This window comes from Sporobacter termitidis DSM 10068 (assembly GCF_900130065.1).
Classification (GTDB): domain Bacteria; phylum Bacillota; class Clostridia; order Oscillospirales; family Oscillospiraceae; genus Sporobacter; species Sporobacter termitidis.
Genome location: NZ_FQXV01000003.1, coordinates 171459 through 229129 on the forward strand (window position 1 = coordinate 171459; position 57671 = coordinate 229129).

Annotated in this window: 56 protein-coding genes (2 of these 56 cut by a window edge); 42 read left to right on the forward strand and 14 right to left on the reverse strand. The window is 58.9% G+C overall.

The annotated features are described in order from the left end of the window. A protein-coding gene (gene pheS / locus BUB60_RS06085; protein WP_073076771.1) for a phenylalanine--tRNA ligase subunit alpha crosses the window boundary here: on the reverse strand, nt 1-470 show its 5' portion. Its footprint begins 556 nt before the window's first position; only the first 470 of its 1026 coding nucleotides appear in the window; it begins with the start codon at nt 468-470; its stop codon lies off the left edge, out of view. A gap of 693 nt (nt 471-1163) precedes the next feature. Here pheS and BUB60_RS06090 point away from each other — a divergent pair. The 9 genes from BUB60_RS06090 to BUB60_RS06130 all read left to right on the forward strand — a co-directional run bounded on the left by BUB60_RS06090 (nt 1164) and on the right by BUB60_RS06130 (nt 9355). Next, a complete protein-coding gene (locus BUB60_RS06090) occupies nt 1164-2705 on the forward strand; it encodes a bifunctional ADP-dependent NAD(P)H-hydrate dehydratase/NAD(P)H-hydrate epimerase (protein WP_073077040.1) in 1542 nt (513 codons plus the stop codon). Nucleotides 2706-2729: 24 nt separating this feature from the next. Beyond that, nucleotides 2730-3302, forward strand: coding sequence for a hypothetical protein (locus tag BUB60_RS06095; RefSeq protein ID WP_159435355.1), 573 nt, complete (start codon nt 2730-2732; stop codon nt 3300-3302). A 36-nt stretch (nt 3303-3338) separates the two neighbouring features. Continuing rightward, nucleotides 3339-4481 (forward strand): alanine racemase, encoded by a 1143-nt coding sequence (gene alr / locus BUB60_RS06100; protein ID WP_242941162.1) that lies wholly within the window; start codon nt 3339-3341, stop codon nt 4479-4481. Between the two features lie 221 nt (nt 4482-4702). Next, a complete protein-coding gene (locus tag BUB60_RS06105) occupies nt 4703-5053 on the forward strand; it encodes a type II toxin-antitoxin system PemK/MazF family toxin (protein ID WP_073076773.1) in 351 nt (116 codons plus the stop codon). 129 nt (nt 5054-5182) lie between these two features. Next, entirely contained in the window at nt 5183-5719 is a 537-nt protein-coding gene (locus tag BUB60_RS06110; protein ID WP_084726294.1) for a hypothetical protein, read from the forward strand. Nucleotides 5720-5797: 78 nt separating this feature from the next. Further along, nucleotides 5798-6916: a hypothetical protein gene (locus tag BUB60_RS20105; protein ID WP_073076774.1), complete on the forward strand. Its 1119-nt coding sequence runs from the start codon at nt 5798-5800 to the stop codon at nt 6914-6916. 127 nt (nt 6917-7043) lie between these two features. Then, entirely contained in the window at nt 7044-7229 is a 186-nt protein-coding gene (locus BUB60_RS06120) for a spore coat protein (protein WP_073076775.1), read from the forward strand. A gap of 12 nt (nt 7230-7241) precedes the next feature. Continuing rightward, a complete protein-coding gene (locus BUB60_RS06125) occupies nt 7242-7517 on the forward strand; it encodes a spore coat protein (protein WP_073076776.1) in 276 nt (91 codons plus the stop codon). A 182-nt stretch (nt 7518-7699) separates the two neighbouring features. Beyond that, entirely contained in the window at nt 7700-9355 is a 1656-nt protein-coding gene (locus BUB60_RS06130) for a glucosyltransferase domain-containing protein (protein WP_073076777.1), read from the forward strand. 152 nt (nt 9356-9507) lie between these two features. Here BUB60_RS06130 and BUB60_RS20110 read toward each other — a convergent pair whose 3' ends face one another. Continuing rightward, on the reverse strand, nt 9508-9678 hold the full coding sequence (locus tag BUB60_RS20110; RefSeq protein WP_207650762.1) for a hypothetical protein: 171 nt from the start codon (nt 9676-9678) through the stop codon (nt 9508-9510). A gap of 252 nt (nt 9679-9930) precedes the next feature. Here BUB60_RS20110 and BUB60_RS06135 point away from each other — a divergent pair, with 252 nt between their 5' ends. From BUB60_RS06135 to BUB60_RS06175, 9 genes are all read left to right on the forward strand, one after another. Next, nucleotides 9931-11205 carry a dihydroorotase gene (locus BUB60_RS06135; protein ID WP_073076778.1) on the forward strand — a complete coding sequence of 425 codons (1275 nt, stop codon included), beginning with the start codon at nt 9931-9933 and terminating at the stop codon, nt 11203-11205. Nucleotides 11206-11207: 2 nt separating this feature from the next. Beyond that, nucleotides 11208-12131 (forward strand): orotidine-5'-phosphate decarboxylase, encoded by a 924-nt coding sequence (pyrF, locus tag BUB60_RS06140; protein WP_073076779.1) that lies wholly within the window; start codon nt 11208-11210, stop codon nt 12129-12131. A gap of 35 nt (nt 12132-12166) precedes the next feature. Then, nucleotides 12167-12838, forward strand: coding sequence for a response regulator transcription factor (locus BUB60_RS06145; protein WP_073076780.1), 672 nt, complete (start codon nt 12167-12169; stop codon nt 12836-12838). Between the two features lie 29 nt (nt 12839-12867). Beyond that, nucleotides 12868-13848, forward strand: coding sequence for a sensor histidine kinase (locus BUB60_RS06150; protein WP_073076781.1), 981 nt, complete (start codon nt 12868-12870; stop codon nt 13846-13848). Nucleotides 13849-13916: 68 nt separating this feature from the next. Further along, on the forward strand, nt 13917-14135 hold the full coding sequence (locus BUB60_RS06155) for a hypothetical protein (protein ID WP_073076782.1): 219 nt from the start codon (nt 13917-13919) through the stop codon (nt 14133-14135). A 195-nt stretch (nt 14136-14330) separates the two neighbouring features. Then, on the forward strand, nt 14331-15092 hold the full coding sequence (locus BUB60_RS06160; protein WP_073076783.1) for an ABC transporter ATP-binding protein: 762 nt from the start codon (nt 14331-14333) through the stop codon (nt 15090-15092). Beyond that, nucleotides 15085-17067, forward strand: a complete 1983-nt coding sequence (locus tag BUB60_RS06165; RefSeq protein ID WP_073076784.1) for an FtsX-like permease family protein — start codon at nt 15085-15087, stop codon at nt 17065-17067. Before BUB60_RS06160 ends, BUB60_RS06165 begins: the two co-directional genes overlap by 8 nt. 121 nt (nt 17068-17188) lie before the next feature. Further along, nucleotides 17189-17752, forward strand: coding sequence for a TetR/AcrR family transcriptional regulator (locus BUB60_RS06170; RefSeq protein ID WP_073076785.1), 564 nt, complete (start codon nt 17189-17191; stop codon nt 17750-17752). 146 nt (nt 17753-17898) lie between these two features. Continuing rightward, on the forward strand, nt 17899-18867 hold the full coding sequence (locus BUB60_RS06175; RefSeq protein ID WP_143162283.1) for a carotenoid biosynthesis protein: 969 nt from the start codon (nt 17899-17901) through the stop codon (nt 18865-18867). Here the strand turns inward: BUB60_RS06175 and BUB60_RS06180 are convergent. From BUB60_RS06180 to BUB60_RS20620, 4 genes are all read right to left on the reverse strand, one after another. Further along, nucleotides 18857-19627, reverse strand: coding sequence for a CPBP family intramembrane glutamic endopeptidase (locus tag BUB60_RS06180; RefSeq protein ID WP_073076786.1), 771 nt, complete (start codon nt 19625-19627; stop codon nt 18857-18859). The genes BUB60_RS06175 and BUB60_RS06180 overlap by 11 nt on opposite strands. Before the next feature lie 77 nt (nt 19628-19704). Next, nucleotides 19705-20091: a prenylated flavin chaperone LpdD gene (lpdD, locus tag BUB60_RS06185; protein WP_073076787.1), complete on the reverse strand. Its 387-nt coding sequence runs from the start codon at nt 20089-20091 to the stop codon at nt 19705-19707. Continuing rightward, nucleotides 20088-20669, reverse strand: coding sequence for a UbiX family flavin prenyltransferase (locus BUB60_RS20615; protein ID WP_073076788.1), 582 nt, complete (start codon nt 20667-20669; stop codon nt 20088-20090). The genes lpdD and BUB60_RS20615 overlap by 4 nt, the downstream gene beginning before the upstream one ends. A gap of 2 nt (nt 20670-20671) precedes the next feature. Further along, the gene (locus BUB60_RS20620) at nt 20672-22162 is read right to left on the reverse strand and encodes a UbiD family decarboxylase (protein ID WP_073076789.1); all 1491 of its coding nucleotides are present in this window, start codon (nt 22160-22162) and stop codon (nt 20672-20674) included. 251 nt (nt 22163-22413) lie between these two features. Between BUB60_RS20620 and BUB60_RS06200 the strand changes: the two genes are divergently transcribed. From BUB60_RS06200 to BUB60_RS20395, 3 genes are all read left to right on the forward strand, one after another. Next, nucleotides 22414-23118, forward strand: a complete 705-nt coding sequence (locus tag BUB60_RS06200; protein ID WP_084726296.1) for a LytR/AlgR family response regulator transcription factor — start codon at nt 22414-22416, stop codon at nt 23116-23118. A 128-nt stretch (nt 23119-23246) separates the two neighbouring features. Continuing rightward, nucleotides 23247-24017, forward strand: coding sequence for a prolipoprotein diacylglyceryl transferase (locus tag BUB60_RS06205; protein ID WP_073076791.1), 771 nt, complete (start codon nt 23247-23249; stop codon nt 24015-24017). A gap of 95 nt (nt 24018-24112) precedes the next feature. Then, nucleotides 24113-25099, forward strand: a complete 987-nt coding sequence (locus BUB60_RS20395) for a hypothetical protein (protein WP_200796605.1) — start codon at nt 24113-24115, stop codon at nt 25097-25099. Nucleotides 25100-25190: 91 nt separating this feature from the next. Here BUB60_RS20395 and BUB60_RS06215 read toward each other — a convergent pair whose 3' ends face one another. Further along, complete coding sequence (locus BUB60_RS06215; protein WP_073076793.1) at nt 25191-25490, reverse strand: TIGR04076 family protein; 300 nt, start codon at nt 25488-25490, stop codon at nt 25191-25193. A 113-nt stretch (nt 25491-25603) separates the two neighbouring features. On the opposite strand from BUB60_RS06215, the gene BUB60_RS06220 reads away from it, so the two are divergent. Beyond that, nucleotides 25604-26185 (forward strand): isochorismatase family protein, encoded by a 582-nt coding sequence (locus BUB60_RS06220; protein ID WP_073076794.1) that lies wholly within the window; start codon nt 25604-25606, stop codon nt 26183-26185. A gap of 270 nt (nt 26186-26455) precedes the next feature. Here the strand turns inward: BUB60_RS06220 and BUB60_RS06225 are convergent, their stop codons facing one another. After that, a complete protein-coding gene (locus BUB60_RS06225) occupies nt 26456-28405 on the reverse strand; it encodes an oxidoreductase (RefSeq protein ID WP_073076795.1) in 1950 nt (649 codons plus the stop codon). A gap of 323 nt (nt 28406-28728) precedes the next feature. Between BUB60_RS06225 and BUB60_RS06230 the strand changes: the two genes are divergently transcribed. From BUB60_RS06230 to BUB60_RS06245, 4 genes are all read left to right on the forward strand, one after another. Next, the gene (locus tag BUB60_RS06230) at nt 28729-29100 is read left to right on the forward strand and encodes a BlaI/MecI/CopY family transcriptional regulator (RefSeq protein ID WP_073076796.1); all 372 of its coding nucleotides are present in this window, start codon (nt 28729-28731) and stop codon (nt 29098-29100) included. Next, on the forward strand, nt 29097-30227 hold the full coding sequence (locus BUB60_RS06235; RefSeq protein ID WP_073076797.1) for a M56 family metallopeptidase: 1131 nt from the start codon (nt 29097-29099) through the stop codon (nt 30225-30227). The genes BUB60_RS06230 and BUB60_RS06235 overlap by 4 nt, the downstream gene beginning before the upstream one ends. A 169-nt stretch (nt 30228-30396) precedes the next feature. Then, a complete protein-coding gene (locus BUB60_RS06240; RefSeq protein WP_073076798.1) occupies nt 30397-31641 on the forward strand; it encodes a sugar ABC transporter substrate-binding protein in 1245 nt (414 codons plus the stop codon). 195 nt (nt 31642-31836) lie between these two features. Beyond that, nucleotides 31837-34038: a PAS domain S-box protein gene (locus BUB60_RS06245; RefSeq protein ID WP_073076799.1), complete on the forward strand. Its 2202-nt coding sequence runs from the start codon at nt 31837-31839 to the stop codon at nt 34036-34038. A gap of 53 nt (nt 34039-34091) precedes the next feature. Here the strand turns inward: BUB60_RS06245 and BUB60_RS06250 are convergent, their stop codons facing one another. Then, nucleotides 34092-34862: an enoyl-ACP reductase FabI gene (locus tag BUB60_RS06250; RefSeq protein ID WP_073076800.1), complete on the reverse strand. Its 771-nt coding sequence runs from the start codon at nt 34860-34862 to the stop codon at nt 34092-34094. Nucleotides 34863-35032: 170 nt separating this feature from the next. Here BUB60_RS06250 and BUB60_RS06255 point away from each other — a divergent pair, with 170 nt between their 5' ends. The 4 genes from BUB60_RS06255 (at nt 35033) to BUB60_RS06270 (ending at nt 38440) form a co-directional block, all read left to right on the forward strand. Continuing rightward, complete coding sequence (locus BUB60_RS06255) at nt 35033-35701, forward strand: response regulator transcription factor (RefSeq protein ID WP_073076801.1); 669 nt, start codon at nt 35033-35035, stop codon at nt 35699-35701. 88 nt (nt 35702-35789) lie between these two features. Then, the gene (locus BUB60_RS06260; RefSeq protein WP_073076802.1) at nt 35790-36704 is read left to right on the forward strand and encodes an ABC transporter ATP-binding protein; all 915 of its coding nucleotides are present in this window, start codon (nt 35790-35792) and stop codon (nt 36702-36704) included. Beyond that, the gene (locus BUB60_RS06265; protein ID WP_073076803.1) at nt 36697-37545 is read left to right on the forward strand and encodes an ABC transporter permease; all 849 of its coding nucleotides are present in this window, start codon (nt 36697-36699) and stop codon (nt 37543-37545) included. Before BUB60_RS06260 ends, BUB60_RS06265 begins: the two co-directional genes overlap by 8 nt. 10 nt (nt 37546-37555) lie before the next feature. Next, entirely contained in the window at nt 37556-38440 is an 885-nt protein-coding gene (locus BUB60_RS06270) for a sensor histidine kinase (RefSeq protein WP_073076804.1), read from the forward strand. Between the two features lie 99 nt (nt 38441-38539). Here BUB60_RS06270 and BUB60_RS06275 read toward each other — a convergent pair whose 3' ends face one another. Continuing rightward, nucleotides 38540-39400: a hypothetical protein gene (locus BUB60_RS06275; protein WP_073076805.1), complete on the reverse strand. Its 861-nt coding sequence runs from the start codon at nt 39398-39400 to the stop codon at nt 38540-38542. 204 nt (nt 39401-39604) lie between these two features. Between BUB60_RS06275 and BUB60_RS06280 the strand changes: the two genes are divergently transcribed. After that, on the forward strand, nt 39605-40411 hold the full coding sequence (locus tag BUB60_RS06280) for a cell wall hydrolase (protein ID WP_073076806.1): 807 nt from the start codon (nt 39605-39607) through the stop codon (nt 40409-40411). 856 nt (nt 40412-41267) lie between these two features. Here BUB60_RS06280 and BUB60_RS06290 read toward each other — a convergent pair. Genes BUB60_RS06290 through BUB60_RS06300 form a run of 3 tightly spaced genes read right to left on the reverse strand, consistent with a single transcriptional unit; the run spans nt 41268 to nt 44808 of the window. After that, nucleotides 41268-42635 carry an aldehyde dehydrogenase gene (locus BUB60_RS06290; protein ID WP_073076808.1) on the reverse strand — a complete coding sequence of 456 codons (1368 nt, stop codon included), beginning with the start codon at nt 42633-42635 and terminating at the stop codon, nt 41268-41270. Nucleotides 42636-42656: 21 nt separating this feature from the next. Further along, complete coding sequence (locus BUB60_RS06295; RefSeq protein WP_073076809.1) at nt 42657-43241, reverse strand: nitroreductase family protein; 585 nt, start codon at nt 43239-43241, stop codon at nt 42657-42659. A gap of 37 nt (nt 43242-43278) precedes the next feature. Further along, nucleotides 43279-44808: a PucR family transcriptional regulator gene (locus BUB60_RS06300; protein ID WP_073076810.1), complete on the reverse strand. Its 1530-nt coding sequence runs from the start codon at nt 44806-44808 to the stop codon at nt 43279-43281. A gap of 189 nt (nt 44809-44997) precedes the next feature. Here BUB60_RS06300 and BUB60_RS06305 point away from each other — a divergent pair, with 189 nt between their 5' ends. The 8 genes from BUB60_RS06305 (at nt 44998) to BUB60_RS06340 (ending at nt 54382) form a co-directional block, all read left to right on the forward strand. Next, complete coding sequence (locus tag BUB60_RS06305) at nt 44998-46227, forward strand: MFS transporter (RefSeq protein WP_073076811.1); 1230 nt, start codon at nt 44998-45000, stop codon at nt 46225-46227. Continuing rightward, on the forward strand, nt 46228-47442 hold the full coding sequence (locus tag BUB60_RS06310) for an MFS transporter (RefSeq protein ID WP_073076812.1): 1215 nt from the start codon (nt 46228-46230) through the stop codon (nt 47440-47442). Nucleotides 47443-47479: 37 nt separating this feature from the next. Further along, entirely contained in the window at nt 47480-48583 is a 1104-nt protein-coding gene (locus BUB60_RS06315; protein ID WP_073076813.1) for a uroporphyrinogen decarboxylase/cobalamine-independent methonine synthase family protein, read from the forward strand. Beyond that, nucleotides 48580-49548 carry a uroporphyrinogen decarboxylase family protein gene (locus BUB60_RS06320; RefSeq protein ID WP_073076814.1) on the forward strand — a complete coding sequence of 323 codons (969 nt, stop codon included), beginning with the start codon at nt 48580-48582 and terminating at the stop codon, nt 49546-49548. The genes BUB60_RS06315 and BUB60_RS06320 overlap by 4 nt, the downstream gene beginning before the upstream one ends. Before the next feature lie 142 nt (nt 49549-49690). Beyond that, nucleotides 49691-50635: a LysR family transcriptional regulator gene (locus BUB60_RS06325; protein ID WP_073076815.1), complete on the forward strand. Its 945-nt coding sequence runs from the start codon at nt 49691-49693 to the stop codon at nt 50633-50635. Nucleotides 50636-50816: 181 nt separating this feature from the next. Next, nucleotides 50817-51845 carry a uroporphyrinogen decarboxylase family protein gene (locus BUB60_RS06330; protein WP_073076816.1) on the forward strand — a complete coding sequence of 343 codons (1029 nt, stop codon included), beginning with the start codon at nt 50817-50819 and terminating at the stop codon, nt 51843-51845. Between the two features lie 53 nt (nt 51846-51898). Beyond that, on the forward strand, nt 51899-52786 hold the full coding sequence (locus BUB60_RS06335) for a hypothetical protein (protein ID WP_073076817.1): 888 nt from the start codon (nt 51899-51901) through the stop codon (nt 52784-52786). A gap of 9 nt (nt 52787-52795) precedes the next feature. Beyond that, nucleotides 52796-54382: an FAD-dependent oxidoreductase gene (locus BUB60_RS06340; RefSeq protein WP_073076818.1), complete on the forward strand. Its 1587-nt coding sequence runs from the start codon at nt 52796-52798 to the stop codon at nt 54380-54382. 54 nt (nt 54383-54436) lie between these two features. Here the strand turns inward: BUB60_RS06340 and BUB60_RS06345 are convergent, their stop codons facing one another. After that, nucleotides 54437-54733, reverse strand: a complete 297-nt coding sequence (locus BUB60_RS06345; RefSeq protein ID WP_073076819.1) for a late competence development ComFB family protein — start codon at nt 54731-54733, stop codon at nt 54437-54439. 335 nt (nt 54734-55068) lie between these two features. Between BUB60_RS06345 and BUB60_RS06350 the strand changes: the two genes are divergently transcribed. The 3 genes from BUB60_RS06350 to BUB60_RS06360 all read left to right on the forward strand — a co-directional run. Beyond that, nucleotides 55069-56163 (forward strand): PfkB family carbohydrate kinase, encoded by a 1095-nt coding sequence (locus tag BUB60_RS06350; protein ID WP_073076820.1) that lies wholly within the window; start codon nt 55069-55071, stop codon nt 56161-56163. Beyond that, the gene (locus BUB60_RS06355; protein WP_073076821.1) at nt 56157-57074 is read left to right on the forward strand and encodes a pseudouridine-5'-phosphate glycosidase; all 918 of its coding nucleotides are present in this window, start codon (nt 56157-56159) and stop codon (nt 57072-57074) included. Before BUB60_RS06350 ends, BUB60_RS06355 begins: the two co-directional genes overlap by 7 nt. A gap of 211 nt (nt 57075-57285) precedes the next feature. After that, on the forward strand, nt 57286-57671 hold the 5' portion of the coding sequence (locus tag BUB60_RS06360; protein ID WP_073076822.1) for an Lrp/AsnC family transcriptional regulator. Its footprint extends 85 nt past the window's final position; only the first 386 of its 471 coding nucleotides appear in the window; its start codon is at nt 57286-57288; the stop codon falls past the right edge of the window.

Genomic DNA, 57671 nt, shown 5'->3' on the forward strand with positions numbered 1-57671 from the left:
TCGTGCCACTCGCGCACCGTGTGGCCGACGGGGATGTTCAGCTTGTCGAAATCGTAAACGGACAGCTCCACCTCCGGCCCCTCGGCGATGGAAAAGCCCATGCCGATAAAAATGTCCTTCGCCTCGTCCAGAACGATAGACATCGGATGTCGGTGCCCGATGGAGACCTTCGTCCCCGGGACCGTCACGTCCAGCGCCTCGCTGACAAGCCGCCCGGCCAGCTCCTTTTCCTCGATCAGCGCGGCCCGCTCCTCGATGGCTTCCTCCAGCGCGGCGCGGATCTGGTTGGCCAGCTGCCCGATAACAGGCCGCTCCTCGGCGGACAGCGCGCCCATCTGCTTGAGGATGGCCGTGATCTCGCCCTTCTTCCCTAAAAACCGGACGCGCACGGCCTCCAGCGCGGCGGTATCACTCGCCGCCGCCAACGCGGCCATGGCCTCGGTTTTCGACTTTTCCAGCTGTTCTTTCATAGTCTTTCACTCCTGAATCTATATCAATGGTGATGTGTTGATCCGCTGTGCTGCAGAGGCGGCCTTCGGTCGTCCTGTCTGTCATACCGCGGGGATGGGGAAAACGTGGATTCCCGCCTCGCGGGAATGACAACGCCGGAGGTCTGGGGCGCAGCCCCGAAACAGGGGCCGGGGCACAGCCCCGAAACAGGGGCCGGGGCCCAGCCCCGAAACGGGGGCCCGGGCGCAGCCCCGAAACGGGGGCCGGGGCGCAGCCCCGAATGGGGTTTGGGGCGAAGCCCCATCGGCAGGGTCATAGGGGCGCAGCCCCTATACCTTTATTGGGCGGGGGGTGGGTATTAAAAAAAGCCCTCCGCCCCATATAGGGACGAAAGGCGCAGACCTCCCGCGGTACCACCCTGATTCGGCATAACTCAAGCCGCTCTCAGCAGTCTTTAACGCGACAACGCGCCGGTAATTGGCCGGAGCTCACGGGCGAACCAAGTGTTTTGAAACGCAGGGCGCTTTCAGCCGGCGGCAGCCCCTCTCTGTATCGCTCAGACGCACTATTTTCCCGATCAAAGCCGTACTTATTATTGCTATCTATTACATATACCATACTATTTTATTTAAGGCAACAAAAAATTGACTAAAATAAGGAATTGAAATATAATGAAACAAGCTTGAACCTTGTCTCGATGGGAGGGCATGTGCGTGAAGCTCCTCAATGCGGCTCAGATGCGCGCGCTGGACAGGTACGCCATCGATATCCTCGGCGTGCCGTCGACGCTCCTGATGACAAACGCCGCGCGGCAGGTGGCCGAGGCGGCTCTGGAACTGATTTCCGAACCCGGACCGGCCGCCGGCAAATGCGCGGCCGTTTTCTGCGGCCCGGGCAATAACGGCGGCGACGGAGTCGCCGCCGCCTCATATCTTTTAAAAAAAGGCGTCAAGGTCCGTGTGTTTTTAACGGGCAACCGCGACAAAATGACGGCCGACACGGCGGAAATGGAACGGCGCCTCAATGAGGACGGCGCTGTCCTCGAGGATTACGCCGGCGCGGCGGACGTTGAATATTATGTCAATCACTGCGGCGTGATTGTCGACGCGCTGTTCGGCATCGGCCTGAACACCGCGCTGCGCGGCGACGCGCTGGACGCCGTCCGGCTGATAAACGGTGCCTCCGCGCCCGTTGTCGCCGCCGACATCCCCAGCGGCGTGGAGGCCGACACCGGGAATATCCTCGGAGAAGCCGTCGGGGCCGACGTCACCGTCACGTTTTCGCTGCCGAAGCCGGGCCAGTTCGTGGAGCCCGGCTGCACCTGCTGCGGCAGCGTCCGCATTGCCGATATCGGCATCCCCGCGGAGCTTTTGGACAAAGCCGAGGCGGACTGCCGCGCAGTGACGGCCGGAGAGATCACCCTGCCGCGCCGGCGGCCGGACACCCACAAGGGCGATTACGGGCGCGACCTCATCATTGCCGGCAGCGTCGGCTTTACGGGCGCGCCGGTGCTGGCGGCGCGCGCCGCTTCCGCGGCGGGGGCGGGTCTCGTTTCTCTCGGCGTGCCGGAGACGATTTATAACATCGCCGCGGTCAAATGCGACGAGGAGATGCCCTTCCCTCTCCCCTGCACGGCCGAGGGGTCTTTGGGCGGGCTGGCCGTCTACCCGATCCTCGACCGGCTGAAAAAGGCGGATGTCTGCCTTGTGGGGCCGGGACTCGGGCGGTCCCAGGCGGCCCGGGAGATCGTCTTCGCCATCCTCAAGGAGGCCGCCGTCCCCGTGGTCCTCGACGCCGATGGCATAAACGCCGTCAGCGGGAATATAGATATATTGGACGAGGCACTGGCCCCCGTCATCCTGACGCCTCACGCCGGGGAGTTCAAACGCCTGGGCGGCAATGCGGAGGGCGGCGCGCGGCTCAGTGAGGCGCGCCGGTTTGCCGTTTCGCACGGCTGCATCCTCGTTTTGAAGGGCCACCGCACGATCACCGCGCTGCCGGACGGCGCCGTTTGCGTCAACACCACCGGCGGGCCGGCCATGGCCAAAGGCGGGACCGGTGACGTGCTGGCCGGCATGATCGCCGCCCTGGTCGGGCAGAAGTTCCCGCTGAAGGACGCCGTGCTGGCCGCCGTTTATCTGCACGGACTGGCGGGCGACCTGTGCCAAGCGCGTTACGGCGAGTATTCCGTGACGGCCGGCCGCATTATCGACATGCTGCCCGAGGCAATCAAGACCGTTATATCTTCTGCGTAATGGGGTGATATACCGTTGAGGCAAGTGAAAACACTTGCACGAATGATACCGCTGATGCTGCTCTTTCTCCTCTCCGCCTGCAGCGCCGCAAAAAGCGGCGGGCAGGAGCTGGCGCTGGATATCCGGGCAAATCTGCTGAAAGCGACCAAAATCGACATGACGGCGGACGTAACGGCCAACTACGATGACCGCACCTATCAGTTTACCCTGACGTACTCCGGGAATGCCGACAGGGGCACCGTTGTCATCTCGGCCCCGAAAGAGGTGGCAGGGCTGAAGGCGGAGGTCTCCGTCTCCGGCGGGACGATCTCCTACGACGGCGCCAATCTGGACACCGGCCCGCTGACGGGCGACGGACTGTCCCCCGCGGAAGCCGTTCCCGTGCTCATCTCCCAGTGGGAGACCGGCTACATCTCCGGCTGCAATTATGAAAAGCTGGGAGACGACCAGGCGCTGGCCGTCTCCACGGATGTCACCGAGACCGTTTCTCAGCGGACCTGGTTCGACGTCAAAACGCAGCTCCCCATCCGCGCGGAGCTCAGCGACGGCGGCAGGCTGGTGATTGCCTGCGTCTTTAAAAACGCCGCCGTCGAATAACCTACCTAAAGATCAAGCCAACAAAGGAAACATATCATGGACATGGACTACACACAAATGAGAACATGGGCTGAAATCAGCCTTAAAAATATCGAGCACAACTATAAGGCGATGAGAGCGCGGCTCAAGGAGGGCACGCGCTTTCTCGGCGTTGTCAAGGCGGACGCTTACGGCCACGGGGCCGTCCGCGTTGCGGAGCGCCTGCAGGAGCTGCAGTGCGATTACCTGGGCGTGGCGTGCATCGACGAGGCCCTGAGCCTCCGGGAAAACGGGATCACCCTGCCGATCCTCATTATGGGCTACACGCCGCCCCAGCTTGTATCCAGGCTCCTGGAATACGGCCTGACGCAAACGGTCTACAGCCTCCCCATGGCGGAGGAATTTTCACAGGAGGCCTTGAGGCTCGGAAAAAAGCTGAAGGTACATCTGAAGGCCGACAGCGGCATGGGGCGGCTCGGCTTTATCTGCCACGGCGGGCGCGACCCCGGGCAGGAAATGGTCCTCGCCCTGAAGCTGCCCGGGCTTTACCCCGAGGGCATCTTCACGCATTTTGCCATATCGGACGTCTGCGGCGACGATTTTACAGAAAAGCAGTACGGCGATTTCAAAGCGCTGGTAGAACGCCTTGAACATAAAGCCGGGATCAAATTCGCAATAAAGCATTGCGCCAACAGCGGCGCGATGATAAACTATGACTGGAGCTATGGCGACATGGTTCGCCCGGGGATTATGCTTTACGGCCTTTATCCCGACAAGGAAACGGGCGGGATCGAGCTCCGGCCCGTCATGGAGCTCAAGGCGCGCATCGCGCAGATCAAGGAGCTTGAAGCGGGCGACACCGTGAGCTACGGCCGGATCTACACCGCGCCGGGAAGGCGGAAAATCGCCGTCGTCACCATCGGGTACGCCGACGGCCTGCACCGCGTCCTCTCCGGCAAAATGGACGTTTTGATCCGCGGCAGGCGCGCGCGTCAGGTCGGCCGGATATGCATGGATATGTGCATGGTTGACGTCACCGAAATCCCCGACGCCGCGGTCGGCGACGCGGTAACGATTTTCGGCCGCGACGGCAGCGCGTATATTTCACTCGAGGAGCAGGCCGCCCTCGCCGGGACGATCTCCTGGGAGCTGCTCTGCGCCGTTTCCCCGCGCGTCCCCCGCGTATATCTGACCGACTGAATAAAAATCCTGTCCATGAACATAGTGACAAACCGTTGACCGCGTCATATACTGTTAACGGGAGAAATCCCGCCATACGTTATTTTTTTGCATTTGCCATGGCAGCGGTTGTATATTTTGTTTTGCTTTGTGAAAGAATTATAGTAGCCCGGTTACATACAGCAAACCTGCGACAGGTTGTGTAACCGCGGAAACTATACTTCGTCGGAGAGTGAAGCTGTGTGATAAGTGGAGTAAAAAGAGGAGAAATCTATTACGCCGACCTGAGCCCCGTGGTGGGCAGCGAACAGGGAGGCCTGAGGCCTGTGCTCATCGTGCAGAATGACACGGGAAATAAGCACAGCCCGACTGTAATCGCGGCAGCGATTACATCTCAGATAAACAAAGCGCGCCTTCCGACCCACATCGAGCTGGAGGCAAAAAGCTACGGGCTTACGAAAGACTCTGTGGTGCTTTTGGAACAGATCCGCACAATCGACAAGCGGAGACTCAAAGAGCGCATGGGTTCGCTGGATGAACGGCTGATGAACCAGGTTGACAATGCCATCGCCGTGAGCTTTGGACTAAGTTAAGGATTTATTAACGGGCGCCCCACGCCGCGGCGGCGTGGGGCGGCCCTAGTCTCATAAATGATGCGCTTACCGTTCTTTTTATGCTGCGGACATGTTCCCGCCGCCGGTTTTTACAGAGGAGTACATAAGATGAAACTGAAAAAGAAGCTTTTGATCGTCCTCGGCGCCGTTGTCGCCGCGGCCTTCATCTCCGGAGCGAGCATTCTCGCCGCCACGACGCTCGGGACGCAGTCCGACCCCCTCGTGACACTCAGTTATCTGACAAGCAAGCTCAAGCCGCAGATCATCAGCGACGTTAACGCCAGCATCAGCGCGGCCGAGGCCTCGCTCTCTCCGTCTTTAGACGCTAAAATCAATAGCTTCAAATCCGATATCGACGGGAAATTGTCCGGCTCGACGGCGCAGGCGTCCGCCTTTACCCTTGTCACGCTGGACAAAAATCAGACGCTGACCTGCGGCGTGGGCACCGAGCTCCTCCTGCGGATCGGGACGGCGACGGCCACCGGCAGCGCGCCGGCGCTTGTGGACTCCACGTCCGGCTCCACCCTGTCCGCCGGAGGGGCGCTGGAGGCCAACCATATGTACATGGTATCCATCCAGGGCAACGGCCTGAAAGCGACCGCCGCCGTGAAGGTTTTGGTCCGCGGCAGCTACGTCGTCGGATAACGCGATAATAAAACATACAACTCCGCTCCCCTGCATATCTATGATGCAGGGGATTTTTCTATCTTTGGGGGTCTGACCATGTTGAATACATTCGGTGACTTTCCTGTTTACGCGCGCGGCCAAAACGTCGGCAGCGTCAACATTTCGCAGGACGGACTGATGACCGTTTTTGACTGCGCCTGCAGCCATGTCAGCCACGAGGTCCTGCGCCTTGCCGCGGTCTGCGGCGGCAAATACGTCCCGCTCGGCGTCGTCGCGCCGGACGCCGGCATACTGCGCCTGAAAAGGCGCTTTTCAAAAAGCGCGCTGGCGTCGCTCGGATACGGCGGTGCCGAGGCCTTCCTCCTCGTCAGTCCGGGAGAAATCCATGCTCCGGAGCCGGACGGATGGACGCCATCGGTATCGTACGGCACCGCCCCCGCGCCGGAGCTGGCGACTTACCATGCCGAGCCTATATCCGAGCCACCAGTCCGGCACGACGAAATCGGCTCGGAGCGGCAACCCGCGCACTTTGATTATACCCCCGCGCCGGAAATCATGTATACCATGCCGGAGCCGACGTCGGAGGTCACGTATGCCGCACCCGAGAACACCTATGCCGCCCCGGAACCCGCCCCGGAGGTCACATACGCCGCACCCGGGAACACCTATGCCGTACCGGAGCCAGCCCCGGAGGTCACGTATGCCGCCCCGGAGCCGGAGCTAATCAACGCCGCTCCCATGCCCGACACCGCGTATATCGCCCCGGCGCCGGAACCCGCACCCGCACCGGAGCCCGCACCCACGCCAAACTCCACCCCGGAACCGCAACCCGCGCCGGAAGCCGAAAAGCCCTTCAGCTTCAATTTTGACGACCTGAAGGCGCAGATCGGCCCTGTCCTCGAAATGCTGGGCAAATCGGGGGAGGCCTCCGGGCAGAATGCGCCGGCCGCTCCCGAGGAGCCCGTGAATACCGACGGCTGGACGCGGATGCCAAATCCTGCCATCTTATTCACGGACGCCAGCGTTGCCGCCGCCTGCGAGGGCATCACCGGGGCGCTGATGACGGTACGGGACGGGTTTGAGTATCTGGCGGTGCCCGTATCGCCGGAGGCGCCGTTCCCGCTGATGTCGGTCTTCTGCTTCGGCAGTCCGGAGGAGATAGAGGGGCGGGAATATATCGTTTTTAAGATAAGTAATGGTAATTTAACACTATAATGAGAATATGCGCCGCCAGCGCGTGCCATACTAATACCGGAGGAAGCCCGACAAGGCTGTCGGACTGCCCCCGGTATTAATCTATCGGTCGGCGATTTGACGCGCCGTCCCCACAGGAGGTAATATTTTGGCAAATCTCACATCGAAAGAGTTGTCGGCCCTGGAGGATCAGATCGGTCAGGAGCAGCTGCTGGTCAAAAAGTACCAGGCCATGTCCAACATGTGTCAAAACCAGCAGATCAAGCAGTGTCTCACCGATTACGCGGGCAAGCACCAGCAGCACTGCAATACCCTGCTCACATTTTTACAGTAACAGGAGGAGCTTATGAACACAACAAGCCAGGCCACATCAACCTATGCCGACCAGCAGATCCTTCAGGATTCGCTCATCTGCGAAAAGCACATGACAGACAGCTACAACCTGTACGCCGGTGAATGCGTCAACGAGCAGCTCCGCACCACGATGCTCGACATTCTGAACGACGTGCATACCATTCAGTCGAAAATCTTTTCAACCATGCAGTCCAACGGCTGGTACCAGGTCGAGCCGGCCGAACAACAGAAAATCCAGCAGGCCCGCCAGAAGTTCCAGGCGTCCTGAGTATATAAGCGCCATAAAAAGCTGCGTTTTACGTCAAAACGCAGCTTTTATTTTTCGGTTCCGCGTCGGCGTGGCACGATCGTTTTCAAGATTGTTGTAATTTTTACATTTTTTATCTATAATACCATATGCATTATCTACTTATAAATCCCAAGCGGCTATTTTGATTTGAAAGGTTCTCCATGGAAAACAACAACGCCACAGCCCTGTATTTTCAGAAGCCCGGCCGGGACAAGCTGATTTTTCTGCTCATTTTTTCATTTGTCCTCATCCGGTTTTGCTACTATGGCTTTCACTATAATTATCAGCTGGACGACTATATACAGTACCATAACTATACCGTCGGGACGCAAAACCCTCTGAAGCTGATGACCTCTCTGGGGCTCTGGGGAAACAGGCCGCTGGCCTGGCTTGCGGACCTGCTCGTCTGGTCGCGTTTTTTCCCGGTCATGATTTTGGGCGCGGCGCCGGTCTCGGCCCTGTTTGCCGCGTCGGCCTGCCTGTTCAGGTGGGTATTTGCCCGGCACTTCGGCACGTCCTATCTCTTCTGCGCCGTTTACGCGCTGCTCCCTCTCGGCTTCGAGGGGACGTACTGGATGTCGGCGGCCACGAGGATCGTCGCCGGCCTCTTTTTTACCGCCCTGACGCTGTACGAATTCGAGAAATGGTGCGAAAGCGGAAAAGTCCTCCGGCTCGTTCTCTTCATCGTCTGCCAGCTTCTCTCCTGCGGCTTTTACGAGCAGGTGCTGATACTCTCGGTCGTCGCGGTCCTGCTGCTGGCGGCATTGAATTTGAAACCGAACCGGCGCCGCGCGCTCTGCGGGCTTGCGGCGATCGTGAACGCCGGGATTTATTTTGTATTCGTGGCGTATTTCTCCCATAACACCATTTTTTCCGGCAGAGGCGACCTCATCAGGCCGACCAGCGGCTATTATTGGCACACGGTCTTTCCCGATGTATTAAGGCAGGTAAAGCACGCTTTTCTGGGCGGGGGCTATTATACGTTGGTCAAAGGCCTTGGGCGCGGCGTCCAGCTGTTGCTGGCAGACCTCAACTTTTTATATATCGCCGTTCTGCTGGTGCTGGCCGTTCTGCTCTTCCTCTTTATGAAAGCCTCGAAAAGCCAGGCCAAAAACCCGGTGACCGGCCTGATTGCCGGGCTTTTGCTGACCCTCGCGCCGGTGTCGATTTTTTTCCTGCTGGCCAACAGCTGGCTTTCCCTGCGGGGGACGGTGGCGTCCTTCTGCGGGCTTGCGCTGATCGCGGATATACTGTTCACGCTGCTGTTCGGCAGACGCAAGGCGTTTCACCTCATTTCCGCCGGCGCCGCGGCCGTATTTGCCGTCGTCTGCTGCGTGGCGTCCGTCAGCGAGCTCCACGATTACCGGGAGACGACGCGGCAGGACCTGCAATTTGTACAGCTGCTGGACGACGCCTTAACGTCGGACGGGCTTATGCGGAAAGAGCTGCGCGTCGGCATCCTCAATCTGGAGGCGACCTACCTGGAGGATCAAAATTACTATTATCACGAGCACATCCACGGCGTAACAGAGAGCGGCTGGTCGCTGCACGGCGCGCTGGAGAGCACCGCGGGCTATTTCATTCCCGATCTGGAAACGCTCCCCCAAAAGCCTATGTACGCGCCCTGGGACAGCGGCGCGAAACAGCTTAACAGCTTCAGCGCCCTGTATTTATACAGCGGCGGCGGGCTCATCCGCGTTGCCGCCATCCCGGCCGGCGCGGGGCGGTATGACATCTTCACGGCGGACGGCAGGCTGGCCGGGCACGCCTGGGAAGAGGACCGTTACGGATACCTGTCGCTCGAGCCGGGCTTTTAAAAGAAAATATGTCCTTCCGAGGCGCGAAACGGCGAAGAATCCTCAGGTAAACCCGGCTCGGCGCATTGACCGTGGATTTGCCTGAAGATTCTTCGTTTCGCTCAGACTGACAGATTATTTGGATAATGGGGCTATTTGAGAAAGCCCCTGACTCAGCTCCACATGCCGGTGATGTTGTCGATCACCTCGCCGGCGGCCTTGAGCGCCTTGCCGGCCGCGCTCTTTGAATTTTTGCCCTTGGACCTCGGCATCATTGCCACGCCGATTGCCGCGCCTGTCATCACTCCAATAGCCATTCCCTTTACAAACCCTGTTTTTGTCATAATGGTGAGCCTCATTCCGCCGCTGCGCCCCGGCTGATTTTTTTTATAAACGCCCTGCCGGCACAGAATATCGGCAGGTGAACTGAATCCGCGCGGGAAACCGATACGGCGCTCCGGCGGAAAATTAACGGGATATTGTTCAAAACTCCCGGTTCATGTCGCCTCTAGTATGTGCTTGCTAAAAATTTTTTATTCCTATATAATGCAACCAATGGCCGGTTAAACAATTGCTGTAAACGAGGTAAATGCCAAATGCTGCTGATCAAAAACGCGCGCATCGTCGACCCCGGGACGAAAACCGACGCCGCCGGCACGCTGTTTGTCAAAGACGGCAAAATCGCCCCGCCCGACGCGGCGCCAGCGGACCTGCGGGGCGTGGCGGTGCTGGACGCCGGCGGTTTTATCGTTTCTCCGGGGCTCGTGGATATGCATGTGCATTTCCGGGACCCGGGCTTTTTGTATAAGGAGGACCTTTTCACCGGCGCCGAAGCGGCCGCCGCCGGCGGCGTGACCACGGTGGCCTGTATGCCGAACACCTCCCCGGTCCTCGACAGCCCGGAGGTCGTTTCCGACATTGTCCGGCGGGCGAAAGCCGTGGCTGTGAACATCCTGACCTACGGCGCCGTCACCGTCGGGCAGAAGGGCGCGGCCCTCACCGACGCCGCCGCGCTCGCCGCCGCCGGCGCCTGCGCCCTGTCGGACGACGGGCAGCCGGTGATGAGCGCCGCTATTCTGCGTCAGGCCATGAAAGCGGCGGCGCCGCTCGGCCTTTTCATCAGCAGCCACTGCGAGGACGCCGATCTCGTCAAAAATTACAGCGTGAACGAGGGCGCCGTCTCGGAAAAGCTCGGGCTTCCCGGGCGGCCCGCCGTGGCGGAGGAGCTCATGGCGGCGCGGGACGCGCTCCTGGCCCGCGATACCGGCGCGCGTATCCACATCGCCCACGTCAGCACGGCCGGCACGGTCGACATCGTCCGGAGGGCAAAAGCCGGCGGCGTGCGCATCACCGCCGAGACGTGCCCCCAATACTTCACCCTGACGGAAGACGATATATTGAATCGTGGTTCAATATCTAAAATCAATCCGCCGCTGCGCACGAGGCGGGATGTGGACGCTATTATCGCGGGCCTTGCCGATGGGACGCTCGACGCCATCGCCACCGACCACGCGCCCCACGCATCCCATGAGAAAGCGCTCCCGCTCACCGAGGCCCCCAGCGGCATGGTGGGCCTTGAGACCTCCCTGGCCGCCGCGCTGACGGCGCTGTACCATACCGGCAGGCTGAGCCTTATGCGGATCATCGCGCTGATGTCGTCAACTCCCGCGAAAATCCTCGGCACCGGCAAGGGCACCCTGGCCGCCGGAGCCGACGCCGACATCGTCGTCTTCGACCCGGACGCGCGCTGGACCGTCGACCCGGAAAGGTTCCGCTCGAAGGGCCGCAACACGCCGTTTGCGGGCATGGCGCTCCGGGGCAGGGTCAAATATACGATCGTCGGTGGCAAAATCGTCTATAAAGGAGAATGACCATGTCTTTCGATATCCTGCAGGAAAAGATCATCGCGCTGAAAAATCCCACCGTGGCCGGCCTGGACCCGCTGCCGGACTATGTGCCGAAGCATATTATGGACAGGCACCTCGCCCTGAAGGGCGAGACGCTGGAGGCGGCGGCGGACGCGTATTTTGAGTTCAACCGCGGCCTCATCGACGCGCTCTGCGATATTGTCCCGGCCGTCAAGCCCCAGTCGGCCTATTATGAGCTCCTGGGCCCCGCGGGCGTGGCAGCGCTGGCGAAAACGGCGGCCTACGCCAAAGCCAAGGGCCTCTACGTCATCGCCGACGTCAAGCGGAACGACATCGGCTCCACCGCCGAGGCCTACAGCGCGGCGTACCTGGGGACCGTGAAAATCGGCGGCAGCGAGCTGGCCCCCTTCGATTTTGACGCCGCGACGATAAACGGCTACCTGGGCACGGACGGGATCGCGCCGTTTCTCGAGACCTGCCGGCGACGGAACAAAGCGGTGTTTGTCCTCGTCAAAACCTCGAACCCCTCCAGCGCCGAGCTGCAGGATCTCCAGGTCGGCGAGCGGAAGCTGTACGAGGCTGCCGGGGACCTTATCGAGGCGCTGGCCAGGGACACCGCCGGAAAGTACGGCTATACCTGCGCCGGGGCCGTGGTGGGCGCCACGTATCCGGAGGAGCTGAAAAGCCTGCGCCGGCGGCTTAAAAACACGTTTTTCCTCGTGCCGGGCTACGGCGCCCAGGGCGGCGGCGCCGGGGACGTGGCGGGCGCCTTTGACGAAAACGGCCGGGGCGCCGTCATCAATTCCTCTCGGGCGATCATCTGTGCGTGGAAAAAGACGGGGCGCGACGGCCTGGATTTTGCGGAGGCGGCGCGGGCCGAGGCGATCAAAATGCGCGGCGCGCTGCGGGAGTGCGTCGATTTCCGGTAACGGCCGCGCGGAAACTTCATAGGTGTTGTTTTATCATGTATAAAGTGCTCATCGTCGAGGACGACCGGATCATCGCCGAGGCGATCAGAAAGCATTTGGAGAGCTGGGGGCTGCGGGCCCTGTGCGTCACGGACTTCCGGGACGTGCCGGCGCAGTTTGCCGATTTTTCCCCGCACCTGGTGCTGATGGATATCGGCCTGCCGTTTTATAACGGCTATCACTGGTGCCGGGAAATCCGGCGGGTGTCAAAGGTCCCGATCATTTTCATCTCCTCCGCCTCCGAAAACATGAACATCGTCATGGCCATGGACATGGGCGGGGACGATTTTATCGCCAAGCCCTTCGACCTCTCGGTGCTCATGGCCAAGGTCCAGGCCATGCTGCGCCGGACCTACGATTTTGCCGGGCAAACCGGCCTGATGGAGCATCAGGGCGCGATTTTGAACATGGGCGACGCGACGCTGACGTATCAGGGCGAAAAAATCGAGCTGACGAAAAACGAGTACAAAATCCTGCAGCTGCTGATGGAAAACAGGGGCAGGACGGTCAGCCGCGAGGCGATCATGGCCCGGCTCTGGGAAAACGACAGCTTTGTCGACGAAAACGCCCTCACCGTCAACATGGCACGGCTCCGCCGAAAGCTGGAGTCTTATGGGCTCGGCGATTTTATCGCCACAAAAAAAGGCCTCGGCTATATGCTGGGCTGACCGGAACGCCGTTGGTGAGGTGAACGCGCTTGCTGCCTGGATATCTCCGCCGCCATATCAAGATCATCGTCCTGCTGTGCTTTTTCGTTATGATCTTCGCCCTTGTCTTCTCGCTGTACGACCTGCCGGCGGAGGCGGTGTGGTACGCGGCCGCGCTCTGCCTCTTTGTGGGCGCCGTGCTGTTCGCCGTGGGTTACCGGCGGTACGTCCTCCAGCACAGGGAGCTCCGGGAGATGCTGGAGAAAATCACCGTGAGCATCGATTATCTGCCCCGCCCCGCCGGCGCGCTGGAAAAGGATTATCAGGCGCTCATCAAAACACTTTTCGCCGAGAAGAACCGGATCGAATCGGCCGCGGACGGCACCATGAGCGAGCTGGTGGAGTATTTCACCATGTGGGTCCATCAGATCAAAACGCCCATCGCGGCCATGAACCTGCTCCTGCAGACGGAGGAGACCCCCCGCGACGCCGCCCTGTCGATGGAGCTTTTCAAGATCGAGCAGTATGTGAGCATGGTGCTGCAGTATCTGCGCGTGGACAGCGACACGACGGATTTCGTCCTGAAGCGGTACGCGCTGGACGATATCATCCGCCAGGCGCTCAGGAAATACGCCAGGCTCTTTATCCTGAAAAAAATCGAGCTGGATTTTACGGAGAGCGGCCGCACGGTGCTCACGGACGAAAAATGGCTCTCCTTCGTGGTGGAGCAGATTTTGTCAAATTCCCTGAAATACACGGCCGCGGGCAAGATCTCGGTCTATGCCGACGGCGCGGCCCTCGTCATAGAGGACACCGGCATCGGCATCCATGCCGAGGACCTGCCCAGGGTGTTTGAAAGGGGCTTTACCGGCTTTAACGGGCGGACCGAAAAGAAATCCACCGGCATCGGCCTGTTTCTGTGCAAGCGCATCATCGACAAACTCGGGCACACCATCTCCATCGCGTCGGAGGCCGGCCGGGGCACAAGGGTCATGATCGGCCTGGATTCCGCCAGGCCCTTTATTGAATAGCGCTGCCATAGCGCTTTCGTGAACAGGCTCGGCGCCGGCGGCATATGATAAACAGGGGGTGTTTAACTATGTCATTCGGATGTTGCGGCGGCGGATTTCCCGGCCGGTTTGATCGTTTCGACCGGTTTGACCGGTTCGACCGATGCGGTTGCGGCAGATTCGGCGCCGGCGGCAATATCGGCCTTTTGGGCCTGGTTGGCCTGGCCGGCCTGGCCGGCTTGGGCGGTCTGGGCGGCTTAGGCGGCCTGGGTGGTTTTGGATTCCCCGGTTTCCGCCGTTTCTTCTAGGAAACGGACTGGCTCGCCTGACGGCGAGCCATACTTATCTCATAGGCGTCCGGCCTCATTTCGGGCAGGCTTTTATTCAAACCTTTCAAAACTGTAATATTGGGGGCCGAAATGTAAGCCAAAGCGATGGCTGCGCGTCTCGGCCCTTTGCTATACTTTGAGTATACCCGGGATTATCTCACGGAGGTTCTTTTTATGCTGCTTGAAGTCAAAAATCTTAAAAAAATCTATACGACCCGCTTCGGCGGGAATCAGGTGCAGGCGCTGTCCAACGTCTCCTTCTCTGTGGAGGAGGGCGAGTACGTGGCCATCATGGGCGAGTCCGGGTCCGGCAAGACAACGCTGCTGAATATCCTGGCGTCTCTGGACAGGCCCACCAGCGGCGACGTGCTGCTGAGCGGCGTGAGTCTTTTGTCCATCAGCGAAAAGGAGATTTCGGCCTTCCGGCGCGACAACCTCGGCTTCGTCTTCCAGGACTTCAACCTGCTGGACACCTTTTCGGTGCGGGACAACATCTTTCTGCCCCTGGTGCTGGCCGGCTGCCGCTACGAGGAAATGGAGGCGCGGCTCAATCCCATCGCAAAGCGCCTGGGCATCCCGGAGCTTCTGGCCAAATTCCCCTACGAAATTTCCGGCGGCCAGAAACAGCGCACCGCCGTCGCCCGCGCCATCATCACAAAGCCCCAGCTGATCCTGGCGGACGAGCCCACCGGCGCCCTCGACTCCCGCGCCACGGAGAGTCTTCTGGGCCTCTTCGGAGAGCTGAACGCCGACGGGCAGACCATCCTCATGGTAACCCACTCGGTCAAGGCCGCCAGCCACGCCGGGCGCGTCCTGTTCCTCAGAGACGGCGAGGTCTTCCACCAGCTCTATAAGGGCGCCATGACGGTCGAGGAGATGTTCGCCCGGATTTCGGATACGCTGACCGTGCTGGCGGCGGGTGGCGAAAATGGGTAATTTCTTTTACGGCAGGCTCGCCGGCACCAACATCCGAAAAAACTCCAGGATCTATCTGCCGTACATCCTCTCCTGCATCTTCACCGTCGCCATGTTTTACATCATGCTGTTTCTCTCCCTCAACAAGGGGATGAGCGTCATGCCCGGCGCTCAGGCGCTCACAACCATCATGGCCCTTGGCTCCATCGTCATCGGGATTTTTTCCGCCGTCATCCTGCTGTACACAAACAGCTTTTTGATGAAGCGGCGGAAAAAGGAGCTGGGGCTCTATAACATTCTGGGCATGGGCAAAAACCACATTGCCCGCGTCATGACCCTGGAGACGCTCTACGTCGGCCTCGGGGCGATCGTCGCCGGGCTCTTCATCGGCATCCTGCTCTCCAAGCTCATGCTGATGCTGCTTTTAAGGATGCTGCGCTTCAATATCCCCTTCGGGTTTGAGATATCGCCCGTCGCCGTCGGCGTCACGGTCGTTTTGTTCGCCGCCATCTTCTTCGTCACGCTCCTTGTCAATCTCGGCCGCGTGCGCCTGTCCAAGCCCATCGAGCTTTTGTACGGCGGCAACGTGGGCGAAAGGGAGCCCAAGACGAAGTGGCCGCTGGCGCTCATCGGTTTTCTGGCGCTGGGCGCCGGATACGTCATCGCCATCGTCACCGACAACCCGATTCAGGCGTTGGGCTGGTTTTTTATCGCCGTTCTGCTCGTCATCCTGGGGACCTACTGCCTGTTCACCGCCGGCAGCATCGCCCTTCTCAAGGCGCTGCGCGGCAACAAGGCGTATTACTATAAAACGAGCCATTTCACCTCGGTATCCGGCATGATTTACCGCATGAAGCAAAACGCCGTGGGCCTTGCCAACATCTGCATCCTCTCCACGATGGTCCTCGTCATGGTGTCCACCACCGTTTCGCTCTACCTGGGGATGGAGGACGCGCTCCGCAGCAGGTTCCCGCGGAATATCGAGATCACCGCTTCCCACATCGGCAAGGCCGAGAGCCTGGCGCTGGAGCAAAAGGCGGACGACATCGTCCGGCAGAGCGGCGTTCCTGTCGAAAACGTCGTCAAATACAGGTATAAGGCGTCTTCCATGGCGTACAGCGGCACGGTTTTTTCCACCGGGAACGGCGGCGGCAGCGCGTCGATCGCCACCGTATTTTTTATTCCGCTGGACGAGTACAACAAGCTGCAGGGCACCAGCGTAACGCTCCAGCCGCGTGAGCTGCTGGTCTATGCCCCCAACACCGAATACGGCGGGCAATACGTCTCCTTCGGAAAGGAGACCTTTTCCGTCAAGGATGTCGTCCAGTCTCTTAATGTGGAGGATTCCTATACCCTAAGTCTCAGCGACACTTTTTATTTCATCGTGCCCGACGAGCAGGCCGTTAAAGATATCTACGGGACCATGACCGCCGGCAGCGGCGACTGGGAAGAACTGTCTTATTATTACGGCTTTGACACCCAGGCGGTCGATGCCGTGCAGACGCTGCTGACCTCCCGGCTCGAAACGGCGCTGGGGACGGACGGCGGCGGCAAAGGCCCGTATGTCTACGTTGCCAGCGCGGAGGCCAGCAGGGACTCCTTCCTGTCCCTCTATGGCGGGCTGTTCTTCCTCGGGCTTTTCCTGGGGGCGCTGTTTATCATGGCCACCGTCATCATCATGTACTACAAGCAGGTTTCCGAGGGCTACGACGACAAGAAGCGCTTTGAAATCATGCAGAAGGTCGGCCTGAGCCGGACGGAGGTGAAAAAGGCCATCCGCAGCCAGGTGCTCACCGTGTTCTTCCTCCCGCTGGTAGCCGCCGGCATCCACATTCTCGCCGCCTTCAAGATGATCACAAAGCTCCTGTTCCTGCTCAACCTGACCAACGTGCCGCTCTTCGCCCTCTGCACCCTGGGGACCCTCGTGGCGTTCGCCGCCATCTACGCCGTCGTCTACGCTCTGACGGCCCGGGCCTATTATAAAATAGTAAGTTGAATATTTATTCAATACATTATCAAGATAAAAAGAGAAGCCGAACAGGCTTCTTTTTTTATCCGGTATTGTAAAATCCACCATGAAATGTTATGCTTGAATAAAAATGAACGGGTGTTTACGTATGCAATTTCTTAAGGATGAGGTCAAAAACAATATTACGGCGGCCGCCGTGGCGGAATTTTACGACAAAGGCTTCAAAAACGCCTCCCTGCGCAGGATTGCCGCAAATTCCGGCATAACGGCCGGCAACATCTACCGGTATTTTAAAGACAAGACCAGTCTGTTTGACGAGATTATCGCCCCTGTCAGCCAGCAAGTACTGGATATGCTCTATGAAGAACGGTATACGGATATTGCGCGCGGCCATTTTCAGGATATCGACGCGATCATGGAAAAGACGATGCTGCTCTGCCGGGCCCATGTCACCGAAATATACATCCTCATATTCAAAAGCGAGGGCTCCCGGTTTGAAAATCTCCGTCAAAGCTTTACCGAGCTTATCGCCAGGCGTATCCGCGACGCCTCCCCCGGCGGGAAAACGCCCGGCGACCTTACGGCGGATGTCCTGGCCGCGGCGTTTGTCGAAGGCCTTTTCTCCATCCTGGCGCAAAGCCGGGACGACTATACGGCCATCGAAGATCAGATACGAAAGCTCATCGTTTTCTTCTTCGCGGAACGGCACTGATTTCCGCATTCCGCAGCACCGCGTTTTTATTATATCCGAATAATAAACTCCCGTTTATTTATATTCCGCCAGCATGACGAAAAGCAAACGAGCGCCGGGCAAAAATAAACGTTTGTTTATTATAAGACTTGAAAGGAGTATTTCAAATGGCAGATATCATGGCAAATTTCAAGCTCAACTTTACCCTCATACCGGCCTGGGTCCTGAGCGATATCCTCGTTTATATCGGGGCGGCGCTTCTCATCTTCTACATCATAAAAAAAGAGGAACGGCCCGTGACCGTTCTGATGGAATTTATCTGTTTCGTATTTTTCTACGCGGCGGTTTACGAAAATTTCGCCACGCTTGTCCATTTCTATGGATACGGCCGCTCCCTGATCATGGTCTTCAACGTGCCGCTGTCCGTGCCCGTCATCGAATTCATGATCCTTTATTCCGGACTGAAGCTCCTGGATACCATGCGCGTTCCGGCGTGGACAAAACCGATTCTGGCCGGTTTTTTTGCCATCATCGCCGATTTTTCGATGGACCCCGTTTCGGTAAAAATGATTTTTGAGACACTGGAGGGCACCATCGGCCGCTGGACCTGGTATCCCCATCCCGGCGAGCCGGTCATCTACGGGGAACCGGTGCTCAATTTCTCGGGCTGGATGTACATCACCGGATATGCCGCGGCATTTTTTATGCTTGGCCGCCAATGGCACAAAAAATCGAATTATTCCCCCGCTGTCGGCTGCGCCTATCCGTTCGCCGCCGTTATCGCTTCGCTCCTTGTGCTCATTTCGCCAATCACACGATTCCTCATGATGCTGGACCCCATTATGGCGCCATACAGCAACGGCCAGTGGATCATGCTGATTGTCGCCCTGGCCGTACCGGTGCTCCTGCTCGCCTTCGTCTGGCGTGGCCGCATGACGGGCGCGCTGTCCGTCAAAGCGGATTTTCCGGTGTTTCTGACCATGCTGGGATATCCGGTCATTAACATCATTTCCTGCGTCATCGGCGGCTATTGGCAGGTACTCTGGCTTGTGGCGCTGGCCGGTGCCGCGATGTGGACGCTTGTCGGCGGGATATACGCGTTAGGCCGGGGGCACGTCATGCCGGCTATTCATTAACTTTTCTTGTCTTTAATAAAATTCCCGCGGCTGCAAAAAGAAAAACCGCCCACGATATCCCCTCGACGATCTGATTCCCGTTCAGGATAACGCCCGTGACCTGCGTAAAAATCAGGGCGTTAAATAAGCCGTGCATCACCGACGCGCTGATGAGCGACGATGACCTTTCGCGGACCCGGCATAACAGCACGCCGAAAGAAACGAGGACACAGGTGTGAACGAGCAGGCCCCCAACAGGATGCCCCTTGTAGATAAGTCCGGCGGCTATCTGCGGAAAATGGAACACCGACCAGCATACGCCGATAAAAAGGTAGCTTTTGAGCGTGCCGCGCAGCCTGCTTTGGAGAAAGCCGCGCCAGCCGATTTCCTCGAGCGAGGCGCTCAGTCCTCCCAGCACAATACCGAGCGCGATCTGCCGCAGAAACGCCAGGCCGTCCGGCAGCGCGACGGATTCCGGGCGCTTCAATATAGCCGCGTTTATAAGTATCTGAAGCGCACTGCTCAGAATGTAGACGGCGATGACCGTCAAAATCCCGAGCGGTATCCACTTGTTGAATCTGAGATTTCTGACAATATAGCCGAAGTTTCCTTTAAACGCCAGGGTCGCCGCCAGCGCGCCCAGCGCGGGCAGCGCCATGCTGTACGGCACAAAGCTCCTATAATCTCTGCCCAGAACCGCATAAACGCAAAAGACCGCATACGTTATGCCCAGCACGATGCAAAGATATAAAGCGATTTCTTTTTTTTGGCTCCGGCCCATGGCGCACCTCAATTCAAACTTACAAGTAAAGACGCAGGCATCATTCGTGATGCTTTGCGTCTTTGCTTTTGAGATATTTAACTTTGTTCGGGCTTTTTGAGGTCCGCGAGGATCAGCTCCGCCAGCTGATCCGCCAGCGCCATGACGCGTTCGATGCCTTCCGGCCCGATGCTGTCGATGTGGATGCCGCAGACGGCGACCACATTGGTGTTCAGCACCGCGCTGAGGCGGGCGGATATCCTGTCGCCGACAAAATTGTCCTTATGCCCCGTCAGGTTGATGGTGGACGTGGTGGAAGATATTTTAGCCGGGTCTGCGAGACTCGGCCGCGGGACGCTGACGGACGCCGAGCCGATGTGCGGCCGCTCCCCGCCCGTCACCGCCACGAGCAGGTCGCCGCCCATCTCCAGGGCATCGGCTTTCAGCGTGATCTCCCCGTCCGCGAGCTCAAAGGTCCGCGTCATTGCGCTCCGCTCCGATCCCAGCGATAAACGCAGTCATTGTCGATGCCGAACTGGTCCAGCGCCTTGCCGACGATGTGGCGGCGCATTTCCGCCCCCGCCGACAGCGCGTTGTAGCAGGTGATCATCGCCGGCAGGATGACGGCCCCCGCCTGGGACAGCTCCAGCATGTTCCTCAGATGGATCGTGCTGAAGGGCGACTCCCGCACCACGAGCACCAGCTTTCGCCGCTCCTTGAGCGTCACGTCGGCGGCCCGGAGCAGGAGGTTGTCGGAATAGCCGCTGGCGATCCCGGCCACCGTTTTCATGCTGCAGGGAATCACGGCCATCCCGGCCGTCTTAAACGTCCCGCTGGCGATGGAGGCGCCGATATCCCGGATATCGTAGGCGAAATCGGCCAGCCGCGCGAGCGCCTGCAGGCCGCTTTTTTCCTCCAGCTCCAGCGTGCGCTCCGCCGCCGCCGTGACCACGAGATGGGTCTCGACGCCGGGCGTCTCCTTCAGCGCGGCCAGAAAGTCCATGGCGAGCGCCACGCCGCTGGCGCCGCTGACGCCGACGATCAGTCTCTTCTTCCCGTCCAAGCTTACTCCTCCGGGAACAGCCCGGGCGCAAACCGCCTGGGGTCCAGCTCCATGAATTTGGTGCGCTCGAATCGATGCTTGAGGTGAAACGGGACAGTGCAGTCGAAGATCATTTTGCAGGCGCAGCCCTTGTCCCGGATGCTGGGGCTGTACTCGGGGCTGGAGGACGGGTCCAGCGGGTGCAGGCGCACGCCGGGCATCATGATCGTGTCCACGTCGCCCTGATACCGCGTCGTCATGGCCCACAGGACGTCGTTTGTGTCGAAGGGGTCCACGTCCTCGTCCACCAGCCAGATATGCTTGAGCTCGTTGAAGGCCGCGAAGGCCAGGGTCGCCGCCTGCTTCTGGCGTCCCTCGTCGTTGGCCGTAAACTTTTTGAACTGGATGATCGCCATATATTTGCCGCCGCCGGCCGGATGGCAGTACACGTTCAGGACCCTGCCGGGGATGGCGCGCTCCACCATCTGCAGGATGCTGGCCTCGGTGGGGATGCCCGCCATGCTGACGTGCTCCTCGCTGGAGCCGATGCAGGTCTGCATGATGGGATTTATCCGGTGGGTGACGGCCTTGACCCGGATCACCGGGATCTCCTTGATGGCGTCGCCGGTGTAGCCGGGGAATTCCGGCATGGCCTTGCCCGTCCCGGTGGACCGGTCCTCGGGCATACGATAGTTGGGGATCAGTTCCCCCTCTATGACGTACTCGGCGTTGGCGATGCATTTTTCGTTGATGGTGAGGCACTGGGTCAGCTCGACGGGCCTTTTGCGGATGGCGCCGGCGATGGAAAGCTCGTTGAAGCCCAGCGGCGTTGTCGGCGCCTCAAAGCAGGAGGCGATCTCAATGGCCGGGTCCACGCCGATGCTGATGGAGATCGGCAGGGGCCGCCCCTCCGCCTCGGCCTTCTGGCGGAAAATCTCCAGATGGCGCGCGCCGGGCACGAAATACATGGAAACAAGGTCTTTGTCCTGCAGGCAGAGCCTGTGGATGGTGATGTCGGACGCGCCGGAAGCGGGGTCGGACGCGTAGCACATGCCGAGGGTGATATAGGGTCCGGCGTCCTCCTCTGTATTGGTGGGCGCGGGCACCAGCTTGCGGATGTCGAAATCCGGGTCTGTGGCGTAATGCACCACCTCCTGGCAGGCGGCCTTTTCATTGGGGATAACGACGGGGTCCACCGGGCTTTTCAGCGCGTCGTTCAAAAAGAATCCGAGGCGCTCCGGCTTCTCCCCGAACAGATAGCCCACGCGCTTTCTGCTGGCCAGAACACCGATGGCGACCCTCGCCCCCGGCATACCCTCGATGTTGTTGAAAATCATCGCCGGGCCCTCGCGGGTGGGCCTTTTAACGGTGCCGCCGGCACCCACGTAACGGTAGACGCCCGCCAGCTCCGCGTGGGCCTTGACGGGCTCGTCTGTTTCGATGAGCTGCCCGGGGATTGTTTTTAAGAGTTCCAGCGCCGATCTCAGATCAATCACAGTATTGTCGCGTGACATTCGCATTTACTCCTTACACTATTATAAATATAAATTCAACCTGTTCATTTCATGTTACCATAGGCAATATCAAGTTTCAAGTTTTGACGTGAAAAGCATCCCCGCGCAGGGACGCCGTGTTTGGATTTTAAACCGCAGTGCATAATTAACCACAGTCATGTCATTTTTAATCTCAATATTTCATCGGCTGGCATTTACATCGCCATCCGATTGCTTTATCATTAAAAGGAAAAATCGAGTAGAGGCTTCCCATGATAAGTATTGCAGTCTGTGACAAAGATCGTGTCAGAACAAATAGGATCAAGGATGTGCTCGACGATATGCTGTCATCAAAGGGTGTCAGTTACCACCTTTTTTGTTTAAGTGACGGCAACGGCCTTATGGAGCTTCTGGCAGACGATTCCTCCGGCATTACCATCATTTTTTTGGATATTGGCCCTGACGACGGCGGTGGAAGGCAGCTCGCCGCGGAAATCACGGCGCGGTACCCGCATATCGCCTTAATCGATTCGTCCAACGCCGGCCAGGGCGCGGACAGGGCGCGGGAGCAGCTGCTCCGGTCGACGGTGGCCCGCGTTTTGGAGCGCGCGCTGAACCAGACGCCCCGGGAGGAGGCCGACAAGGCCAGGGTCCTGACCGTGATGGCGAAAGGCGCGGTGCACAATTTCATGATCGACGCCATCGAATACATCATGAGCGACCGGCGGATCGTCATCATTCACGAAAACGGCGCCGAAACGGCGATTTACGCCAAGCTCGACGATATCGAGGAGAAAATCGGCCCGGGCTTTGTGCGGTGCCATCAGAGCTATCTGGTCAACATGTCCCGCATCAAAACCTTCGACAACAAAAAGATCAGACTGTTCTCCGACACGGTCATCCCCATATCCCAGAAGCGGCGGATTCAGGCCAGGGAAAAGTACTTCCGATATTTAGGCGGCACAATGAACAAATAACATACCGACACAGAAGCAGAGACCCTTTTTGACGGGCCTGCTTTTTTTCTGCCCGCTTGTCCCCGCCCAGTTGCAATCGCTCCCGGACAACGGTATAATGGCGGCAGTAATTTTAAGGCGGTAGAGCGATGTACAACGACCTTCTGACAATCGGCGGCGTCACCATCCACGGCTACGGCCTCGCCATCGGCGTGGGTGTCATTTGCGCCATTTTCCTGGCGCACTGGCGCGCGAAGAAAAGAGGGCTGAATACGGATGTGGTGATCACCCTCGCGCTGCTGGCGCTGATTTTCGGTTTTGTGGGCGCAAAGCTCCTCTTCGCCGTCACGGCTCTGCCCGATATCCTCCGCCATCCGCTGCTGATTCTGACAGGCGACGGCTTTGTGGTTTACGGCGGGATCATCGGCGGCATTGCCGCGGCGCTGATCTACTGCCGCGCTAAAAAGATAAGCTTTCTGCCGTACTTTGACCTGCTGGTGCCGTCGGTGGCGGTGGCTCAGGGCTTCGGACGCATCGGCTGCTTTCTCGCCGGCTGCTGCTACGGGCGGGAGACAAGCGCTCCCTTCGGCGTTACCTTCCGCGACTCGCTTTACGCGCCCAACGGCGTGGCGCTCATCCCCACGCAGCTCATTTCCAGCGCCGGCGATTTTCTGATCGCCGCCGTTTTGCTCCTGTACGCCCGGCAGGACCGAAAAAGGGGCCGTGTGGGCGGCCTCTACATCATTCTCTACAGCGCCGGGCGGTTCGCCGTCGAATTTCTGCGCAGCGACCCCCGCGGCAGCGTCGGGGCGCTGTCCACCTCCCAGTTCATCTCCATATTCACCCTCATTCTCGGCCTGCTCCTGTTTTTCACGAATATCTTCACCCGGGGAAAAGCCAATTCCCATGACGGCACATGACGAGATACATAACGCCACAATAAGATTTTTAAGGAGGGATTGCTCTGCGCGCCTCAATTCTCAAAATACCGGCCGCGGTCATAACGGCTGCCGTTTTGCTCCTGGCCGCCGGCTGCGCCGCCGCGCCGGTGACCGCTTCGGCGGCGCCGTCCATGACTCCGGAGGCTTCCGCGCCTTCCCCGACGCCCGACGCGGCCCCGCTGCCCCCGGGTGCTTTTGCCGTTTCCAGCGGAAATATTCACGACTATCTGCCGGACCTGATCGTCGGAAAGCCGGTCAGCGCCTACGCGCTGCTGCCATGCCTGGATAGCTTCTCCCGCGGCACCTGGTCCGAGCTGGAAACGGCGTATGGCGGCCCGGACGGCACCGACTGGTGGAGTCCGCTGCTGACCGCCTTAAACGACAGCGCCGCCGGCGATGATCAGGAAATGCGCGACTACTATCTCGGCCGCGCTTATCTCACCTCGGACGGCGCCTATTCCGAGGGGCTGGACGGGCCGCTGCTGGCCCAGTGGGAGGCCGACAGCACCGCCTATAACGCTTGTCTCTCCGGCCGTTTTTCCGCCGACGAGGCGACCGCCCTGCGGCAGGCGCTGACCTTTGCCGTGGGCAGCGACGGCAATGCGTACGGTCTCTATCTCCCCGGAGCCGCCCGCGCCATCTATCTTGATAAATATCCCATCGACTTTCCCTTCGGCTTCGAGCTCAGGGAGAACAGCCGCAGCAGCTTCCGCGCGGAAAGCTTCGGCCCGGGCGGCGTCGTTGAGAGCGACGGCCTGCAGGTGACGTACCTGACGCCCGAGGACGGCGTATTTTCCGTCACAACGATCCGCACCGTCAAGGAAGGCTGCGGCATCTGGGGCGTCGCCGTCGGCCAGCCCGAACGGGTCCTCCTCAATTCCAGCATACCGCTTAAAAAAATCGACAGCCTGAGCTACGACGACGCTGCCTGGTTCGGCAAATGCGACCGCGTCTACGCCTTCTTGCCGGAAGAGAGCACGATCGCCGTTGTCTTTGCCGTCAAGGACGATGTCGTTTACGGTATCGAGCTTATAAATGGGCTCGATGGGCAGATGTACTGAATCCGCCGGCGGAGCGGAGCCGCGAAATGCTTATTATAAAAAGGATAGCCGTTTTACCGGCTATCCTTTTTTATATCTGATCGCGAAATTTTCAGTCGTCTACCGCCTCCAGCTTCAGTATCACCGGCCGTATCCCGTCGTTGCAGCAGGCAATATTGAAATCCTCGCCGAATACCTTGCCGCCGCCGGCCAGCGTGCTTGCCATGACCTGCACTGCCTGCCAGGCGTATTCGCAGAATCCTTCGGGCTTGCTGTTGCCGAAGAGGCCGCCTGTTGTGAAAACGTCCCCCTCCTTCATGGCGGGGCAGGCGCCGAAATCGGGCGCCATGTACGCATCTCTCAAATCCTCGAAAAGCAATGTCCCCAGCACCGTGATTTTACACCTTTTCATGCGCTTTCCTCCTTTGTATTCCACACTGTCTGTTATATAATAACATAGACCGGCAGCGCGCCAAAAGCAACAGGCGGTGCTGTTAAACAGATAACCCCGAAGGAGAATAAAGGATGGACAACACCCGCATCGAGATATTGGACGCCAAAAAGACGGCCCTCGTCGTGATCGACCTGCAGAATTTCAGCGTGGGGATGACGCCCCACGCGCCCTACCCGGCCGGGACAGTCGTTGAAAACGCCGTCCGGCTGACGCGGAGGTTTACGGAGAAGGGCGCATTTGTCGTCTTCGTGCGCGTCTCCTTCTCCGAGGACGGCAAGGACAGCTTTCGTCCGCGGACGGACGCGCCGCCGGGAAAGCCAAATTTCCCCGACGGCTGGGACGTTCTCGTCCCGGAGCTGCAGGCCTTTAAAAACGCCCATATCGTCACCAAGCGGCAAATGGGCGCATTTTACGGAACGGACCTGGACCTCCAGCTCCGCCGCCGGGGCATCGATACGGTTGTGCTGTGCGGCATCTCAACGATTTTCGGCGTCGACACCACGGCCCGCGAGGCCTTCAGCCACAGCTATCACGGCGTTTACATTGAAGACGCCATGACCTGCGCGTCAAAGGAGCACCAGGATTTCGTCTGCCAGAATATCTTCCCCGCGATGGGCAAGGTCCGAAGGACCGATGAGATCGCCCTGGTGTGACGGCGTTTCCCTCTCAGGCTCCCTCAGACGAGGGAGCTGCCGCCCTCAGGCGGCTGAAGGAGGGAACTGTGTCGGCGCGGCGTATCACTCCTTCCGGCGCTTCGCGCCACCTCCCTCGTCCGAGGGAGGCTTTCAGGCGCACTCGTCCGAGTCTCTTCCAGGCTGTTAAAACGGCGGGCCGGGTCGCCCGCCCGACGGCGGATAAAACAAAAAAGAAGTCAGCAAACCTTATTGTCTGCTGACTTCTTTTATATTGAATCTATATTCAATTTATATCATGCCGATGTCCATAGCAGCGAAAAAGCCGGAGTGGATGGCGCCGTCCACCTTGCCGACCTTCTTGCAGTCGCCGGCCTCGTAGACGGCGGGGGCCTTGTCGTACAGCTCAAAATAGGGCTGATCGTACGGCTTCATGCCCACGGCGTACAGGATGGTATCGCCGGGGGCGAGGTACTCCTTGCCGTCTTTGTCGTATCGCACGCCGGCGCTTGTCACCTCTTTGCAGGCCGCGCCGGTGACAATGTTCAGCCCCAGCTCCTCCACAGTGCGGACAAGGCCGGCCTTATAGCAGAACTTCGCCTCGGCCGCGTAGTCGTCCAGCATTTCCAGGACGGTGACGTTCTTCCCGGTATTCCTCAGGTGCAGTCCCGCCTCGACGCCGACGAGGCCGCCGCCGATGATGACGACGCCATCCCCCCTGACGCTTTCCGGCTCAAAATAGATGTCCAGGGCGTGGCGGGCGCGCTCGACGCCCCTGATGGCCGGCACGACCGGCGTTGAGCCGGTGGCGACGATGATGCCGTCGGGATGGAAGCGCTCGACGAGCGCGCCGGTGACCTCGGTGTTGAGGAGGATCTTGACGTTCATGTCGCGCACCCGGCGGATGAGGTATTCCGTAAAGCGGCGCAGGTCGTGCTTGAGGCTGTCCGTGGCCGTGAATCTCAGCAGGCCGCCCAGCGCCCTCTCCTTCTCGCAGAGCATGACCTCGTGGCCGCGCCGGGCCGCGGTGATCGCCGCCTGCATGCCGGCCGGGCCGCCGCCGGCGACCAAGACCTTCTTGCGGAAATTGGCGGGCGCCATCGTGTCGGCAAAGCCGATGCGCGCTTCGCGGCCGATATACGGGTTGACGCTGCAGACAAAGTGCCGGTCCAGATTATCGCTGTCGGTGCAGTTGAGGCACCGAAGGCACGGCGTGATCTCATCCGGGCGCCCGTCCGCGGCTTTCTTTGCCCAGAAGGGGTCGGCGATGAGGGCGCGGGACATGGACACGCCGTCGGCCTTCCCGGAAGCGACGATTTCCTCCGCCTGCTCGGGATGAAGTATGGAGCCTATGGAAAAAATGGGGATATCTACCTTTCCGGATTTTTTGATCGCCTCGGCAAAAGCCACGTTCAGGCCCAGCGGCCTGTAGGTGGAGGCCATCATGTTCGTCAGGCCGTCTGAGCTGATCTCGGCCACGTCCACATAGTCCTGGGCCTTCTCCAGGAAAACAATGATGTCGTCCACCGTGTAGCCGCCCTCCTCTCTTTCCGAGCCGGAAAGGCGGAGCATCAGCACCCGCTTCGGGCCGATGCGGTCCCGGACGCGCTTCAGGACCATCAGCGGAAAGCGCATCCTGTTCTCCAGGCTGCCGCCGTACGCGTCGGTGCGCTTATTGATGATGGGCGACAGGAACTGGTTGAAAATCCAGCCGTGGGCCGCGTGGATCAGCACCGTGTCAAAGCCCGCGCGGTACCAGTAGTCCGCGGCGTCGGCATAGGCGTCGGCAACGTGCTCCATATCCGCAAGGTCCATGGCCAGCACATGGACGCCCATGGGATTCACGGTCTCCACGGGGCCCTTGATGGGGGCGGTATTGAACTGCGGCCGCGCGTTCTGCCCGCCGTGGGTCAGCTCGACGGAAGCCAGCGCGCCGTGCTCGTGGATGGCCTCGGCCATCTCGGCGTACAGCGGCCTGTTGTCGCTGTTCCACTGTGTCCAGGGGGTGTGGTTGCCGCCGTCACAGACGGCCACCTCGCCCAGCGTCACAATCCCGGCGCCGCCGCGGGCCTTGTGCTCCAGATAGCTGATGTAATATGGCGTCGGCCGGCCGGCCACGGTATGGAAGAGCATGTTCGGCGGCGACATGATCCTGTTTTTAAAGGTCAGGTCCTTGACCTTCAGCGGCCTGAACAGGTTCGGATAGAGCTGCGCGTACATCGGATCACCCTTTCTGATCATTGGATTTTCCAGCATTTATCTTGATAATATAATACGAAAACAGTCCAAGTCAAATGAATATGGCATTTCATCCGGGCAATACGAAGATTGTGATAATTCATAAAACCGGCGGTACAAAACTTGGTTACATTGTCACTCTTGACAATCAGCGACTAACCTGATAGTCTGATTTGGGTACGATTCAACTCAAATATAAGGAGGCGTCCGGTTCATTCGGTTTCGGAGGCATTCGGCCTCAACAGCGAGGGATACGTTCTTAGCTTGCGAATATCATGTCATGTTGGGTCTTAAAGAATAGGCATTCATTAATGACGGAGGAATTTATGAGTATCAAGCTTTTTGATTCTGAGCTAAATGTCATGAATGTCCTGTGGCGGCATGGAACTCTGCCGGCCAGTCAGATCGCGCAGATTTTGAAAGCTGAAACGGGATGGAACAGAAACACTACATACACCATCATCAAAAAATGTATCGAAAAAGATGTCATTGAGAGAACGGAACCCAATTTCGTCTGCCGCGCCCTGGTCTCGAGAGAGGAGGCCCAGGAGCAGGAGACAAACGAGCTGATCGATAAAATGTTCAGCGGCTCTGAAGAACTCTTCTTCACCGCCTTTCTCAGCAAAAAGCATTTGTCGGACGACCAGCTCACCAGAATGAAAGTGCTCATCGAAAGTTTTAGTGAGGCAAAAGCATGAACCTGCTCCAGGCAAGCATTACATCCTCGGTGCTTATCCTAGTGATCGCCGCCGTCCGCGCGATGACAAAGTACCGGCTCCCGAAAACCACGTTTTTGATACTCTGGGCTGTCGCGATGGCCAGGCTTATCCTGCCCTATTCGGTCTCCACGGTTTTCAGCGTTTACAATATCGTGATCTTTCGCGGGATGAACTCCGTGTTCAATCTCGTGTCTTTTACGAGCACCACCGCCGGAGATATCATCACGCTGCTTTCCATACTGCTGCTCGGAACAAGCGTCACGCCGGGAAGCGGCCCGATATCTGTCGTATGGATATCGGGCGCCGTTCTGTCGGGGCTGTTCTACCTGGGCGCGCTGATCAGATGCCAGAAAATAAACAGCGAGGCGCTGCCCGTCGCAGGCAACGAAAAGCTGGATCAATGGCGGAAAGACCAGGGGCTGCGGAGAAACATCCGCATTCTTGTGTCGGACAAGCTGACGACGCCCATCGCCACCGGGATATTCCGGCCGAAAATCATCCTGCCGAAATTCATGGATCTCACCGACGACGCGCAGCGGACGTATGTGCTGACCCATGAGCTCGTCCATATCAAAAGATTTCACGCCGTCTGGAAGTTTCTGCTGATCGTCATTCTCTGCGTCCACTGGTTTAATCCCGTCGTCTGGCTGATGTACCGGCTGGCGAACCGGGACCTGGAGCACTCCTGCGACGAGCTGGTCGTCAGCAGTCTGCCCTACGACGCCCGCGCGGGCTACGCCATGTCGCTTCTGAGCATGGCGCGGCTGCAGAAGGGGCCGCGGCCCATTGCCAGCGGGTTTGTTAAAAACTCCGTCGAGCAGAGGATTTTGTCGGTGCTGAAGTACAAAAAAACGTCCTTCTCCGCCGCTCTGGCCGCCGCCGTTATCACCGTGTGTATCACGCTGTCCTTTGCCACCACCAGCAACAGCAAATTTGAGCGCTCCCTCACCATCGGCGAAACACACGAAAGCGTCAGGATTTTCAGCGGTGCCGTCTACCTCGGCACACCCCACCATCCCTATTATTATACGGACGCGCTTCCCACCCTGTACGGGGCCGTCCGGTTTCCCGGAGCATCGGCGCCCATTTCCGTCCCGGGTATATAATTCCGGCGCGTTTTGCCGCGCGGGGATGTCCCCGGTTCATCGTCAATATCACCAAAATCGAAAAACATCACCTTGACATTATATGACTACTGTGATAGTCTTCTTCCGTAAGATGACTATTATGGTAGTCATTTTTATCGCGCTGTCTAAATAAAAAGGAGGTTAATTCATGAAAAAAGTCATGGCAATCGTCATCGTACTGGTTCTTGCTGTTTCGCTTTTTGCGTGCAATAAGGCGCCGGAAACGACGACATCCCCCAGTGCCAGCGTCTCGCCGAGTTCCACCCCCGGGTCGACCACACCCGGCACATCTGCCGGAACTTCTGGTGTTGGCTTCTACGATCCCAACGTCGACTACAGCAAGAACCCGAACTACAAGGTGGGCTATATCATGTCCAGCACCGGCGTTCTGTACGATCAGTTCAGCAAGTCCTTCAAGGCTTGGGCCGACCGTATGAACGTCACGTACAATGATTTTGCCTGCAACGCCGACAACGACCTGTTTGTCAATACCATCCAGACATACGTCGACCAGGGCTACAACGGCCTGCTGCTCGACCCCGATTCCACCGTCTGGCCCCGCGTTGCCGAGCTTTCCAATGAGCTCAATATCCCCTGGATGGGCTGTATGTCCTCCGCTTATGACCAGGATGGCAAGACCCTGCTGCATCCGAGCGCCGGCTTTGACAACTATCAGGCAGGCGTCGGCATGGCCCAGTTCAACGTCGATTATGCGAAGAAGACCTGGCCGGATGCCAAGCCCGAGGAATTCGGCGCCATGTTCATCGGCTACTCGACCACCCCGCAGCTGGTGGAAAGAGAACAGGGCTTCACGGATACGATCACCAAGGAAATGCCGGAAGCCATGAAGAACTACTACTTCGGCGACGGCGTTACCGGTCAGATGGACGCCCAGACCGGCTACAACCTCGCTTCCGCCATTCTGGCCGCGCACCCCGAAGTCAAGTACTGGCTGATCAGCGGCTTCTTTGACGACTACACCGACGGCGCCGCGCGCGCTGTTGACGCCGCCGGCAAGAACGACACGGCTGTTTGCTCGACCTTCGGCGGCTCCAGCCTCATCGCCCACTGGGATGCCGGCGAGGACAGCGCCTGGAAGGGTGCCATCTTCACCGATCAGAGACTCTTCTCGATGCCCATCTTCGCCGGTCTGTACGCGATGATGAACGGCGACGCGACGCCTGAGGGCCTGTGGCCTGAATGGATCAACCACTCCAGGGGCGACAAGTACGCTTCCATCATTCTCCCGACAGTCGTCATCACCCAGGACATGTACCAGAGCTATCTGATGTGGGTCGATACCTACACGGGCATCCACCAGAACAACTATGACGTGGCGCCCGGCACCGGCTACTCGCCGATCGCCGACGTCCCGGCTTCCTACGCCGGTTAATCCGGTATTCTCCCCAACACACACGAAACAAAAGGCCGGCGGTGCATCTGCACCGCCGGCCTTTTATTATTGTCGGAAGCGGGCCCGGCTCACGGCAAAAGAAACTGTTAAGCACCAGACAAATTCTGTCGATATTGTAATGTACATCCAAAAATTGTTCGATTCAAAACCTCCATGAAAGCCGAGGTGTTTTTAGTGACAGCCGAAAAAGCCGCGCCGGGCAAATTCGTCGGTATCTCCATAGGAGACTTCGCCGGGGAAAATTACCTGCGGACCATTCTTGAAGCAACGCAGGACGGTTTTATTGTCGTCGCGGAAAACGAAAGGATCATGGACGCCAACCAGGCGTTTTTCAATATGACCGGATTTACGCGGGAGGATCTGAAGACCCTGTGTCTTGATGACGTCATCCCCAAAGAGATCAAAGCGGACGAGCGCCGGCGGGCCGACGCCCTGATGCAAAACGGCTTTGACCTCCACGAGGCAAAGAACAGGAAAAAGGACGGCACCGTCTTTGACGTGGAGGTATCCTCCGCGGTGCTCAGCCTGACGCCCTTTACCGTCGTTTGCTTTATGCGGGATATCACGGGCAGAAAAAACGGGGAAAACGCCATCCTCCAGTCGCGGGATCTCATGCGGTATATCATCGAGCATAACAGGAGCGCCGTGGCGATCCACGATAAAAATTTAAGGTACATGTACGTCAGCAGGCCGTACCTCGCGGCGTTCAGGATCACCGAACCCGATATCATCGGCCGGCACCATTACGACGTATTCCCGAACCTGTCCCAGAAATTACGGGACGTCCACGCACGGGTCCTTAAGGGCGAGGTCGTCACCGAGGACGAGTCTCTCTATACCCACGCGGACGGCGCCTCGGACTGGCTGCGCTGGGAATGTCGCCCCTGGTACGAGAGCGGCGGCGCCATCGGCGGGCTCGTTCTGTACTCTGAAATCATCACCGAGCGAAAGCGCATGGAGCAGGCGCTGTTCAACGAAAAGGAGCATTTTAAAACGGCGCTCCTTTCCGTGGGCGACGGCGTCATCTCCGCGGACAGCGGCGGCGCGGTCACCGTTATGAACCCGATCGCCGAAAGGCTGACGGGCTGGACGGCGGCGGACGCCCTGGGGAAACCGCTGGAAACGGTCTTTCGGATGCGGCGCGAAAATTCAGGGCGCGTGTGCGGCGGCTATCTGAAAAAGGTCCTGAAAGCGGGGAAAATCATCGAGCTGTCGAACAATATCCTCATGGTCTCAAAAAACGGCGGCGAAATCCCCGTGGAAATCAGCGCCGCGCCCATCCGGGACAGGGGCGGCCGCACCGCCGGCGTCGTCATCGTAATCCGGGACTTTACCGAAAAGCGCGCCCGGCAGAAGCAAATCGAGTACCTGAGCTTCAACGACCACCTGACCGGCCTCTATAACAGGCGGTTCATGGAGGAGTCCATCAGGAAGCACGACGCGCGTAAAAGCCTGCCGCTGGCCCTGATGTGCATCGACGTGGACGGTCTGAAGCTGACAAACGACGCCTTTGGGCACGAGGTGGGCGACCAGCTCCTCAAAAAGGTGGCGGACCTCATCAAAACAGTCTGCCGGGCGGGCGATATCGCCGGGCGCATGGGCGGCGACGAATTCTGCGTCCTGCTCCGGCATACCGACGCCAGGCAGGCGGAGGCCGTCAGGGAGCTGCTCAAGACCGCCGCGGCCAGGCTCCGGCTCGGTCCCGCCATCGTCTCCCTGGCCGTGGGCTATGCCGTCAAAACGTCTCCGGAGCAGGACATCAAGACCATCATGACCGAGGCGGACAACCTGATGTACCGGGACAAGATCAAGCACGGCCGGGCCATGCGGAGCCAGACGATCGAAACCATCCTCCGCAATATCAACGTCAATTACGAGCACGAGCAGGTCCACGTGGAGCGCGTATCCCATTACTGCGAGGCCATCGCCGGGGCAATGCGCTTGGGCAAAAAAGAAATCGACGATATCAGGACGGTGGGCGCGCTGCACGATATCGGCATGATCATGGTCCCCCCGGATATCCTGAACAAGGCCGGAAAGCTGACGAAGGATGAGTGGGCCATCATCAAAAGGCACCCCGAGATCGGCTACCAGATGCTGAAATCGGTGGACGAATACGCGCACCTGGCCGAATACGTCCTGTATCATCACGAGCGCTGGGACGGGAAGGGCTACCCGGAGGGCCTCGCCGGGGAGGACATTCCGCTGTACTCGCGGATCATCACCGCGGCGGACGCCTTCGAGGCGATGACGGCCCGGCGCCCGTATCGGCAGACAAAAACAAACGCGCAGGCCGTCGCCGAGCTGTGGCGGAACGCCGGCGCGCAGTTCGATCCAGACATCGTCCGCGTGTTCGTCGAAAAGGTCCTGCTATGACAAAACCGCCTTCAAAAGGCGGTTTTTCAGGCTGGTCGGAAGGTCGCCGGCGTCTATATTCCCATGACGTTGAAGCCGCAGTCCACGTGGGTGACTTCGCCGGTCATGCCGCCGGAGAGGTCGCTGAGCAAAAACAGGCAGGCGCTCCCGATGTCCTCCTTGGTCACGTCGCGGCGGAGCGGCGCCTTCTCCTCGACGACGCTCAGAATATTGCTGAAATTCTTCACGCCCCTGGCCGACATCGTCTTGATGGGCCCGGCGGAGATGGCGTTGACGCGGATGCCCGACGGGCCCAGGTCCGAGGCCAGGTACCGGACGCTGGCCTCCAGCGCCGCCTTGGTCACGCCCATGACGTTATAGCCGCCAAAGACCTTCTCCGAGCCCATGTACGTGAGCGTCACGATGCTGCCGCCCTCTGTCATCAGTTCCCTGGCCTTCCGGGCCACCGCCACCAGCGAATAGGCGGACACGTCCAGCGCGTGCAGGAAGCCGGCGCGGGAGGTGTAGACAAAATCGTTGGAGAGATCCTCGGGGTTGGCGTGCGCGATGGCGTGCACCACGCCGTGGAGAACGCCGTGGCGCTCCCTGATGACGTCAAAGACCTCATTGATATTCTCGTCGGCCGATATATCGCAGATGTACACGGGGAACTTTCCGAGCTCGGCGGTCAGCTTTTCCGTCTCCTCCTTCTCCCGGTCGCTCTGGCAGGTAAAGATCAGGCCGGCGCCCTCGCCGGCGGCCGCCTGCGCGATTCCCCAGGCGATGCTCCACTTGTTTCTCAGGCCCATGATCACGATATTTTTATTTTGCAGTAAGGTACCCATCTGATACGCGCTCCTTTGTATTGATTGGGTTTATTATACATAATCGCCCGGAAATTTTCAATTTGAAATGAAAAAATAGGCCGCGTCATTGATTTGTTCACATTCCGGGCGTTAATATGAAAGGGCGTAAAAAAACCGGCAAAGCGCCGGCGCGCGGACGGAGGGATATGATGTCCTATAAAATATTGATCATAGACGACGACGTGTACATCGGGGACATGCTGGAGGAAGTATTGAAAAAAGAGGGCTATGCCGTCCTCCGCGCCTATTCCGGGACGGAAGCGCTGCTCCTTTTTTCACAGGCCAGGCCGGACCTGGTGCTGCTGGACCTGATGCTGCCCGGGCTGCCCGGCGAGGAGGTGCTGAAAAAGCTGCGGGGCGTTCCGGTGATCGTGCTCAGCGCGAAGGCCGGCGCCGACGATAAGGTGCAGCTCCTGCTGGGCGGTGCCGCGGACTATATCACAAAGCCCTTTGACACACACGAGCTGCTGGCGCGCATCACCGTTCAGCTGCGCCGCGGCACGGCGGCCGGAAACGGTGCCCGCCTGCTCTGCGGCGGCCTGAGCCTCGACACGGGGACCCATCAGGTCCTTGCGGGAGAAGTGCCGGTCCGGCTGACAAAAACGGAATTTGCCATCTTAAAGCTGCTGCTGCAAAACCCGAAGCAGGTCATTACCAAATCCAAAATACTGGACCTGATCAGCGCGGACACCCCGGATTGCGTGGAGAGCTCCCTGAAGGTCCACGTCAGCAACCTGCGGAGCAAGCTCCGGGCCGCGGCGGGCAAGGACTATATCGAAACCGTATGGGGCATCGGCTTCAAAATGCGGGAGCCGTAAATCTTAACCTTTTCTTAATCGTTCTCTTTACCGCTGTCTTAACCGTATCAAGTTACCATATGGACATCAGGCATAAGGAGGCATTCATATGGAATTTGTTTTGAGCACGGAAAATCTCACAAAGCAATACCGGGATTTTAAGGCTTTGGACCGGCTTTCCATGCACGTGGAGAAAGGCGCCATCTACGGCTTCGTGGGGCGAAACGGCGCCGGGAAAACGACCTTGATCCGCATTATCTGCGCCCTGCAGCGTCCCACGTCCGGAGCCTACGCGCTTTACGGAAGGACGCACACCGAAAAGGACATCGCCCTCTCCCGCCGGAGGATGGGCGCCATCGTCGAAACCCCGTCCATTTACCTGGACCTGACGGCGGAAGAAAACCTCCGGGCGCAGTACCGGGTGCTGGGCCGTCCTTCCTTCGAGGGCATCGGCGCGCTGCTGGAGCTGGTGGGGCTGGGCGGCACCGGTAAAAAGAAGGCCAGAAATTTCTCGCTGGGCATGCGCCAGCGGCTCGGCATTGCCGTGGCCCTGGCGGGCGACCCGGATTTTCTCGTTCTGGACGAGCCTGTCAACGGGCTGGACCCGCAGGGCATTGTGGAGATACGTGAACTGATCCTGAAGCTGAACAGGGAGCATCAGATCACGGTGCTGATTTCCAGCCACATCCTGGACGAGCTGTCCCGGCTGGCCACCCATTACGGCTTCATCGACAGCGGTAGGCTCGTAAAGGAAATCAGCGCGAAGGAATTGGAGGCCGCCTGCCGCAAGCGCATGCACCTGGAGGTCTCCGACGTCCGGGCGCTGGCCCGTGTGCTGGACGGGAGGAACATCGAATATACCGTCATCTCCGACCACGAGGCCGACGTCTTCGGGCAATGGAACGTGACCGAGATGACAATGGCTCTGGCCAAAGAAAGCTGCGACGTCAAGACGATAACAGAGCGGGACGAGGGCCTGGAGGGCTATTACATCAACCTGCTCGGAGGCGGCCGCCATGAGTAAATTGCTGAGGGCGAATTTTGCAAGACTGATAAAAAGCAAAAGCCTCTGGCTCTGCGTGGCAGCGATGCTCCTGTTCAATATAGTTTACAGCCTGAGCGAATACCGGAATAGTACGCTGTATCAATACGAATATAATACCAGCTCGGATACCGTCTTTTTCCTGCCGTACATCGTCGTCGGGATTTTAGTTGCAATATTTTGCAGCCTCTATATCGGCAAGGAATACAGCGACGGAACAATCCGGAATAAAATGGTTGTGGGACACAGCAGGAATTCCATTTATTTTGTCAATTTCGCGACCTGCGCCGCAGCCGGACTTCTTATGAATCTGGCTTATTTGATCGCCGCCTGCGCGCTGGGGATTCCACTGCTCGGCCCTCTTGAAACGGATATTCAAACCGCAATATTATGGTTGCTGGCCGGCCTGCTGCTGACCATTGCCTGTGCGGCGATATTCTCCCTGCTCTCCATGCTGAACCAAAATAAAGCGCTTGTGGCCGTTATCAGTATTGTCATCGCCTTTACCGCTATCTTTTTATTTGCCTATCTGAACGGCCGAATGAACGAACCCGAATTTATGCAGGGCTTGTCTATGACGGTAAACGATGCCGGGCAGCAGGTCGTGCAGGCGGGAGAGCGCGTTCCAAACCCACATTATCTGAATGACTCCCAGAGAAAAATGTATCAATTCATTATGGACTTCCTTCCCACGACACAGGCGGGGCAGCTCGCTTCCCGGAATGTCCCCCACGCGGGATTGATGCTGCTGTACTCCGGTATCATCATTGTCGTGACGAACGCTGCCGGCATGTTTATTTTCCGGCGGAAAGACCTGAAATAAAGGAGTTTACATGCTCTATCTGCTTTGCGGCCTGTGCGCGGTTCTCCTCGCTGTTATCTGCATATTGCTGGTCAGGCTTGCCGGATGCCGTCAGGCGGCCGATGAGATCCGCGCGGAATTCGCCGCGCGGCTGGCCACGGATACGAACGTGGGCATCGATATCACTTCTTCGGACCGCAAAATGCGCCGGCTCGCCGCGGACATCGACAGGCAGCTCAAGCGCCTCCGAAAAGAGCACATCCGATACGCCCAGGGCGACCGCGAGCTGAAGGACGCGATCACAAACATCTCCCACGATCTGCGCACTCCGCTGACGGCCATCTGCGGCTACATGGAGCTTTTGGAGCAGGAAAGCATGCCGGACACCGTCCGGAGATATCTCGGCATCATCTCCAACCGGGTCGACGCTTTAAAGCTGCTGACGGAGGAGCTGTTCCGGTACTCGGTGGTCGTGTCCGTCGACCCGTACGACAGCCGGGAGACGGTTGTCCTGAACCGCGCGCTGGAGGAGTGTATCGCCGGCTGCCACGGCGCTCTCATGGAAAAAGGCATCACCCCCGAAATATCCATTCCGGAAGCGCGCGTCGCGCGGCAGCTGAACAAGCTTGCTCTCGCCCGCATCCTCGGGAACGTGATCGGCAATGCCGTAAAATACAGCGGGGGCGACCTGCGAATATGGCTGTCCGAGCAGGGCGTTATCACCTTTTGCAATCGTGCCGCCCAGCTGGACGAGGTGACGGTGGGGCGGCTGTTCGACCGCTTTTATACCGTTGAAACCGGGCAGAATGGCACCGGCCTGGGGCTGTCTATCGCCAAAACCCTGACGGAGCAGATGGGCGGGAGCATCACGGCCTCGATAACGGAAGGCATGTTTACCATAGAAATTCACTTTTGACAAAAAGAAATACCGCCGAACGCCTTCAGGTCGCGTTCGGCGGTATTTTGTTTTGCCCGCTGGAGGGAACTGTTCGCCGGATTCAGGCGCAAGCAGCCATCAGGCGGGATTCGGCGCGTTGTTTGGGGTACTTTGGGGGGTATTTTGCGGCGCGCTTTTGGGGGTGCTTTGCGGTGTAGTGCTTTGCGGTGCGCCTTTGGGGGTGCTTTGGGGCGTGCTCTGCGGGGTACTTTGGGGTGCGCTTCTGGGGGTGCTTTGCGGGGTGCCTTGCGGCGCACTTTTCTGTACGTTTTCGGGGGCTTTTTGTGCCGCGCCCTTGTTTTCGGCTTTCATTTGGTGCTGTTCTTTGCCACCGTGCGCCGATTTCAGCTCGGTTTCGATGGCCGTTTGCTGCTCGCGGCTGATCTTGCCGGCCTTGACAAGGTCGCCGAGCAGCGCGCTCATATCAACTTTGCCCCCGGCGCTGACAGATGCCGTAACGGACGACATAATGGCTTTGGCCTGGTCGGCGGTGATCGTGCCGGCGGAAACCTGCTTGTTCAGAACGTCCTGCATACGGCGCTGCATGAACTCGATCCGCTCTGTTCTGAGGGCGTTTTCAACGGCGGTCTTCTGTTCGGCGGTGATCGTACCGGCCTTGACAAGCGTGCCAAGAACGGCGCTCATGTCAATTTTCCCGGTGCCGTTCTGCCGCGCTTCCTTGACGGAAGCGTCGATCGCCGATTTTATCGCGTCCTTCTGTGCCGCGGTGAGCGTCCCGTCGGTCACCAGCTTGTCAAAAAAGTGATCATAACGTTTCATGGCGTCGCCTTTAAAGCTGTCTTTCGGGCCGCAGGAACTGTCGTCGCCGCAGGCCGGCGGCCTCTGGCCGTCCCCGCTGCCGGCGGCGCGGGCCGTGACGGTCAGCGATAGCATCACGAACGCGGCAATAACTAAACTCAGGATCTTGGTTTTTTTCATGGTCTTCCTCCGTTTTTCAAGAAGCGAAAAATCCATCGCTGCTTTTTTACGCCGTTAGTATAACTAAAATGCGTTGTTCAATGTACCGGACGGCGCAATTCGTCACGTTCGCCAATGGAAAAACTTACGTCTTGAACAAATTGCTACAAAAAGTTACAATTAGGTTACAACTTTGTTAGTATCAGCAAGCAAGGAGGACATGCCATGAAAAAATGGATAGCTTCTTTGACGGTTTTATTTTGCCTTCTGGCCGGGACGCTGACGTCCGCCGGAGCGATCTCGCTCCGGGTCGACAGCGCGCCCGCCTCGGTGCGCCTCTCCGTTCAGAACGAGACGACTTACGCGCCGCTCCGGGCAATGACGGCGCTGCTGGCGCCGGGCGCGGCCGTCTCATGGGAAAACGGCCAGGCCGTCGTCCGGACGCAGGCGCTCACCGTCACCGCCCGCCCCGGAGATATATACCTGAACGCCAACGGCCGGATGCTCTACATCGCCGACGGGGTGCAGGTATCAAACGGCTCCGTGCTGGTGCCCGTCCGGGTCCTTGCCAGGGCCTTCGGCGCGTCGGTGGCCTGGGACGGCGCCACGGGCACGGCGTCCGTCGCCTCCGGTTCCGGGACGATCGCGGCCGGGGACAGCTATTATAACAGCAACGACGTCTACTGGCTGGCGCGGATCATCAACGCCGAAAGCAGCGGCGAGCCGCTCAAGGGCAAGCTCGCCGTAGGCAACGTGATCCTCAACCGGGTAAAAAGCGCCGACTTCCCGGACACCATCTACGACGTCATCTTTGACGACAGGTGGGGCGGGCAGTTCCAGCCGGTCAATAACGGCACGATCTACGACACGCCCTCGGCCGACAGCGTCCTGGCCGCCAAGCTCTGCCTGGACGGCGCCTCCGTCGCCGGCGGCAGCCTGTTCTTCCTCAATCCGGCGATCTCGTCCAACCTGTGGACGATGGAAAACCGCACCCTCGTGGCCACCATCGGCAGCCACCAGTTCTACGCGTAATATTCGCGCCGCAGCAGCAAGTCCGCGGCCCTTCGTCACCGGGCCGCTGCATCAGCGCGCTATCATCCCCGCGCTGGCACGCTCAGTATAACATACTGAGCGTGCTTTTTCCGTTATAAGAAAGCCGTCTACCCACCCGCATACTCATTCGACATAAACCGACAAACGCCTTCAATCGGCGTTTTTTAAAATATAAATATAACACAAATCGTGATTCTCAAAAACCGATTATCCAGCAACCGCAACGCTTTGACCGCTTTTCAAGCGCAAAATGTTTAATACTTCTGTAACATATCAAGTAAAATATCGCGTCACTCCAGCCCCCTTTCGGCGCTTTGGCAGGCATTTTTAATCAAAATCACCCCCAAAACATCCAATAGAAGCCCTTTTTCATCCAATACAAGCCTGTTTTTCTGTCGAATCCCTCGTAGGGGGCGATGCCCACATCGCCCCGTCGGTCCTTCCCCACAGGCCACCGCCGCGCCGACAGAAGTAGGCGAACACAGTTCGCCCCTACGAAGACAATCCATGCCACCGGCAACCCATTCTTCCTTGCCGGCCCCGTTGTAGGGGACGCCGCCCTCGGCGTCCCCTCGCACCGCACCCCGGGGACCGGGCCGCCGAAGGCGGCGGCCCCTACATGCCGCGCGCGTATCCCCGTTTTCCCCGGCTCCCTCAGACGAGGGAGCTGTCGCCCGCAGGCGACTGAAGGAGGGAACTCCTCCCGGCGCCGCGCCGCACAAAAGGCGGAGCACCCCCCCGCCCTGCGCAAAGGCGAACACAGTTCGTCCCGACGGCCAACGTATACCGTAGGGGCGAACTGTGTTCACCTTATTCTGAATATTAATTCAATTTATTATTTTAAGATCATCCGCAGCAGCTTTTCCTTTTTCGCCGTAAACGGCGGATAGCGGATGGGCAGGTCCAGCCAGGTCTTCTTGTCCAGGATGCTCTTGTAGTGCGAGAAGGTGTCAAAGCTCCGGCGGCCGTGATAGGCGCCCATGCCGCTCTCGCCGACGCCGCCGAAACCCAAATACGGCGTGCCGATGTGCACGAGCGTGTCGTTGATGCAGCCGCCGCCGAAGGAGAGCTCCCGCAGGACACGCTTTTGCACGGCCCGGTCCTCCGAAAAGAGATACAGCGCCAGCGGCTTCGGGCGGGAGCGGATTTTCGCGATCACCTCATCGATGTCCGTGTAAGCGAGCAGCGGCAGGATCGGCCCGAAAATCTCCTCGCGCATCACGGGCGCGTCCTCGGTGACGCCGTCCAGCACCGTGGGGGCGAGCTTCAGCGTGCCCCTGTCCCCTGCCCCGCCGATAACGGCCGTCTCCCCGGCCAGCAGGCCCGTGAGGCGGTCGAAGTGCTTTTCATTCACAATGCGCGGCAGGTTCTCGTCGCCGGCGCCCTTGGGGTAAAATTCGGCGATCGTCCGGTCCAGCGCCCGGATCAGCGCTTTCTTTTTATCCGCATGGACGTAGACATAATCCGGCGCCACGCAGGTCTGGCCGGCGTTGATAAGCTTGCCGAACGCCAGCCGTTTCGCCGTCAGCGCGATGGCGGCCGTGCCGTCGATGATGACGGGGCTTTTACCGCCCAGCTCCAGGCTGACCGGCGTCAGGTTCTTCGCGGCGGCCGCCATGATCTCCCGGCCCGCGGCGGCGCTCCCGGTGAAAAAGATATAGTCGTATTTCTGCTCAACGAGCCCGCCGCTCTCCGCCCGGCCGCCCCGGACGACGGCAACGTACTCCGGCGGGAAGAGCCCCCCCAGCATATCCGCCAGCGCCGCCGCCGTGGCCGGGGCATTCCGGGAGGGCTTGAGCGTGGCGCAGTTGCCGGCGGCCAGCGCGCCGATGAGCGGCTCGACCGTTAAAAGCAACGGATAATTCCACGGCGAGATGATCAGCGCCGCGCCGTAGGGCTCCGGCTGAATGAAGCTCGCGGATTTAAAGTGCGCCAGCGGCGTCCTGACACGGCGGGACCTTGCCCACCCGGAAAGATGCCCGAGCGCGAACCGGAGCTCCTCCCGGCACAGGCCCACCTCCGTCATGTACCCCTCGGCGCCGCTTTTGCCCAGATCCGCGCGCAGCGCGTCCAGCAGCATTTTCTCATTGGCGGTGAACGCTTTTAAAAGGCGCGTCAGGGCGTCCTGCCGGAAGGCCAGGCCGCGCGTGGCGCCAGACTCAAAATACGCCCGCTGCGCCTTTAAAATCTCTGTCGTATCCATATATCTCCCATTCCAACGGCTTTATTTGATGATCCGGACGGTGCCCTCCCGGCGGGGCGGCGCGGCCGACGCCGTGCCGATATGGCCGACGGCCGCGGAATTGCAGATGGTGTGCTCCTTCGGAATTCCCAGCGTGGACAGATAGCCGCGCAGGGCATCGTCGCCCCGCAGCCAGTGCAGCTGGTTGACGTAGCAGCTGCCCAGCCCCAGGGACTGTGCCGCCAGGAACACGTTCTCCAGCGCCAGGGCGCAGTCCGCCATGGCGTTTTCGTAATTTGGCCTGTTGGACGCGATGATCAGCGCCGGCGCGCGGTGATAAAAATTGTAATCCTCTCTCTGAGACATCGTTTTTGCCATCTGCTTGCCGGGATAATCGTCGTCCGGTGTCCAGGTCTGGAACCCCTGCCGGACCAGTTCGTTGATTTTCAAAAGCACGTCTTTGTCCGTGACGGCGGTGAACAGCCAGCTCTGGCTGTTGCTGCCGCTGGGCGCCCAAACGGCGGCGTCCAGGAGCGTCTCCAGCTGCCGCTTCTCCACGGGCCGGTCCAGGAAGCTGCGCGTGCTCCGCCGTGCGCGGATGCAGTCCAATACGGAATTTGTGATCATATGATTTGCCCCTTTCCATTTTGCATGACGGAACGCCTCATTCCCGGCCGTTCTGGCCCAGCAGCCGGAAAGAAAGCAGCAGATACCACTGCCTGCCGCAATTTTCAAGCTCAAGGCCGGTGATCTCCCTGATCCTGTCGAGCCGGTAAAGAAACGTGCTCCTGTGGATAAACAGCTCCCTGGCCGTTTGGACATGCCGGAGGTTGTTTTTCAGATAAACCATCAATGTATGGTAATACTCGGTGTCGTGCTCTTTGTCGTACTTTTCCAGGGCAAGCAGCTCGGGGGCGCATACCATCCTCGCGGGCAGCTGGCTTGTGCAGATTTGAAGCAGGAAAAGCTCGGTGATATCCCGGAAGCGGTGAATCCATATGTGGGGCTTGTTGCGCAGGCCCACGTCCAAAGCAATCTCCGCCTGGCGATAGTACAGCTTGAGTTCGTTAAGGCCCGTGAACTGGTTGCTGATCCCGGCCTTCAGGTTGTTATCGCGCAGATAATACGTAATCCCGTTAACGGCGTCGCCGATGCTCCCGCGGAAGAGGTCAAGATTGACGTAGACGACGATACTGTTATCGTAATCGAAGGCGCAGGCCCCGGGCATGAGGGTGACGATATTGTTGCACAGCAGGCTCAGCGTGTGGTTCTGGACGTCCAGGATGTCGACCATCAGCTTTATACAAAAATAAGTCTGCTGACGGTACCAGTCATATTCATTCAATCTGAGTTCGATGTAGTACGGATCGGAAAACGTGCCGTTCAAAATGCTTTTCAGGACGTGCTGCAGCGTCATCACCTCGGCGGTCTCCTCCGTCTTGTCCGCAACGATCGCCAGCTTCATATAATAGGCCAGCTGCTCCAGCAGAGGCCCTTCGCCGATGCCGATTTCTTTTGAAGACTCGATGACTAAAATCCTGTATTCGTAGCGGCCCTGAAAAAACAGGTTCATGTAGAGCGTCCGGACGCCCGTCAGGTGGGCGGGAAAAATACTGGCGCGCACGGCGGAATACGTCCGGTTGAATTCCTCGTCTCTTTTCGTTGTTTCCAAGTCGATATTGATGAGGGTGCCGCCCGCCGTAGCGTTTTGGGCCTCGGGATAATCCTTATAGGCCGGAGAGCAGGCAATAATCCCGAAGGACTTATTGTGCAGCAGCATGGGATTTTCAAATATCTCCGCGCTGCAGTCGATCATATCCTGGACACCGCCGCCGCTGTTCAGGATATTTTGAAGCGTTGTGTCCCACTTTTCATAGAAGGCAAAAATGCCCTGAATCTCATTATGGAGCTCGAGCATGGATATATCGGGCGCAAAGATAAAGATCGTTTCAAAATAATCCGCAAAGCTTTCAGGCGGATTCCCGACACACAAGAGAACGGACTCCGTCCTGGCCGGCTGCTTTATCGCGGCGCCGGCACCCTCCGTCAAGTAAATACAATGCTCGGCCAAATCCACATGCTTGCTCAAAAACAGCGTACGCTCAAGCAGCAGTTCAATTCCGACAGGGCCTGAAATCTCAAAAAAGTACTTCGGGGCCAGGCTTTTCCGCAACAGCTCCGCGCTTATTTTCATTCCCGCACGTCCTTTGCATCCTTCTCCTACAAATTGTAGGAGAAAGGCGAATAAATGTCAAGCTATTGGACGGATTGAAAAAAATACAGCCAAAACCTATTATTAATTTATACAAAATGCTTAAGCATTTTGCAGCCGGCTGTCAACGCAAAAAAAGGGAATGGATTTAAATTTGAGGAGGAGGTTATTTTGAGCATATTCAGAGGGATTACATGGAGGATTATGATCCCGGTCATGCTGATCGGCATTTTTCAGGCGGCCTTTCAGTCTTTCTCAACGGTGCTGGCCGATATCGCCAAGGTTTTCCCCGATCAATCGCCGACCCTGATTCAGAGCATCCTGACGATCCCGTCTCTGGTGACGATACCCGTTTCCCTGCTGGTGGGGATTCTCGCTTCGTACGTGACGAAGAAAAATCTGGTCCTGTTCGCGCTTTCCAGCATGTTCCTGGGCGGCGTGCTTCCCCTTGCTATCCACAGCAGCGTTTACGCCCTGATCGTGAGCAGCGTGCTGATCGGCATCGGCCAGGGGTTCCTCATCACGATCGCTTCGGCCATCCTGGCGGAGCATTTTGACGGCGTGGCCCGAGGCACGACAATGGGCCTCAAGCAGGCCGCCAGCGGCGTCGGGCAGGCCGCGCTGACCATTCTGACCGGGTATCTCTGCGTGCTTGCATGGTATAAGGCCTATTACGTCTATTTTCTTGTCCTTCCCATCATCGTGCTCACGGCCATCTTTCTGCCGAAAGGAAAGCTTGACGTCAAGCTCGTGGGGAAAGGCGTCGGCGCCAGCGGCTTCCGCAGCGTATTTACGCCGTCGCTGATCTATATGTGCATCCTGTTCTTTCTGCTCGGCATGCTCGAATTCGCCTTTTATACGAATATCGCCATGTCGATGACCTCGAAGGGCCTCGGCGACGCCTCCGCCATCGGCGTTGCCACAGCGTTCAACAATATAACCACCATCCTGATCGGGCTTGTGCTCGGCTATATCCTGAGGGCGTTCAGGAAATATACGATGGCGCTGGCGATGCTGATCATCGGCGTCAGCTATTTTATCCTTGCCTTTGCGCAAAATCTCACGGCCGTTTCCATCGGCGGGCTCGTTTTCGGGATCGGCGCGGGGATACAGATGCCGGCCGCCCTGTATTACATCATAGAATCCGTATCCAAGACGGCCTGCTCGCTGGCGATCTCCATTTCCATGGCGCTGGTCAGCCTCGGGGTCTCAATGTCTCCGATTATCATCAATGCCATCGCGCAGTGTTTCGGAAAAGTCGACGGGACCTCCGGCCTTTTTGTCGCGGGCGCGATCTATATTATTCTGCTGGTCGTTGAAGCAGTCCGCGAGGCGGTTTTCAACAAAAACTCGGCAATCGGTGTCAGCAATAATAAAGAAATGAAAGGAATGAGCAGCTAAATGTCTGAAGTCTCAAGAAATAAAATGAACTGGAAGATCATGATCCCGGTGATGCTGTTTGCGATCTTTCAATCCGCTTTTATGGCCTTTTCGTCCGTGCTGGCCGATATCGTCAAGGTCTTCCCTGACGCTTCGCCCACGCTCGTTCAGATGATTTTGACGGTGCCGTCGGCCATGACCATCCCCGTTTCGATCATTGTGGGTCTTCTGGCCTCCTACATAACGAAAAAGAATCTCGTCCTCTTTTCACTCGTCTGCGAGCTCATCGGCGGCCTGCTGCCGCTCCTGGCGCACAAGAGCATCGGGGCGCTGATCGCCAGCAGCGCCTTCATCGGCGTGGGCCAGGGCTTTTTGATCTCCATCGCCACGGCCATCCTCGCCGAGCACTTTGACGGCAATACCCGCGGCTGGGCCATGGGCCTGAAGCAGGCGGCGTCCAGCGTCGGCATCGCGGGGCTGACCGTACTCACCGGCTTCCTCGCCGCGAGCGTCTGGTACAACGCCTATTTCGTCTACCTGATCGTCATCCCGATCGCCGTTCTGGTCGTTTTCCTGCTGCCCAGAGGCCATAAGGACGTCAAGCTCGTCGGGAAGGGCGTCGGGCTGCGGGGCATCAGGCGCGTATTCACCCCCAGCATGATCTATACGAACATCCTGCTCTTCTTCCTCGGCACGTTCAACTTCGCTTTCTATACGAATATCGGCCTGTCCATCACCTCCAAGGGGCTCGGCGACGCCTCCGCCATCGGCTTGGCGACGGCCTGGAACTCCCTGCTGACGATCGTCATCGGTATCGGCTTCGGCATCATTCTCCGGCTGTTCAAAAAGTTCACGCTGGCCTCCTGCATGATCATCTCGGCCATTGCGTACTTCGTCCTGGCCGGCGCGCCGAACCTGTCCCTCATCGTCGTCGGCGGTATCCTCTACGGCATCGGCGCCGGAATCCAGATGCCCGGCACCGTCTACTACATCACGGAATCCGTTGACCCCGAGGCCAGCACGCTGGCCATCGGCATCTCGATGGTCATGGTCAGCCTCGGCATCACCCTGTCTCCGGTTATCGTCAACGCGTTTGCCGGCAGGATCGACGGGACCAGCGGCCTGACGGTCGCCGCGATTGCGTACGCTGTTATGTTTGTCATTGAAGTTATCCGTGAAGCCGCGTTCAACAAGAAATCCAGGATCGGGCTGAGCGAGCAGGCCCCGGCGAAATAATCCCGGCATAATAAACGATCAAAGGTAGGATATATTTATGACAATACCGAAATTCAATTCAGCTGAGCTGAAGGTCGTCCGCTTATCGCCGGATTTCTTCGGCGGGCCCGGCGTGCCGGTTTACGATTTTCCCGTCACGCCCCGCGAGGCCTATATCGCCATGTACGAAAAAAGACCCGTCTGGCAGATCGTCGGCCTGGGGACGGAGCAGCTCACCTTTACGCCGGGCGTCAATCCCGACAACGTGGCGCGGGCATTTGTCTTTGACGGCACAACGGTCCCCGGCGTCAGCAACACGACGGGCGGAAAAGACATGTTCGGCATCGAGTGGGAGTATGTGCCGCAGGTCGGCGGCTCGATGGTCCGCCCCGGCAAGCCGTTTCTGGAGGACGCCAACGAATGGTATAACAAGCTGGTCTGGCCCGATATCGACAGCTGGGACTGGGAGGGCAGCGCCAGAGCCAACGACGCGTATCTGAATACCGACATGTACAACTACTGCATGATGATGAACGGCTGGTATGAACGGCTCATTTCCTTTATGGACTTTGAAGGCGCCGTCGTGGCCATGATCGACGAGGACCAGAAGGGCGCCGTCAAGGCTCTGTTCGACAGGCTCTCGGACCTCTACATCCGCATCATCGACAAATACCTGACATACTTCCCGAGGATCGACGGCTTCTGCATTCACGACGACTGGGGCAGCCAGAAGGAGACGTTCTTCTCCCCGGCCACCGCGGCGGAAATGATCGTCCCGTACATGCGCCGTGTGACGGATCATATCCATTCCAAGGGCAGGTTCTGCGACCTGCACAGCTGCGGCCAGCTTTTAAAGCAGGTCCCCAACATGATCGCGGCCGGCTGGGACTCCTGGACGCCGCAGCTGATGAACGATACCCACAAAATCTACGAGCTCTACGGAGACAAGATCATCATCGCCGTGCTGCCCGACCCCTTCGACCCGGAGACCGCGACGGAGGAAGAACAGCGTGACGCGGCGCACCGCTACGCCGAACAGTTCTGCAGGCCGGATAAGCCCTCCTCGTGGAGCATGTACGCCAGCATCGCCGGGTTCCTGACACCCGCGTTCCGCGAGGAGCTCTATAAGCAGTCCAGGATTCATTACGGTAGCCGCTCATGACGGGCGCCAGAGAAAACTATTTGCTTGCCGCCCGGGGCGAAAGGCCATACTGGGTACCGTCGTTCACAGAGGACAGCAACACGTTCATGCCGGACTTCTGGAGCGCGCTCGACCCGGACACGGGCGCCGATTTCATGAACGTCAAATGGGTGGAAAACGAATTCGGCAAAATGCCCCGGGAGGACTGGCGCGCCATGGAGGATATCGGCCGGTGGCGGGATTTTGCAAAATTCCCCGACCTTTCAACGCTCGATTGGGAGGGCATGGTGGCGCGGGCCAGACAGGCCCACGCACCGGACAAGGTGAACATGGCCCTATTAAACACCTACGGCATCTTCCTGATCCCCGTCAATATGCTCGGCTGGGTCGACGCGCTGTGCGCAATCTATACCGACCGGGAGGAGCTGGAGGCCTTCGTTTCCGCGATCACCGATTTTCTGGTTGAGACGGCGCGGTATATCGGCCGGTATTTCAAGCCGGATATCATCGTCACGGGCGACGATTTCGCGGCGGCCAGCGGCCCGTTTCTGGCCAGGGAGGTCTTTGCCGGTCTTTACAAGCCGTATCTCCGCAAAATTATCGACGCCTGCAAGGCGCAGGGCGCGCTCGTCGAGTTCCATTGCTGCGGCAACTGCGGGTACCTGATCGGTGAATTTCTCGACCTGGGCGTGGACATCTGCCAGCTGCCGATGCCCAACGACGCTCTTGTCGGCGACAAGAAAAAATACGGCGGCAGGCTGGTGCTGACCGGCGGCTGGGACCGCCGGGGGCCGGGCGCCGTGCCGGGCGCGCCGGAGCACGCCGTCAGGCAGTCGGTCAGGACGGCCATCGACACCTATGGCAGGGACGGCGCGCTCATTTTCTGGGACGGCGGCATCTGCGGGCAAAGCGCGGACGCCAGGCAAAAGCTGGCCTGGGTGTCAGACGAGCTGCACACGTACGGCCAGGAAATTTACAGGCGCTGATCCCCTCTCCCTCCGCAGTTCTCCCGAAACGGACGCCGCAGCCCTTCTTTCGGCTGCGGCGTCCGTATATTTTAACACGAACGGATTCCAATGCCGCGCGCTTTGTGATATGGTGGTGACAGGAACAAGAGGTGCTGGAGCCATGAACATGAAGGAAATCGAGGCGCTTGTGACGGTATCCAAAAGCCGCAGCTTTTACGAGGCCGCCGACGCGCTCAATTACACGCCTTCCGTCATCTCAAAATACGTCCTGCGTGTGGAGAAGGAGCTGGGCGTCGTTTTATTTGCCCGGGGCAGCCGGGCTTCCTCCGTCGCCCTGACGACGGAGGGTGAGGCGCTGATGCCCCATTTTGTCCGGATGCTCGAGAGCTTCAGGGCGCTTCACAGCGACGCGGCCGGGCTTCTGGGCGCGCGGGACGGCCTTTTGCGGATCGGCACCGGCGTCCAGACGTACTCGCCGGGTATGGATGAAATCATGGCGGACTTTATTCTGGCGCACCCGGAGGTCCGTATCGAACAGACAAAGCTCGACTTTGAATCCCAGCTGCACGCGCTGTATTCCGGCGGGCAGGACGGCATTTTCACGCTGGTGCAGCACGGCTCGCATAACGCCGAGACGCTCAGCAGCGTCGTGGAGGACGCCAGGGTCGACGCATTCCCCCTCGTCCGCGTGGACGTCATGTATCTGGGCATCTCCGAAAATGACCCGCTGGCCGCTCTGGACGACGCCCCACTCCCGGCCTTCCGGGACTTTGCCTTTGCTTTTCATTCGGACAAGGACATCCTGGTCAAGGCCGGCACCATGGCCCCCTTTGCCGCGCTCAGCGAAAAGGCCGGCTTCCCGCTGAAGAGCATCTATCTCGACCCCCGAGACACCAGCGCCTATTACCTGGCCACGCAGATGAAGATCGCCATCCCGTCCCTCCGCTGCAGCGTCAGTTACCCGGGCGTCAAATTCGTCCGCTTATCGGACTGGGACGCCTGCTCGACCTCGTATTTCCTGTCGCTGAAATCCGGCCGCAGCCCCGCGCTGGCGCAATTCAAAAAGAGTGTCCAGGCTTTTCTGGCCAAAAGCCGGGGCGGCTGACAGCCTGCCGCCATTATTGAGACCGCCTGAAAACAGCGCGGTCCTTTTTATTGCCGCATTTATTTCCATTTTGGAAATATATCCGTGCAATCGGATTTTGATTTTTCCCCGCGCGGTATTACCATGAGCATAGGAAAGCCGCGTTCGGCGCGGCAGCTGTGCGGAACAGGAGAATGACGATATGGCTTATAAGGAAATTCACATCCCCACCATCCCGAAGCCGTGGCCGCTCCCCCGGCGGGAATATCCGATCTCCCCCAGGGAAAACCTGATGCGCGCCTTACGCCATGAAAAGCCGGTCTGGATGCCCAACCTTTACGGCTCCTCCCAGGCCTTTCAGTCCGCCATCGCCCGGGACAGCCCTATCGAGCGGGACAGGGATGCCGAGGACTGGTTCGGTGTCAGGTACAAATATTCCGCGGCCCAGGGCTCGAACACGCCCCAGGGCAATGTGCTCAAGGATATCACCGAGTGGGAGGAAAATATCAAATGGCACGATCTCAGCCAATACGACTGGGCCGCCGACGCCGCGCGCCTCAGCCGGGACGAATCCCTGGCTCTTTTCATGCGGATGAGCAACGGCCCCTTCGAACGGCTGCACATGCTGGAGGGCTTTGAGCAGGCGCTTGTCGACCTCATCACCGAGCCCGAGGCCGTCCACGCTTTTTTGATGCGGCTCGTCGACTTCAAGATCGAGCTTTTCAACCGCATCCGGGATCACCTTGCGCTGGATTATATCTGGGCGGCCGACGACTACGGCACGATGCGGGCCCCGTTTTTCTCCACCGCGCTCTTTGAGAAGACGATTCTGGAGCCGACGGTCCGGTTCGTGACGGCGGTCCACGCCCGGGGGACAAAGTTTATCGCCCACTGCTGCGGCAAGATCGACGTTTTCATTCCCTATCTGGTGGAGGAGATCGGGGTGGACGGCCTGGAAATCCAGAGCCTCAACGACATCCCCGGCATCCTTGAAAAATACGGCGACCGGGTCACGGTGGAATACGGCCCCGATCCCCGGCTGGTTTACGACCCCGACACGACGGCGGCGCAGGTCAGGGCGCACGCCCGCGATATCGTCGACAGGCTCGGCGCCCAGGCCGTCCCGGGCTCCGGCGTCGCTCTGAGCGTGGGGAGCGGCTTCGAGCACCTCTTCTACCCCATGGAAGAGGAGTTTTACGAATACAGCAAAGCCCGTTATGCCGGGCTGTAATCCGGCATTTTTATTTATATTGAATTATAATTCAATATAAGAAAGGAGCACAAATGGACATCACAGGCATGATAAAGGACGCGGCCAAAAGGTACGGGATGGACATGTGCGGCGTGGCGGGCGTGGACCGCTTTGACGAATCGCCGCCGGGCCGCCACCCAACGGATATCCTCCCCGGCTGCAAATCCGTCGTGGTCGTCGGCGTCCGGCTGCTGGACGGCATCGTCCAGGCCAACTTCCGCACCTTTGAAAACGGCAGGCAGGATTTAAAGGGCCTCTATGGGACATACGGCTACACGATGCTGCCCAACTTCGAGCTCACCTACGCCTGTTACGCCGTGGCGCAGTTCATCGAGCGGGAGACGGGCGAGGCGGCAACGCCCCTGTCCACGGGGCCAATGACGAACGGCGCCCAGATCAGCATCCGGCACGCCGCCGTGGCCGCGGGGCTCGGCGAATTCGGCTGGCTCAGCATCGTCCTCACCCCCGAGTTCGGGCCCAGGAACAGGTTCGGCGTCATTCTGACCACCGCCGGGCTTGCGCCCGACCCCCTGTACGGCGGCCCCAGACTCTGCAACCCGGAGGTCTGCCACATCTGCACGGACGTCTGCCCCACAAAGGCCATCGGCGCCTACGGCTCCGAGGATTTCCGCACCTGCGGGCTGGGCACCTACGGAAAGGTCAGCTTCCCCCGCTGTCAGGTGCCGACCCAGGGCCTCAGAAGGGCGTTCGGCGGCGCGGAGGATTATGTGACAACGGACGACCCCGTGGGCCGGGACATCGCGGAGGCCAACGCCAGGCAGCCGATCATGGAGCGGGGCCTGCAGCACCACGAGTCCTGGCACTGCGGCATGTGCCTGTCCTACTGCCCCGCGGGGCGGTGGAAGGAGCATTTTCTGGACCGGGCGCTCACCGGCGGGGCCGGCGCCGTGGCCAAGTGAGGCGGAGCGATGCACGTTTCATCCGATGAAGAGCTTTACATGAACGCCGAGATGGCCGCCCGCAAGTGGGCCTTTGAGCTTCCGCCGGCGCCTGTCGGCGCGGCGCTGATTGCCGAAACCGTCGGCGCAGAGGTGGTCGTTGTGGGCGAGGGGATGGCCGGGCTCTGCACGGCGCTGTCGGCGCTGGAGGCGGGCCTCGACACGGTGATCGTCACGGCCAGCAGCCGGCCTGTCGGACGGGGCGGCTCGGTATTCGCCGCCTACAGCAAGGTCATGGCGGCGCAGGGCTACCCGCGCCAGGAGGCCGAGAACTTTTACCTTCAGGAGTTCGCCGCCGCGTCGTACAACATCGACCAGAGGAAATGGTACAGCTTTTACAACAACAGCGAGGCGGCCATGAACTGGCTGATCGACATGCTGGAAAAGGACGGCGTGACCGTCGTGCTGGAGGCCGGCAACGAGGACGACCCATACAGCCCCACCGATCAGCCCGTGGGGACCCACGCCTTTACAGGGCGCGGCGTCACCTTTGCCGGGGCCGGCATCACGCTGGCCCTCCAGACGCTGGAGAAAAACTTTATTGCCCGGGGCGGCCGCGTCTTTTACGGCAACGTCGCCAAACAGCTCGTCCGAGAGGAGGACGGCGCGGGGCGCGTCTCCGCCGTTATCGCCCGGGATGGCGGCGGGAGCTACGTGAGGTTTGCCGCCAAGAAGGCCGTCGTGCTGGCCACCGGCGACTTTTCCGCAAACCGCGAGATGATGGCCAGATACTGCCCGGCGTACGCCAAATACTATACGAACAACAAGCTCAATTACGACGCCGGCTTTGTTGAAAAGGGCATCTACCAGGGCGACGGGCATCTGATGGCGCTCTGGGCCGGCGCCGCCTGGCAGCGGACGTTTCCCAACGCCCCGCTCATTCAGGGCAGCCGCCTGTGCGCCCACATGCCCTACGGCGCCCACCGGGGGCTGCGCCTGAACAGAAACGGCGAGCGCTTCTGCAACGAGGACTGCAACGCCGCCTATACGGCCATGACCGTCCTGCGGGAGCCCGGGCAGACGGCCTACGCGATTTGGGGATCAAACTACGCCTTTGACGTCGACTGGCACGCCCACGGCGGCATAAGAGGCGGCGCGAAGACGCCGCCGCAGGACGTCATAAAAATGTGGGAGCGCGACGTGGCGAACGGCAGCGCAGTCAAGGGCGACACCGTGGCGGAGGTCATCGGAAGGCTGGGGCTCCCGGCGGATACGGCGGACGCCGCCGTCGAGCGGTACAACGCGCTCTGCCGGCAGGGCCGCGACGAGGATTTTCACAAGAAGGCCAAGTACCTGCAGGAAATCAAAAATCCCCCGTTCTATGGCGGACTCATCAGTCAATACCGCTTTTTCTCCGTCCTCGGCGGCCCGAGGACGAATCACCGCATGCAGATCTGCGACGAAAACGACGTGCCGATCAAGGGCCTGTACGCCGCGGGGACGATGATCGGCGACATGTTCGCCGGCTGCTACAGCTTCCGCATCGCGGGCCACAATTACGGCTGCTGCCTGACCTTCGGCTATCTGACCGGCAAATACATCGCCGGCAACGAATAAACGGTAAAAATAATGCCGGAGCCTGACAGCAGGCTTCGGCATTATTTATTAACGTCAGTGCAGCGGGCGCTCCCGCACGACCTTCAGGGCTTTTGCCACCTCAATGCTGACCTTCATCAGGTAATCGGGGTTCATCAGGCCCACTCTGGCCAGCAGGCGGCCCCTTTCCGTGGTGACATATTTGGGCGCCAAGGCGTTCAAGGCCAAGGCGCAGGCGTTGAGCTCGCACTTTCTGCACGGGCAGCCGCCCGTCTCCCGGACCGCTTCGCGCACTTTTTCCCGGACGATCTCTTCAACGATATTGACAAGGACAAATTCTTCGCTGGATTGCGTCAGCCCTACGGCGTTCATATAGGCCTCCTGACTCTTGCGTAAACTCGCTAAGCGGAGTACAAAACCGTAATATATATCGCAGCCCTGAAAAAGCTATGATATATGGCCATTCGCGCTCTCCAAGCGCGAGGCCTTTAATCCAAGCGCATACATGTATATAATGAATCCGCAGATTCACTATATAATATTTTACCAGTTTTTAACTGGTATTACAACGACAGATTTGACAAAAAACACGAAAATTCATATCTATAATGCTAAATGTGCGGTTGTTCTCAAGGTTGACAGCCTTGATTTTTGATTGTATAATAATCATATGATTATAAACTAAGCAAAAGTAAAGGAGTCTGGCAGTGACAAACCGTGAACAGGAGATTCTGACCCTGCTCAAGACAAACCCCATGATCTCACAGAACGCGCTGGCGGACGCACTGCATATCACCAGGTCTTCCGTGGCGGTCCACATCACGAACCTCATGAAAAAGGGGTATATCCTGGGCAAGGGCTACATTTTAAAGTCGGAGCGGTACGTCTGCGTCATCGGCGGGTCCAACGTGGATATTCAGGGCAGCCCCAGGGATACGCTCATCCCGCGGGACTCCAATATCGGCGACGTCAAGATATCGCTGGGCGGCGTCGGGCGGAATATTGCGGAAAATCTGCAGCGGCTCGGCGTTGAAACGTCGCTCATCAGCGTCGTGGGCGATGACGCCTACGGACAGAAGATTCTGGAGGAGTCGCGCCTCATCGGGCTCAATATGATGGACACGCTCGTCCTCCACGGCGCGATGTCGTCCGTCTATCTCTGCATCCTGGACGACCGGAAGGATATGGCGCTGGCCGTGAGCAGCATGGACATCTACGACAGCATGACGGTGAATTTTATCAAAAGCAAGCGCCATGTCATCGAAAACGCCGCCCTCTGCATTCTCGACACGAATGTTCCCGCCGACGTCCTGGAATACGTCCTCTCTACGTTCCGCAGCACCCCCTTCTTCCTGGACCCCGTGTCGACGGGGAAGTCAAAAAAGGTCGCCGATTTAATCGGCCGCTTCCACACGATCAAGCCCAACAGACTGGAGGCCGAGATTCTCAGCGGCGTCGCCATCCAAAACGACGGCGATCTGCAAAGGGCGGCGGACGTTTTCCACGAAAAGGGCGTGGCGCAGGTCTTCATCAGCCTCGGCCGGGACGGAGTTTTCTGCAGCACGCCGGACGGGCACGAGCACATCAAGGCGCCCGACGTGGCCATCGTCAACGCCACCGGCGCGGGCGACGCTTTCATGGCGGCACTGGCGCTCGGCTACCTGCGGGATATGGACGCGTTTCAGAGCGCGCGCCTGGGGAGCGCCGCCGCGGCCATCGCCCTGGCCCACGAAAACACGATCAATCCCACAATGTCTGCGGACAATCTGTTCAATAAAGCAAAGGAGCTCGGATTATGTTAGAAAAATATCTTGATATCGGGCCGGAGGTCCGTGCGGCCCTGGCGGACGGCAAGGCCGTCGTCGCGCTGGAGTCGACCATCATCTCCCACGGCATGCCCTATCCGCAAAATGTGGAGACGGCGCTGAACGTGGAAAATATCGTCCGTGCCGCCGGTGCCGTGCCGGCGACGATCGCCATCCTGAATGGGCGGCTCAAGGCCGGGCTGACCCGGGATGAGATCGAGCACCTGGGGAAAACCCCGGGGGTTTTAAAGACCTCACGGCGCGATATCCCGTTTATCGTCTCCCAAAAGCTGGACGGCGCCACGACGGTGGCCTCCACCATGATCATCGCCGCGCTGGCCGGGATCAGGGTGTTCGCCACAGGCGGTGTCGGCGGCGTGCACCGCGGCGCGACTGAGACCATGGATATCTCCGCGGACCTGCAGGAGCTTGCCCACACGAACGTGGCCGTGGTCTGCGCCGGGGCCAAGTCGATCCTGGACATCGGGCTGACGCTGGAGTACCTGGAGACCTTCGGCGTGCCGGTGGTCGGTTTTGGGACGGAGGAAATGCCGGCGTTCTACACCAGGAAAAGCGGCTTTAAGGTGGATTACCGCGTCGATTCCGTCCGGGCGCTGGCCGAAGCCCTGAAAACGAAATGGGATCTGGGGCTTACCGGCGGCATGCTTGTCACAAACCCCATCCCGCCCGAGTTCGAGATGGATTACGGCACCATCACAAAAGCCATCGACGACGCCGTGGCGGCCGCCGAAAAGGCCGGCGTCAAGGGCAAGGAGACGACGCCCTATCTCCTGGCCAAGGTCAAGGAGCTCACCGGCGGCGACAGCCTGGATTCCAACATTCAGCTTGTCTACAACAACGCCCGCCTGGCCGCGGAGCTTTCAGTGGCGCTGGCAAGCCTGAAATAACCCGGCCAACGGCCAGGAAAACCCCCGATTTCCGGGACACCCGGACTCGGGGGGGTTTTTACGCTATGCATTGAATTTATATTCAATACATAAGCGTTATATTTATATCAAAATTTTATTCTTCATTATTGTTTACACCCAAAACTTTATGTGATACTATTCCTGATAATCAGAATTAAATATCGATCTCATCCGCAAGGGAGGTTATATCATGAGTGTGGTTCTTGATCGTACCGACAGAGCGATCTTGAAAGAATTGCAGGAGGACGGTTCCATCTCCAACCTGGACCTGTCAAAGAAAATCGGCCTTTCTCCGTCGGCCTGTCTGTCCAGGACAAAAAACCTGGTGGAAACCGGCGTCATCCAGAAATTTGCCGCGATCGTCGACGAGAAAAAGGCGGGACTCGAGGTCCTCGCTTTTGTCCTGGTCAACCTGTCGCCGCTGAACAGGGACACTCTCCGTTCGTTTCTGTCAGAGGTTCAAAAATATCCCCAGGTGCAGGAGTGCTATACGCTGACGGGCAGCCACGACTATCTGCTGAAAATCGTGGCCAAGGATATAGAGAGCTACAAAAACTTTATCATCGACTCCTTAAT

Coding starts and splice junctions, on each gene's coding strand:
- BUB60_RS06170 (WP_073076785.1), top strand. CDS start 17,189: ATGCAATTTCTTAAGGATGAGGTCAAAAACAATATTACGGCGGCCGCC.
- BUB60_RS20105 (WP_073076774.1), top strand. CDS start 5,798: ATGTTGAATACATTCGGTGACTTTCCTGTTTACGCGCGCGGCCAAAAC.
- BUB60_RS06320 (WP_073076814.1), top strand. CDS start 48,580: ATGACGGGCGCCAGAGAAAACTATTTGCTTGCCGCCCGGGGCGAAAGG.
- BUB60_RS06200 (WP_084726296.1), top strand. CDS start 22,414: ATGATAAGTATTGCAGTCTGTGACAAAGATCGTGTCAGAACAAATAGG.
- BUB60_RS06275 (WP_073076805.1), bottom strand. CDS start 39,400: ATGAAAAAAACCAAGATCCTGAGTTTAGTTATTGCCGCGTTCGTGATG.
- BUB60_RS06230 (WP_073076796.1), top strand. CDS start 28,729: ATGAGTATCAAGCTTTTTGATTCTGAGCTAAATGTCATGAATGTCCTG.
- BUB60_RS06180 (WP_073076786.1), bottom strand. CDS start 19,627: ATGGGCCGGAGCCAAAAAAAAGAAATCGCTTTATATCTTTGCATCGTG.
- BUB60_RS06165 (WP_073076784.1), top strand. CDS start 15,085: ATGGGTAATTTCTTTTACGGCAGGCTCGCCGGCACCAACATCCGAAAA.
- BUB60_RS06145 (WP_073076780.1), top strand. CDS start 12,167: ATGTATAAAGTGCTCATCGTCGAGGACGACCGGATCATCGCCGAGGCG.
- lpdD (WP_073076787.1), bottom strand. CDS start 20,091: ATGACGCGGACCTTTGAGCTCGCGGACGGGGAGATCACGCTGAAAGCC.
- BUB60_RS06325 (WP_073076815.1), top strand. CDS start 49,691: ATGAACATGAAGGAAATCGAGGCGCTTGTGACGGTATCCAAAAGCCGC.
- BUB60_RS06155 (WP_073076782.1), top strand. CDS start 13,917: ATGTCATTCGGATGTTGCGGCGGCGGATTTCCCGGCCGGTTTGATCGT.
- BUB60_RS06310 (WP_073076812.1), top strand. CDS start 46,228: ATGTCTGAAGTCTCAAGAAATAAAATGAACTGGAAGATCATGATCCCG.
- BUB60_RS06355 (WP_073076821.1), top strand. CDS start 56,157: ATGTTAGAAAAATATCTTGATATCGGGCCGGAGGTCCGTGCGGCCCTG.
- BUB60_RS06330 (WP_073076816.1), top strand. CDS start 50,817: ATGGCTTATAAGGAAATTCACATCCCCACCATCCCGAAGCCGTGGCCG.
- BUB60_RS06110 (WP_084726294.1), top strand. CDS start 5,183: ATGAAACTGAAAAAGAAGCTTTTGATCGTCCTCGGCGCCGTTGTCGCC.
- BUB60_RS06160 (WP_073076783.1), top strand. CDS start 14,331: ATGCTGCTTGAAGTCAAAAATCTTAAAAAAATCTATACGACCCGCTTC.
- BUB60_RS06240 (WP_073076798.1), top strand. CDS start 30,397: ATGAAAAAAGTCATGGCAATCGTCATCGTACTGGTTCTTGCTGTTTCG.
- BUB60_RS06215 (WP_073076793.1), bottom strand. CDS start 25,490: ATGAAAAGGTGTAAAATCACGGTGCTGGGGACATTGCTTTTCGAGGAT.
- BUB60_RS06345 (WP_073076819.1), bottom strand. CDS start 54,733: ATGAACGCCGTAGGGCTGACGCAATCCAGCGAAGAATTTGTCCTTGTC.
- BUB60_RS06130 (WP_073076777.1), top strand. CDS start 7,700: ATGGAAAACAACAACGCCACAGCCCTGTATTTTCAGAAGCCCGGCCGG.
- pyrF (WP_073076779.1), top strand. CDS start 11,208: ATGTCTTTCGATATCCTGCAGGAAAAGATCATCGCGCTGAAAAATCCC.
- BUB60_RS06260 (WP_073076802.1), top strand. CDS start 35,790: ATGGAATTTGTTTTGAGCACGGAAAATCTCACAAAGCAATACCGGGAT.
- BUB60_RS06265 (WP_073076803.1), top strand. CDS start 36,697: ATGAGTAAATTGCTGAGGGCGAATTTTGCAAGACTGATAAAAAGCAAA.
- BUB60_RS06235 (WP_073076797.1), top strand. CDS start 29,097: ATGAACCTGCTCCAGGCAAGCATTACATCCTCGGTGCTTATCCTAGTG.
- BUB60_RS06340 (WP_073076818.1), top strand. CDS start 52,796: ATGCACGTTTCATCCGATGAAGAGCTTTACATGAACGCCGAGATGGCC.
- BUB60_RS06220 (WP_073076794.1), top strand. CDS start 25,604: ATGGACAACACCCGCATCGAGATATTGGACGCCAAAAAGACGGCCCTC.
- BUB60_RS06290 (WP_073076808.1), bottom strand. CDS start 42,635: ATGGATACGACAGAGATTTTAAAGGCGCAGCGGGCGTATTTTGAGTCT.
- BUB60_RS06315 (WP_073076813.1), top strand. CDS start 47,480: ATGACAATACCGAAATTCAATTCAGCTGAGCTGAAGGTCGTCCGCTTA.
- BUB60_RS06280 (WP_073076806.1), top strand. CDS start 39,605: ATGAAAAAATGGATAGCTTCTTTGACGGTTTTATTTTGCCTTCTGGCC.
- BUB60_RS06255 (WP_073076801.1), top strand. CDS start 35,033: ATGTCCTATAAAATATTGATCATAGACGACGACGTGTACATCGGGGAC.
- BUB60_RS06250 (WP_073076800.1), bottom strand. CDS start 34,862: ATGGGTACCTTACTGCAAAATAAAAATATCGTGATCATGGGCCTGAGA.
- BUB60_RS20620 (WP_073076789.1), bottom strand. CDS start 22,162: ATGTCACGCGACAATACTGTGATTGATCTGAGATCGGCGCTGGAACTC.
- BUB60_RS06295 (WP_073076809.1), bottom strand. CDS start 43,241: ATGATCACAAATTCCGTATTGGACTGCATCCGCGCACGGCGGAGCACG.
- BUB60_RS06335 (WP_073076817.1), top strand. CDS start 51,899: ATGGACATCACAGGCATGATAAAGGACGCGGCCAAAAGGTACGGGATG.
- BUB60_RS06300 (WP_073076810.1), bottom strand. CDS start 44,808: ATGAAAATAAGCGCGGAGCTGTTGCGGAAAAGCCTGGCCCCGAAGTAC.
- alr (WP_242941162.1), top strand. CDS start 3,339: ATGGACATGGACTACACACAAATGAGAACATGGGCTGAAATCAGCCTT.
- BUB60_RS06175 (WP_143162283.1), top strand. CDS start 17,899: ATGGCAGATATCATGGCAAATTTCAAGCTCAACTTTACCCTCATACCG.
- BUB60_RS06125 (WP_073076776.1), top strand. CDS start 7,242: ATGAACACAACAAGCCAGGCCACATCAACCTATGCCGACCAGCAGATC.
- BUB60_RS06135 (WP_073076778.1), top strand. CDS start 9,931: ATGCTGCTGATCAAAAACGCGCGCATCGTCGACCCCGGGACGAAAACC.
- BUB60_RS20110 (WP_207650762.1), bottom strand. CDS start 9,678: ATGACAAAAACAGGGTTTGTAAAGGGAATGGCTATTGGAGTGATGACA.
- BUB60_RS06270 (WP_073076804.1), top strand. CDS start 37,556: ATGCTCTATCTGCTTTGCGGCCTGTGCGCGGTTCTCCTCGCTGTTATC.
- BUB60_RS06205 (WP_073076791.1), top strand. CDS start 23,247: ATGTACAACGACCTTCTGACAATCGGCGGCGTCACCATCCACGGCTAC.
- BUB60_RS06225 (WP_073076795.1), bottom strand. CDS start 28,405: ATGATCAGAAAGGGTGATCCGATGTACGCGCAGCTCTATCCGAACCTG.